Annotated in this window: 56 protein-coding genes, 16 tRNA genes, 1 rRNA gene and 1 pseudogene (1 of these 74 running past the window's edge); 55 read left to right on the plus strand and 19 right to left on the minus strand. The window is 37.2% G+C overall.

What is annotated here, in order from left to right; all coding sequences use genetic code 11:
- Positions 1-78: 78 nt before the first annotated feature.
- From rrf to AC6CHJ_RS11170, 17 genes are all read left to right on the plus strand, one after another.
- A 5S ribosomal RNA gene (gene rrf, locus AC6CHJ_RS11090) occupies positions 79-194 on the plus strand.
- Between the two features lie 15 nt (positions 195-209).
- Positions 210-286 (plus strand) — tRNA-Asn (locus AC6CHJ_RS11095).
- Between the two features lie 7 nt (positions 287-293).
- A tRNA-Ser gene (locus tag AC6CHJ_RS11100) sits at positions 294-385 on the plus strand.
- 18 nt (positions 386-403) lie between these two features.
- Positions 404-478, plus strand: a tRNA-Glu gene (locus tag AC6CHJ_RS11105).
- 5 nt (positions 479-483) lie between these two features.
- Positions 484-559 (plus strand) — tRNA-Val (locus AC6CHJ_RS11110).
- A 40-nt stretch (positions 560-599) separates the two neighbouring features.
- Positions 600-676, plus strand: a tRNA-Met gene (locus AC6CHJ_RS11115).
- A 4-nt stretch (positions 677-680) separates the two neighbouring features.
- Positions 681-757: transfer RNA gene (locus AC6CHJ_RS11120), tRNA-Asp, on the plus strand.
- Between the two features lie 29 nt (positions 758-786).
- Positions 787-862: transfer RNA gene (locus tag AC6CHJ_RS11125), tRNA-Phe, on the plus strand.
- 11 nt (positions 863-873) lie between these two features.
- Positions 874-949 (plus strand) — tRNA-Thr (locus AC6CHJ_RS11130).
- 4 nt (positions 950-953) lie between these two features.
- A tRNA-Tyr gene (locus tag AC6CHJ_RS11135) sits at positions 954-1037 on the plus strand.
- Between the two features lie 8 nt (positions 1038-1045).
- Positions 1046-1119: transfer RNA gene (locus AC6CHJ_RS11140), tRNA-Trp, on the plus strand.
- Positions 1120-1146: 27 nt separating this feature from the next.
- Positions 1147-1222: transfer RNA gene (locus AC6CHJ_RS11145), tRNA-His, on the plus strand.
- A 40-nt stretch (positions 1223-1262) separates the two neighbouring features.
- Positions 1263-1338 (plus strand) — tRNA-His (locus AC6CHJ_RS11150).
- 3 nt (positions 1339-1341) lie between these two features.
- Positions 1342-1413, plus strand: a tRNA-Gln gene (locus AC6CHJ_RS11155).
- An 8-nt stretch (positions 1414-1421) separates the two neighbouring features.
- A tRNA-Gly gene (locus AC6CHJ_RS11160) sits at positions 1422-1496 on the plus strand.
- 18 nt (positions 1497-1514) lie between these two features.
- Positions 1515-1589, plus strand: a tRNA-Cys gene (locus AC6CHJ_RS11165).
- A 31-nt stretch (positions 1590-1620) separates the two neighbouring features.
- A tRNA-Leu gene (locus AC6CHJ_RS11170) sits at positions 1621-1701 on the plus strand.
- Positions 1702-1861: 160 nt separating this feature from the next.
- Here AC6CHJ_RS11170 and AC6CHJ_RS11175 read toward each other — a convergent pair.
- From AC6CHJ_RS11175 to AC6CHJ_RS11185, 3 genes are all read right to left on the minus strand, one after another.
- Complete coding sequence (locus AC6CHJ_RS11175; protein ID WP_498288551.1) at positions 1862-2980, minus strand: tyrosine-type recombinase/integrase; 1119 nt, start codon at positions 2978-2980, stop codon at positions 1862-1864.
- 116 nt (positions 2981-3096) lie between these two features.
- A complete protein-coding gene (locus tag AC6CHJ_RS11180; RefSeq protein ID WP_498288553.1) occupies positions 3097-3453 on the minus strand; it encodes a DUF771 domain-containing protein in 357 nt (118 codons plus the stop codon).
- Complete coding sequence (locus tag AC6CHJ_RS11185; RefSeq protein WP_498288555.1) at positions 3450-3587, minus strand: hypothetical protein; 138 nt, start codon at positions 3585-3587, stop codon at positions 3450-3452. Before AC6CHJ_RS11185 ends, AC6CHJ_RS11180 begins: the two co-directional genes overlap by 4 nt.
- A gap of 432 nt (positions 3588-4019) precedes the next feature.
- Between AC6CHJ_RS11185 and AC6CHJ_RS11190 the strand changes: the two genes are divergently transcribed.
- The 3 genes from AC6CHJ_RS11190 to AC6CHJ_RS11200 all read left to right on the plus strand — a co-directional run bounded on the left by AC6CHJ_RS11190 (position 4020) and on the right by AC6CHJ_RS11200 (position 7330).
- On the plus strand, positions 4020-4487 hold the full coding sequence (locus AC6CHJ_RS11190) for a hypothetical protein (protein WP_498288557.1): 468 nt from the start codon (positions 4020-4022) through the stop codon (positions 4485-4487).
- 271 nt (positions 4488-4758) lie between these two features.
- The gene (locus AC6CHJ_RS11195) at positions 4759-5541 is read left to right on the plus strand and encodes an HNH endonuclease (RefSeq protein WP_498288559.1); all 783 of its coding nucleotides are present in this window, start codon (positions 4759-4761) and stop codon (positions 5539-5541) included.
- Positions 5542-6328: 787 nt separating this feature from the next.
- Positions 6329-7330, plus strand: coding sequence for a hypothetical protein (locus AC6CHJ_RS11200; RefSeq protein ID WP_498288561.1), 1002 nt, complete (start codon positions 6329-6331; stop codon positions 7328-7330).
- 100 nt (positions 7331-7430) lie between these two features.
- Here AC6CHJ_RS11200 and AC6CHJ_RS11205 read toward each other — a convergent pair whose 3' ends face one another.
- Complete coding sequence (locus AC6CHJ_RS11205) at positions 7431-7937, minus strand: hypothetical protein (RefSeq protein ID WP_498288563.1); 507 nt, start codon at positions 7935-7937, stop codon at positions 7431-7433.
- Positions 7938-8414: 477 nt separating this feature from the next.
- On the opposite strand from AC6CHJ_RS11205, the gene AC6CHJ_RS11210 reads away from it, so the two are divergent.
- From AC6CHJ_RS11210 to AC6CHJ_RS11245, 8 genes are all read left to right on the plus strand, one after another.
- Positions 8415-9098 (plus strand): AbiTii domain-containing protein, encoded by a 684-nt coding sequence (locus AC6CHJ_RS11210; RefSeq protein WP_498288565.1) that lies wholly within the window; start codon positions 8415-8417, stop codon positions 9096-9098.
- Complete coding sequence (locus AC6CHJ_RS11215) at positions 9095-9301, plus strand: hypothetical protein (RefSeq protein WP_498288567.1); 207 nt, start codon at positions 9095-9097, stop codon at positions 9299-9301. The genes AC6CHJ_RS11210 and AC6CHJ_RS11215 overlap by 4 nt, the downstream gene beginning before the upstream one ends.
- Positions 9302-9583: 282 nt before the next feature.
- On the plus strand, positions 9584-10159 hold the full coding sequence (locus AC6CHJ_RS11220; protein WP_498288568.1) for a restriction endonuclease subunit S: 576 nt from the start codon (positions 9584-9586) through the stop codon (positions 10157-10159).
- Between the two features lie 4 nt (positions 10160-10163).
- Positions 10164-11690 (plus strand): type I restriction-modification system subunit M, encoded by a 1527-nt coding sequence (locus tag AC6CHJ_RS11225; protein ID WP_498288570.1) that lies wholly within the window; start codon positions 10164-10166, stop codon positions 11688-11690.
- 9 nt (positions 11691-11699) lie between these two features.
- Positions 11700-12854: a restriction endonuclease subunit S gene (locus tag AC6CHJ_RS11230; RefSeq protein WP_498288572.1), complete on the plus strand. Its 1155-nt coding sequence runs from the start codon at positions 11700-11702 to the stop codon at positions 12852-12854.
- A gap of 43 nt (positions 12855-12897) precedes the next feature.
- Complete coding sequence (locus AC6CHJ_RS11235; RefSeq protein WP_498288573.1) at positions 12898-16005, plus strand: type I restriction endonuclease subunit R; 3108 nt, start codon at positions 12898-12900, stop codon at positions 16003-16005.
- Between the two features lie 13 nt (positions 16006-16018).
- Positions 16019-16744, plus strand: coding sequence for a M48 family metallopeptidase (locus tag AC6CHJ_RS11240; protein WP_498288575.1), 726 nt, complete (start codon positions 16019-16021; stop codon positions 16742-16744).
- A 391-nt stretch (positions 16745-17135) separates the two neighbouring features.
- Positions 17136-17546: a hypothetical protein gene (locus tag AC6CHJ_RS11245; protein ID WP_498288577.1), complete on the plus strand. Its 411-nt coding sequence runs from the start codon at positions 17136-17138 to the stop codon at positions 17544-17546.
- Positions 17547-17701: 155 nt separating this feature from the next.
- On the opposite strand, the gene AC6CHJ_RS11250 is transcribed toward AC6CHJ_RS11245, so the two are convergent.
- Positions 17702-18418 (minus strand): hypothetical protein, encoded by a 717-nt coding sequence (locus AC6CHJ_RS11250; RefSeq protein ID WP_498288579.1) that lies wholly within the window; start codon positions 18416-18418, stop codon positions 17702-17704.
- Positions 18419-18873: 455 nt separating this feature from the next.
- On the opposite strand from AC6CHJ_RS11250, the gene AC6CHJ_RS11255 reads away from it, so the two are divergent.
- Positions 18874-19380, plus strand: a complete 507-nt coding sequence (locus tag AC6CHJ_RS11255) for a GrpB family protein (protein WP_498288581.1) — start codon at positions 18874-18876, stop codon at positions 19378-19380.
- A gap of 146 nt (positions 19381-19526) precedes the next feature.
- Positions 19527-20444: a DUF3885 domain-containing protein gene (locus AC6CHJ_RS11260; RefSeq protein ID WP_498288583.1), complete on the plus strand. Its 918-nt coding sequence runs from the start codon at positions 19527-19529 to the stop codon at positions 20442-20444.
- Positions 20445-20590: 146 nt separating this feature from the next.
- On the opposite strand, the gene AC6CHJ_RS11265 is transcribed toward AC6CHJ_RS11260, so the two are convergent.
- Positions 20591-21793, minus strand: a complete 1203-nt coding sequence (locus AC6CHJ_RS11265) for an MFS transporter (protein WP_498288584.1) — start codon at positions 21791-21793, stop codon at positions 20591-20593.
- Between the two features lie 247 nt (positions 21794-22040).
- On the opposite strand from AC6CHJ_RS11265, the gene AC6CHJ_RS11270 reads away from it, so the two are divergent.
- The gene (locus tag AC6CHJ_RS11270) at positions 22041-22619 is read left to right on the plus strand and encodes a TetR/AcrR family transcriptional regulator (protein WP_498288767.1); all 579 of its coding nucleotides are present in this window, start codon (positions 22041-22043) and stop codon (positions 22617-22619) included.
- A 273-nt stretch (positions 22620-22892) separates the two neighbouring features.
- Here the strand turns inward: AC6CHJ_RS11270 and AC6CHJ_RS11275 are convergent, their stop codons facing one another.
- A complete protein-coding gene (locus AC6CHJ_RS11275) occupies positions 22893-23306 on the minus strand; it encodes a MerR family transcriptional regulator (protein ID WP_150284977.1) in 414 nt (137 codons plus the stop codon).
- Positions 23307-23526: 220 nt separating this feature from the next.
- Here AC6CHJ_RS11275 and AC6CHJ_RS11280 point away from each other — a divergent pair, with 220 nt between their 5' ends.
- The 7 genes and pseudogenes from AC6CHJ_RS11280 to AC6CHJ_RS11310 all read left to right on the plus strand — a co-directional run bounded on the left by AC6CHJ_RS11280 (position 23527) and on the right by AC6CHJ_RS11310 (position 28819).
- The gene (locus AC6CHJ_RS11280; RefSeq protein ID WP_498288586.1) at positions 23527-24141 is read left to right on the plus strand and encodes a flavin reductase family protein; all 615 of its coding nucleotides are present in this window, start codon (positions 23527-23529) and stop codon (positions 24139-24141) included.
- A 303-nt stretch (positions 24142-24444) separates the two neighbouring features.
- On the plus strand, positions 24445-24861 hold the full coding sequence (locus tag AC6CHJ_RS11285; protein WP_498288588.1) for a GNAT family N-acetyltransferase: 417 nt from the start codon (positions 24445-24447) through the stop codon (positions 24859-24861).
- A gap of 75 nt (positions 24862-24936) precedes the next feature.
- Positions 24937-25620, plus strand: coding sequence for an HAD family hydrolase (locus tag AC6CHJ_RS11290; protein ID WP_498288590.1), 684 nt, complete (start codon positions 24937-24939; stop codon positions 25618-25620).
- A 124-nt stretch (positions 25621-25744) separates the two neighbouring features.
- Positions 25745-26201, plus strand: a pseudogene (locus tag AC6CHJ_RS11295) (GNAT family N-acetyltransferase).
- 57 nt (positions 26202-26258) lie between these two features.
- Positions 26259-26915, plus strand: a complete 657-nt coding sequence (locus AC6CHJ_RS11300) for an HAD family hydrolase (protein ID WP_498288768.1) — start codon at positions 26259-26261, stop codon at positions 26913-26915.
- Positions 26916-27021: 106 nt separating this feature from the next.
- Positions 27022-27633 (plus strand): NAD(P)H:quinone oxidoreductase, encoded by a 612-nt coding sequence (wrbA, locus tag AC6CHJ_RS11305; protein ID WP_147196164.1) that lies wholly within the window; start codon positions 27022-27024, stop codon positions 27631-27633.
- 208 nt (positions 27634-27841) lie between these two features.
- Positions 27842-28819, plus strand: a complete 978-nt coding sequence (locus AC6CHJ_RS11310) for a HEAT repeat domain-containing protein (RefSeq protein ID WP_498288592.1) — start codon at positions 27842-27844, stop codon at positions 28817-28819.
- 24 nt (positions 28820-28843) lie between these two features.
- Here AC6CHJ_RS11310 and AC6CHJ_RS11315 read toward each other — a convergent pair whose 3' ends face one another.
- Together AC6CHJ_RS11315 and AC6CHJ_RS11320 are read right to left on the minus strand one after the other, a co-directional pair.
- Positions 28844-29833, minus strand: a complete 990-nt coding sequence (locus AC6CHJ_RS11315; RefSeq protein WP_498288593.1) for an EAL domain-containing protein — start codon at positions 29831-29833, stop codon at positions 28844-28846.
- A 131-nt stretch (positions 29834-29964) separates the two neighbouring features.
- Positions 29965-30174 carry a hypothetical protein gene (locus AC6CHJ_RS11320; RefSeq protein WP_498288595.1) on the minus strand — a complete coding sequence of 70 codons (210 nt, stop codon included), beginning with the start codon at positions 30172-30174 and terminating at the stop codon, positions 29965-29967.
- A gap of 103 nt (positions 30175-30277) precedes the next feature.
- Between AC6CHJ_RS11320 and AC6CHJ_RS11325 the strand changes: the two genes are divergently transcribed.
- From AC6CHJ_RS11325 to AC6CHJ_RS11340, 4 genes are all read left to right on the plus strand, one after another.
- The gene (locus tag AC6CHJ_RS11325; RefSeq protein ID WP_498288596.1) at positions 30278-30529 is read left to right on the plus strand and encodes a hypothetical protein; all 252 of its coding nucleotides are present in this window, start codon (positions 30278-30280) and stop codon (positions 30527-30529) included.
- A 109-nt stretch (positions 30530-30638) separates the two neighbouring features.
- Entirely contained in the window at positions 30639-31559 is a 921-nt protein-coding gene (locus AC6CHJ_RS11330) for a S66 peptidase family protein (RefSeq protein ID WP_498288598.1), read from the plus strand.
- Between the two features lie 108 nt (positions 31560-31667).
- Positions 31668-32588, plus strand: coding sequence for a S66 peptidase family protein (locus AC6CHJ_RS11335; RefSeq protein WP_498288600.1), 921 nt, complete (start codon positions 31668-31670; stop codon positions 32586-32588).
- A gap of 12 nt (positions 32589-32600) precedes the next feature.
- The gene (locus tag AC6CHJ_RS11340; RefSeq protein ID WP_498288602.1) at positions 32601-33686 is read left to right on the plus strand and encodes a mandelate racemase/muconate lactonizing enzyme family protein; all 1086 of its coding nucleotides are present in this window, start codon (positions 32601-32603) and stop codon (positions 33684-33686) included.
- A 64-nt stretch (positions 33687-33750) separates the two neighbouring features.
- Here the strand turns inward: AC6CHJ_RS11340 and AC6CHJ_RS11345 are convergent, their stop codons facing one another.
- Complete coding sequence (locus AC6CHJ_RS11345; protein ID WP_498288604.1) at positions 33751-34443, minus strand: B3/B4 domain-containing protein; 693 nt, start codon at positions 34441-34443, stop codon at positions 33751-33753.
- Between the two features lie 63 nt (positions 34444-34506).
- Here AC6CHJ_RS11345 and queG point away from each other — a divergent pair, with 63 nt between their 5' ends.
- Both queG and trmL read left to right on the plus strand, forming a co-directional pair.
- Entirely contained in the window at positions 34507-35646 is a 1140-nt protein-coding gene (gene queG, locus AC6CHJ_RS11350; protein WP_150284986.1) for a tRNA epoxyqueuosine(34) reductase QueG, read from the plus strand.
- Between the two features lie 78 nt (positions 35647-35724).
- Positions 35725-36198, plus strand: a complete 474-nt coding sequence (gene trmL, locus AC6CHJ_RS11355) for a tRNA (uridine(34)/cytosine(34)/5-carboxymethylaminomethyluridine(34)-2'-O)-methyltransferase TrmL (protein WP_251647652.1) — start codon at positions 35725-35727, stop codon at positions 36196-36198.
- Positions 36199-36453: 255 nt separating this feature from the next.
- On the opposite strand, the gene AC6CHJ_RS11360 is transcribed toward trmL, so the two are convergent.
- Positions 36454-36990: a DJ-1/PfpI family protein gene (locus AC6CHJ_RS11360; protein WP_498288606.1), complete on the minus strand. Its 537-nt coding sequence runs from the start codon at positions 36988-36990 to the stop codon at positions 36454-36456.
- A 121-nt stretch (positions 36991-37111) separates the two neighbouring features.
- Here AC6CHJ_RS11360 and AC6CHJ_RS11365 point away from each other — a divergent pair, with 121 nt between their 5' ends.
- Positions 37112-37429, plus strand: a complete 318-nt coding sequence (locus AC6CHJ_RS11365; protein ID WP_150284989.1) for a hypothetical protein — start codon at positions 37112-37114, stop codon at positions 37427-37429.
- A gap of 93 nt (positions 37430-37522) precedes the next feature.
- Here AC6CHJ_RS11365 and AC6CHJ_RS11370 read toward each other — a convergent pair whose 3' ends face one another.
- Entirely contained in the window at positions 37523-37882 is a 360-nt protein-coding gene (locus tag AC6CHJ_RS11370) for a DUF952 domain-containing protein (RefSeq protein WP_498288608.1), read from the minus strand.
- Entirely contained in the window at positions 37879-38955 is a 1077-nt protein-coding gene (locus AC6CHJ_RS11375) for a hypothetical protein (protein ID WP_498288610.1), read from the minus strand. Before AC6CHJ_RS11375 ends, AC6CHJ_RS11370 begins: the two co-directional genes overlap by 4 nt.
- Positions 38956-39106: 151 nt before the next feature.
- Between AC6CHJ_RS11375 and AC6CHJ_RS11380 the strand changes: the two genes are divergently transcribed.
- Positions 39107-39262: a hypothetical protein gene (locus AC6CHJ_RS11380; RefSeq protein ID WP_149032018.1), complete on the plus strand. Its 156-nt coding sequence runs from the start codon at positions 39107-39109 to the stop codon at positions 39260-39262.
- 44 nt (positions 39263-39306) lie between these two features.
- Here the strand turns inward: AC6CHJ_RS11380 and AC6CHJ_RS11385 are convergent, their stop codons facing one another.
- On the minus strand, positions 39307-40608 hold the full coding sequence (locus tag AC6CHJ_RS11385; protein ID WP_498288612.1) for an NCS2 family permease: 1302 nt from the start codon (positions 40606-40608) through the stop codon (positions 39307-39309).
- A gap of 243 nt (positions 40609-40851) precedes the next feature.
- Between AC6CHJ_RS11385 and AC6CHJ_RS11390 the strand changes: the two genes are divergently transcribed.
- The gene (locus AC6CHJ_RS11390) at positions 40852-41679 is read left to right on the plus strand and encodes an aldo/keto reductase (RefSeq protein ID WP_498288614.1); all 828 of its coding nucleotides are present in this window, start codon (positions 40852-40854) and stop codon (positions 41677-41679) included.
- Between the two features lie 47 nt (positions 41680-41726).
- On the opposite strand, the gene AC6CHJ_RS11395 is transcribed toward AC6CHJ_RS11390, so the two are convergent.
- Both AC6CHJ_RS11395 and AC6CHJ_RS11400 read right to left on the minus strand, forming a co-directional pair.
- The gene (locus AC6CHJ_RS11395; RefSeq protein ID WP_498288616.1) at positions 41727-42251 is read right to left on the minus strand and encodes a thioredoxin family protein; all 525 of its coding nucleotides are present in this window, start codon (positions 42249-42251) and stop codon (positions 41727-41729) included.
- A gap of 1 nt (position 42252) precedes the next feature.
- Positions 42253-42678 carry a disulfide oxidoreductase gene (locus tag AC6CHJ_RS11400; protein ID WP_066789636.1) on the minus strand — a complete coding sequence of 142 codons (426 nt, stop codon included), beginning with the start codon at positions 42676-42678 and terminating at the stop codon, positions 42253-42255.
- A gap of 190 nt (positions 42679-42868) precedes the next feature.
- On the opposite strand from AC6CHJ_RS11400, the gene AC6CHJ_RS11405 reads away from it, so the two are divergent.
- Positions 42869-43984 (plus strand): GAF domain-containing sensor histidine kinase, encoded by a 1116-nt coding sequence (locus AC6CHJ_RS11405; RefSeq protein ID WP_498288618.1) that lies wholly within the window; start codon positions 42869-42871, stop codon positions 43982-43984.
- A gap of 13 nt (positions 43985-43997) precedes the next feature.
- Entirely contained in the window at positions 43998-44639 is a 642-nt protein-coding gene (locus tag AC6CHJ_RS11410; RefSeq protein WP_249774731.1) for a response regulator, read from the plus strand.
- A gap of 102 nt (positions 44640-44741) precedes the next feature.
- On the opposite strand, the gene AC6CHJ_RS11415 is transcribed toward AC6CHJ_RS11410, so the two are convergent.
- Both AC6CHJ_RS11415 and AC6CHJ_RS11420 read right to left on the minus strand, forming a co-directional pair.
- A complete protein-coding gene (locus AC6CHJ_RS11415; protein ID WP_066789630.1) occupies positions 44742-45653 on the minus strand; it encodes a cation diffusion facilitator family transporter in 912 nt (303 codons plus the stop codon).
- 92 nt (positions 45654-45745) lie between these two features.
- A complete protein-coding gene (locus AC6CHJ_RS11420) occupies positions 45746-47092 on the minus strand; it encodes a hemolysin family protein (RefSeq protein ID WP_498288620.1) in 1347 nt (448 codons plus the stop codon).
- A 657-nt stretch (positions 47093-47749) separates the two neighbouring features.
- On the opposite strand from AC6CHJ_RS11420, the gene AC6CHJ_RS11425 reads away from it, so the two are divergent.
- The 4 genes from AC6CHJ_RS11425 (at position 47750) to AC6CHJ_RS11440 (ending at position 56013) form a co-directional block, all read left to right on the plus strand.
- Entirely contained in the window at positions 47750-49489 is a 1740-nt protein-coding gene (locus tag AC6CHJ_RS11425) for an ABC transporter ATP-binding protein (protein ID WP_498288622.1), read from the plus strand.
- Positions 49489-51231 (plus strand): ABC transporter ATP-binding protein, encoded by a 1743-nt coding sequence (locus tag AC6CHJ_RS11430; protein ID WP_498288624.1) that lies wholly within the window; start codon positions 49489-49491, stop codon positions 51229-51231. Before AC6CHJ_RS11425 ends, AC6CHJ_RS11430 begins: the two co-directional genes overlap by 1 nt.
- A 194-nt stretch (positions 51232-51425) precedes the next feature.
- Complete coding sequence (locus AC6CHJ_RS11435) at positions 51426-55235, plus strand: DEAD/DEAH box helicase (protein ID WP_498288626.1); 3810 nt, start codon at positions 51426-51428, stop codon at positions 55233-55235.
- 7 nt (positions 55236-55242) lie between these two features.
- Complete coding sequence (locus AC6CHJ_RS11440) at positions 55243-56013, plus strand: hypothetical protein (protein ID WP_498288628.1); 771 nt, start codon at positions 55243-55245, stop codon at positions 56011-56013.
- A 37-nt stretch (positions 56014-56050) separates the two neighbouring features.
- Here the strand turns inward: AC6CHJ_RS11440 and AC6CHJ_RS11445 are convergent, their stop codons facing one another.
- Positions 56051-56254, minus strand: a complete 204-nt coding sequence (locus AC6CHJ_RS11445) for a YheE family protein (protein WP_066789620.1) — start codon at positions 56252-56254, stop codon at positions 56051-56053.
- Positions 56255-56383: 129 nt separating this feature from the next.
- Here AC6CHJ_RS11445 and AC6CHJ_RS11450 point away from each other — a divergent pair, with 129 nt between their 5' ends.
- Both AC6CHJ_RS11450 and AC6CHJ_RS11455 read left to right on the plus strand, forming a co-directional pair.
- Positions 56384-57523 (plus strand): DUF445 domain-containing protein, encoded by a 1140-nt coding sequence (locus AC6CHJ_RS11450; RefSeq protein ID WP_498288629.1) that lies wholly within the window; start codon positions 56384-56386, stop codon positions 57521-57523.
- A 68-nt stretch (positions 57524-57591) separates the two neighbouring features.
- Positions 57592-57671, plus strand: partial view of a YlbF family regulator gene (locus AC6CHJ_RS11455; RefSeq protein WP_066789619.1) — the beginning only. 268 nt of this gene lie beyond the right edge of the window; 80 of the gene's 348 nt are visible here — the first part of the coding sequence; it begins with the start codon at positions 57592-57594; its stop codon lies off the right edge, out of view.

A 57671-nucleotide genomic window follows, 5' to 3' on the forward strand; every position in this document is an offset into this window, starting at 1 on the left:
GAAAAGTTTTTCTAAAAAAGCAGTTGACTTAATTAGAAAAAAGTGATATAATAATTCTTGTCTTTGAGAAATAACATGTCTAGTGATGATGGCAAAGAGGTCACACCTGTTCTCATGCCGAACACAGAAGTTAAGCTCTTTAGCGCCGATGGTAGTTGGGGGCTTCCCCCTGCGAGAGTAGGACGTCGCTAGGCTGTTGATTTTATTATTCCGAAGTAGCTCAGTTGGTAGTAGCATCTGACTGTTAATCAGAGGGTCGCAGGTTCGAGTCCTGCCTTCGGAGCCATTTTTTTGGAGAGTTGTCCGAGTGGCCGAAGGAGCACGATTGGAAATCGTGTAGGCGGGTAACCCTGTCTCAAGGGTTCAAATCCCTTACTCTCCGCCATGACTTTTCAATACATATGGCCCCTTGGTCAAGCGGTTAAGACACCGCCCTTTCACGGCGGTAACACGGGTTCGAATCCCGTAGGGGTCACCATTTTCGGAGGATTAGCTCAGCTGGGAGAGCATCTGCCTTACAAGCAGAGGGTCGGCGGTTCGATCCCGTCATCCTCCACCATTTTAAGAACTTTATCAATCAAATAAGCATATATTATTATCGCGGGGTGGAGCAGTTCGGTAGCTCGTCGGGCTCATAACCCGAAGGTCGCAGGTTCAAATCCTGCCCCCGCAACCAAAATGGTCCGGTAGTTCAGCTGGTTAGAATGCCTGCCTGTCACGCAGGAGGTCGCGGGTTCGAGTCCCGTCCGGACCGCCATTTTAAATTATAATATTTAAAGTTATTATGGGTCGGTAGCTCAGTTGGTAGAGCATTAGATTGAAGCTCTAAGTGTCGGCAGTTCGATTCTGTCCCGACCCACCATAATAATTTTTGCCGGTGTAGCTCAGTTGGTAGAGCAACTGACTTGTAATCAGTAGGTCGAGGGTTCGACTCCTTTCGCCGGCACCATTCTGGAGGGGTAGCGAAGAGGCTAAACGCGGCGGACTGTAAATCCGCTCCTTCGGGTTCGGCAGTTCGAATCTGCCCCCCTCCACCATTCTTTACAGGGGCATAGTTTAACGGTAGAATAGAGGTCTCCAAAACCTTTGATGTGGGTTCGATTCCTACTGCCCCTGCCAATATAAAACCTTTAAATTTACATAACGGCGGCTGTGGTGAAGTGGTGAACACACCGGATTGTGGTTCCGGCATTCGAGGGTTCGATCCCCTTCAGCCGCCCCATATATAAAATGTAAAGATTAGGTTTTCCTTTAATACAATGGCGATTGTGGTGAAGTGGTTAACACACCGGATTGTGGTTCCGGCATTCGAGGGTTCGATCCCCTTCAGTCGCCCCATTTTGGGGTATAGCCAAGCGGTAAGGCAACGGATTTTGATTCCGTCATGCCCTGGTTCGAATCCAGGTACCCCAGTTATATATGCGGAAGTAGTTCAGTGGTAGAACATCACCTTGCCAAGGTGGGGGTCGCGGGTTCGAACCCCGTCTTCCGCTCCATATATTTTATAATGCCAAGGCGGCATAGCCAAGTGGTAAGGCAAAGGTCTGCAAAACCTTTATTCACCGGTTCAAATCCGGTTGCCGCCTCCATATAGTTAATTAAACTATATAAACACATCATGCCGGTGTGGCGGAATTGGCAGACGCGCACGACTCAAAATCGTGTTCCTTTGGAGTGTCGGTTCGACCCCGACCACCGGTATCTGATAAAGAATATTGATTACGTTTAGTTAATCTTTATTAAAGCTCTAACCCTTGATACATAAGGGTTGGAGCTTTTATCGTTCCATTTCTGTTCTATTGACTATAAGATAAGAAACGATATGTTCTGATATTTTTTTACGCATATTTTTACGCATTTTTTAAACAACCATATGCTCAAATGTTTGTACCGTAATTTGCTCGTCTTCTAAGCGTAGTTCTTTTAGGACATGCGTGTACTTTTTTAATGTTGTTTCAATATCACTGTGACCCAGTCTTTCACTTACATAAGAAATTGAGGCCTTTTGATAAAGAAGTACACTTGCATGAGTGTGACGTAATCCGTGCAAAGTTATTGGTTCAATTTCTAATTCAACCAAAAGTTTTTTTAGCAAATTATTGGCGTTGGTGTTGCTAATGACTTTATATTTAGATTCGGGGCTGAAAAAAACCAATCCATGAATGTTAGTTGGAATGGTTTTAAACAATCTTTTAAAATGATTCATGGTAACATTGTCCATTTTAATTGTCCGTTTTGATTGTTCATTTTTTGTTTTACCAAATCCTTCAGGGGAACTTTTTTTATATCCCCAGGTTTTATTTATGGTGATGGTGTCATTTTTAAAGTTAAAGTCTTTTCTAGTTAGCCCAACAGCCTCCTGATAACGAATTCCTGATGTTGCAATTAGGTATATCAAAGAATAGCCTAATCCATCATCAATTTTACTCCAAACACTTTTTAAAAGTCTTTGACTTTCTTCATAGTCCAAATAATTACGTTCTCTTTTAGGTACTTTCCAATGAACTTTTGCATTCCTAGTGAAATCAGTGTAGATGACTTGTTCGTCTATAGCATCTTTTACACATGCCCTTATATGTCGATGTACTTTTTCAACTGTTTCTTTTGCTTTGCTTGATCCAAACCAATTAATGAATTTTTGATATTCACGTTTATTGATATCCTGGATAGGAGTCTTTGAAAAGTGCTCTCTTACAGCATGTAAGGAGTATTCGTAATGTTTTAGTGTGGTTGAACTCACTGAATGCTTTTTGTAAACCTCAATCCACTCCACAAAATATTCATCGAAAGGAACTTTCTTTAAAACTGGATTTAGGCCTTTGGCTAATTGTGCTTCCAATTCAGCTGCCGCAGCATTTGCTTCTCTTTCGGTGCGAAATCCACCTTTTTTAATAGGTTTTGATTTGCCATTTACCATATGGCTAACTGTAAATTCATAACTTGTTGTTTTCTTTCCTACACGTTTTCTTATTGATGCCATAATTGCTGTCTCCTTATCTAGTTGTAATTAGATAAGGGTAGCCTGGTGGTCATCATGGCGTACCCTTATCATAATGTCTGTTTTGAATTTTGTATAGGCCTAATGATTGGGCAGTTTTACCTTTTTTGTGAGAAGATTTGTTGGAAGTTCTTATCCAAAAACTCTGCCATTTTTAAGGCATGGAATGACCAAGTTTGTCCTTTGGATTGTGGGTAAAATACGAAACCGCCTTTTTCAACATCGAGGATCTTTTTGAATTTTGGGGGATAGAGGATATTGTCTTTAATCCATTCATGTTTACGATTAATTCGTACTTCCAAGTCTTTCATTGTCCAATATACGCCTTTTAACTGTTGTTGTTTTAGTTCCTGCAATTCTACTTTGGAAATGATTACTGAGTCGGAAGGGATAGGGATTGTGAGGTTAATGGAGAGTTGTTGTTGTAATTCTGTATCTTGCAGTAATGTTGTCATGCTACTTCATCTCCCTTCTCAATAGAAGAGCTGAAGTGAGCATCTGCTACCTCAATTTTGTGATTCAAAGTGAATTGTAATTTGCAATTGGGGGAATTTGTGGATTTGTTTTTGAAGTTTCTTTCTATTGTCATTATGTTTCCTCCTGTTGTAGTTTGAAAGAATGATAGGGGGTAAATATTAGGTCTAAATTGTGTAGGTTTCGGTGGGAGAATTTAACTCTAAATTCACTTCCTTTCAATTAATCATTTAGGTTATATATCTATCATAATTAGTATGATTATATAAATCAAAATTCTTAGGTTCGAGGGTCTAAAATTTTTTAGTATGGAATAGTGTCTTGTTGATTACACAATGGTGTTAAGGTATACTCTTTATAAGATAACTATCAACCTTAATCAAGGGAAGATTGAATAATATGATGAAAATTTACGAATTTTCGCAAACTAACGATAAATCAATATTGCAATTAAAACTCGTACTCTAACAAGGGGGACGAGTTTTTTTTATGCTCCCATTGATTACAGGAAATGGTAATTACAAAGTGTTAGAAAGGATGGTGAGGTATGCAGTTTTATTCTGTTAAGGAGGTTGCAATAAAATTACGATTGAGCATTAAAATAATTGAGAATATGTGTGAAAAAGGACGCTTTAAAGATGCCTATCAAACTGATAATGATGTTTGGTTAATACCAGTAGGGAATTTCATTACTACAAGAGAACAGGATCACAGAGCTGAAGCCGTATTAAAGCAGATTGATGCAAAAAATCGAAAAGCTGATAAAGATATAGTTTATATTGATGCACAGATAGTTGCTGATTATTACGGGGTTACACTGAAGGAGGTAAATTGCTGGATTAAGCAAAGAAAAATCTCTGGTAAAAAGGATAAAGAAAATCCAGAACGCTATTTGGTTCCGGAGGAAGAGTTCGAGTATTTGAAAGAAAAGAGAGAAACAGATGATATAAATGGGACCATTAAAAAGTTACTCGGTAATGATTTTACAGAGTGGGATTTAGACATTGATGATTAAATATCTTCATAGATTGCTCGACAATATGAATTTGTTTTATAAGTATTTTGATGGAGCTTTTATTCATCGAAAAATCAATTTCTATTTTTCATATACCATTCCAATTTACGGCTAGAGATGATGTTATTTAGATTAAAGAAGATGAGGGATAAAACAAGGGGGATTTTAATATGTCGTTGATGATTATTTCTGCTTTAGCCATTCTAATTACTTTTTTTATGAGTGCAACTGCTGTAATGATTATTTGGAAATTAAAGGGTGGAAAGTAAAATTGAAAAAATTATCAACGTATTTTGGAGGAAAGACTATGGAAAGATTGAAGAAATGTAGTATCTGTGGTGATACATTACCTATAACGCATTTTTCAAACAAGGACAAACAAAGATGGAGATCCTATTGTAAGAATTGCAGGATGCTTAGAAATGAAATGTTAAAAGCGAGGGAAATTGAAACCCCGGAGCTTAAAAAGGGGACTCAAATAATAGAGGTAAGGGGGAAGATGTCAAAAGGTCATAGGTATAGCTCCTACGTTTCTTATGATAAGGCAGCCCAAATGGTAGAAGAGAAGGTGGCTTATATTGTGAATCCTAAGTTAATCCGTAAGTATTTTGATAGGGAAACGTTTAGAAAACTTGTATTTAGAAGATACGGGAAAAGTTGTTTTTACTGCGGAGATGAAGCTACTACAATTGATCATGTGATTCCCAAAAGCCAGGGAGGTATCTCATCCTTCGCAAATTGTGTACCTGCCTGTTCCCAATGTAATGAGGCAAAGGGAAATATGAACGTAGAAGAATTTTTATTTTATTATGATATGTCAACTACGATTCCAGGTATGTCAAGAGTTGCATCTGTAAGATACGGTTTGTTGGAAACAATAGAGAAACTTAATAATATCCATATTTACCTTAATATGTGTTTGCAAAAGATTGAGATGGAAGAAATCGTATTGAATGATCTTATTGAAGTGGAAGAGCTGGAGGAAATCGTGAATGAAGTAGCCGAGACAATTAAGAGATTTAAGAAAGTGCAAAATCAAAAAAGTCTAGTATAGTGCGTGTTTTCTTGATTTAGAATTGCTTTAGGAAAATGAAACAATAGGATTCCGATTAGGAGTTTATATGAAACGGAAGGTTGGGATAAAAATGAATAAGATGACAGACGTAATAAAAAAATAATCACCAGATATATGGAAATGGGCTGGAACACAAATTTCTGCACTCTCTTGTAGCGAAACGCTTATTGACGAAATGATAGAAAATAAGAAAAAGCAACTTGAAGAAAGTGGAAGGGAGTTGTTGGATGTATATGTTTTTAAGTCGGAGGAAAGGGTTTTTAAATGTGTTGGGATTGAATTTTTAACTAGACCTAAACGGTAACTTGTCAAATAAAGAGAGAAAAAAGAAAAGGAGCTGGAGTAGTAGACATTGAGATCTATCCCTATCCGTTTACAAGAAATAGATATTCAGGTTAAAAAGATTGAAGAAAACAATGTATTTATCAATACAATTAGATAGCCAAAAACGAAACCGTAGAGCAATTAGTCTTTACGGTCTTTTTCTTGTAATCCTATCCTTGTAATCTACTAGGGGAAAAGGAAAATACCAAACCTTTACTATTATGAACATGCTGTAATGTTGTTGAACGATTTTATGGGGGCATTGATGAATATTTTCTTCACAACTTCAGTAGGATGCTGTACTTAACAATCACATTGGTTCATTTCAATGTGTTGAGAAGTCATATAAATTAGTTTGGGTCGGGAAAACAATGCTAAGATAACCCTTGATAATAAAGGATTTCTTTACTCCCGTGAACTAAAATAAAAGGAGATGGTTTCATTGATTCACACGTTCGAATTGTTCATTCACGTAAGCTACGAAGATTTTCATCACCTCTTTTCCATGTACGGTGTTAGATTAAACAAATACCATTACATCCGTGCAGCAGTTAAAGAACTTAATCAAGAAGTAAAGAAGAGGTTTCCAGCATATGCTATAACCCGCACTTGGGAACAAGCAGATGGTGATTGGAATTTACAATTGAAGGTTGATGCTGTAAAAATGTTAAATAGAGGGACAATTACAGAAGATGATTATGAATTGGTAGAGTTAAATATTCGTAAATTCCTCGTCCGACATTTTGGACATTCTGATTACTTTGACTCCCATATACTTACAAGAATAGATCTAAGACTGGATGTAGAGCTACCGATTCAAAAAGACCGGGAGTTGTTATTTCATCTACTTGAAAAATATACTGCTAAGTATGCCTACAAAGAAAAAGTCAAATGGGGCAAGGATGAAGAGGGCAACCCTATTAAATATGAAACGTCGCAATACCATAAATGTAAAAGTATTGAGTTAATCATCTATGACAAAGAAGAAGAACGGATTGCAAAAGGTGAAGAAATTCAACCATACGATAGTGGGAGAGTGAGGTATGAGTTGAGAATCAAAAACGCCCACTTGAATAGCATGAAAAGAAATGACAAAGGAAAAGGTAGACCCAAGGTATTAAAAAGCTACTTTTCGTACCAGTTATGGAAAGAGTACATGGAAAAGCATGTTTTACCAATTGTTCACCGAGGGGATTACTATAAACTCAGTGAAGCCGAAAAAATCATTGAAAGCAGTCATTTCTCAAAAAAGAAAAAAGATGACCTTCGAGCATTCCTCGTTCAAATCTCCAAAGGTAGTATAGATACCCCTAAGAAACACATGTCTAAACCCACTTATCGAAAATACCTTCGTGATCTTGAAAGTATTGGAATTAACCCAATTCTCATTCCAAAAAACCGCACCGATTTCCCCAATTGTTTGAAAAATCCATTCAAAATCTAAAAATAAGTGAAAATAACATTGAAGGTGTCTAAAATGTGTTGTTACAAACGCAATAGACACCTTCTTTATGAAAAAAATACCACAAAAAGACGAGAGCATTTTACAACTCTCGTCCGTTTTCTAGTTTGTACCTAGTCATAGCATCAAGGAGTGTTTGTGCGATGATGTCTTGAGTTTTAAGGTGAGGGTAATATTCTTCACAAAATTTACTGAAGTCCTCGTAAATAGAAGTGTTCATCCTGATACTTTTATTTGCGAACTCTGCATTCTTGCTGTATATGCGTTTATCAAGCAGTAAATTACCCGATTCTTCAAATTGTTGAATTACCCTTTTAAGAGTGTCAATATGGCTCTTGATGAATGTTATATCATCATTCTGATTGGTATGGGTACTTGTAACTCGTTCCTCTTCAGAACGAACAAACGGATAGTATTGCTTGTCCGCTTGATGGTACAAGTAATCTCCCTCCCTCATGAGCTTACTGAACGATCCAGATGGGATTCCGAGACGTTCGCAAATTTCCGAGAGATTATGCTCTTTTAACATCTTATTGACTTCCTGAACTCTTTTTGCTGGTGGCATTGTAATGATTGTGTCTTTATCCATATACACAACCCCTTTCTTAAAATGAAGTTATTGTATTATAGACTCAAATCTTTTAGGTATTACTGTATTTCATTTGTTTTTATTCTATATAGTTGGGTTCATCACCAGTATGGATTGACTTTCGTTGTAAAAAAGTTATATACTATATTTAACGAATAGTAGTCAAATGTTTGATTTAACATTTGACTAGGAGGTGTAACACGCAACTTAGTGAGATTATTCGGGGTGTGATAGGTACGGTAACTTTGGAAGCATTGCTGAAACGGGCATTCGGATGTTTGATATAAAAAATATCCACAATTAATATTTCAAATATAAAATTTTAGCAGTGAAGGCGTTCATTGTGGGACTTCCTCTATGATCATTTTACAATTTTTCCTTCTATTTGAAAAAGTTTTAGATGGTCCTGCTTTTTTGAAAAAAATTACATTTGATGTTGTATAAAGGAACTAAAATATAAGGAAAAGGGTTGATTTAATGGCTAGAAGTCAATTACTAAAGGACTTAGTTAGGGGTAATGAATCCATTGAAAATATTTTACTAAGATTGAAAGTAATACTTTCTGACTTAGAAAATGAATTAATTATGAATTGGATAGACGGAGAGTTACAAGGCTATGTAAAAGAGGACGTTCCTAGTTATAGAATCCTAAAAGGGGAACTTATGGGAACATATCTCTTAAACTATCAATTTAAGTACACCAATGCTCCAGTTCCAGTTGAACATGTATTGGACGAAGAGCGAGTTAATCAACTTAAAACAATAAATATAACTGACAGTATTACTGCACTTCAAAATGTACTGAATGACAAAAATAAAGATAATTACGGTAAAATCATACCAACTACCCTATGTCACTATATGTCGACTGAGGAATTTCAAATTGCTGGTATGAGGACAATTGTTGCTTCAAACCAGCTTGATGGAATAGTTTCCAAAGTAAAGTCTAAATTAGTTGATATCGTAATGGAACTGGAGAAACAATTTGATAACTTGGACGAAATGGATATAAAATCACAAGTTGAAGAAAACCAGTATAAGAAAGAAAAAGTTGTTTTGAATATAGAGCAAATAATTTACGATGGTTCGATTAAGTTGGGTGACAAAAATAAATTTAATAAATCAAAACTTGGTCATTGGTTTGGGGGTAAGAAAGATTGAACATAAAAATTGGAGATAAAAATAAAATTAAAAATTCCTTAATTGGTCACCATTTTGGTTCAATTGACCAAGAACCAGTCAAAAAGAATTTCGTTGATAGACACCCTATCCTTATTTCATTCATAGTGTCTCTTGTTGTTGGTTTTATTTTGCTTTTTTCATTTTGGGATAGTGTTATTAATTGGATAGAAGGATTATTATAGGGAACAATGTTGTTCCTTTTTATATGATTATAAATGTCAACACGAGTATGTACAAAATCACTCATTTTCTCTCGTTAAATTGTGCCACAGGGCAGTTCCTTCGGTATTGTTATTGAGAAATTATAACAGCATTCCATCAATACCGTCCTGTGGTTTTCTTTTCTCTCTATAATGTTAGGTTCGTCACCAGTAAGGATTGACTTTGAGTACAATAAGGTTATATACTGCATTTAACAAATTAGGGTTATATATTAGATTTAACAACCTAAAAGGAGGTGTAACATGCAACTTGGTGAGATTTCTCAAATAAAGACGGGATTGGTATTAAGTAGGAAGAAGGCGGAATTTGAATATGATGCAAAAGCTAAATATAAACTTTTGTCGCTCAAAAATATAAGTGAAGATGGGGCAATTGTAAACCAATCATTTGATGAGTTTATCAGTAATGATGACTTGGATGATCATTACTTTACTGAAGAAGGCGATGTGCTAATGCGGTTAAGCCAACCATATACTGCAGTCTTTATAAATAAAGACCATAAAGGTTTATTGGTTCCTTCATACTTTGCTATTATAAAGGTGAATGAAGCAAAGGTTTTACCACAATATGCAGCATGGTATCTTAATACATTGAATGTCAAAAAGGAATTGGAGCGTTCTCAAGCAGGTAGTAGGATTCCAAGCACTAATCAACATGCAATAAGAAATATTCCTATTATGTTAGCATCTATTTCAAAACAACAAGCATTGATTGAGCTTTTCCAACTACACCAAAGAGAAAAAATGCTTTATAAGAAATTGATTGAAGAAAAAGAGTTGCACTTTCAAGGAGTTACGCAGCAAATATTAGGAGGATAAAAGAATGATTGAACAAACATCACAAGAAAAAATTAATAGTGTGTTATGGAAAGCAGCCGACACTTTCAGAGGGAAAATTGACTCATCTACATACAAGGATTACATCCTTACTATGCTGTTCATTAAGTATTTGAGTGATTCGTATAAAGAGAAGTTAGAGGAATACCACGCTCGATATAATGGAGATGAACAACGAATTCAACGTGCATTATCAAGAGAACGATTTGTATTGGATGACACATCAACATTTGACTATCTGTATAGCAAGAGAAATGACCCAGAAATCGGTGAGATCATAAACAAAGCATTAGAACGAATTGAAAATGAGAATACAGGAAAACTTCGTGGTGTATTCCGTAATATAGACTTCAATAGTGAGGCAATTCTTGGTAGGGCGAAAGAACGTAATGCAATGCTACGTTCTTTATTGGAGGATTTTAATCAACTATCATTAAGACCGTCCCAATTAGGTAATGAAGATATTGTTGGTAATGCTTATCAATACATGATTGGATTATTTGCTTCTGATGCAGGGAAAAAAGGTGGAGAATTCTACACCCCAGCAGAAGTATCTGAACTTTTGGCACGATTAGTTAAACCACAAGAAAATGATCGTATTTATGATCCGACTTCTGGTTCTGGTTCATTATTGTTGAAAGTTGCAAAACAGGTACCGAGTAAAAAAGTTGCCATATATGGACAAGAGCGTAATGGTGCCACGCACTCATTGGCATTGATGAATATGTACTTGCACGGAATTGATGATGCAAAAATTGAATGGGGCGATACATTGGCCAACCCGTTGCATTTAGATGATGGTAAGTTAATGAAGTTCCAGGTAATTGTTGCAAATCCTCCTTTCTCGTTGGATAAGTGGGCGATGGGGTTTGCTGGTGAAGGAAATGATAAAAAGTTTAAAATGGAACCAGGGCTTGATCCATACAGAAGATTTGAATGGGGAGTTCCACCCAGCTCAAAAGGGGACTATGCGTTTGTTCAACACATGCTTTATTCGTTGGCGGAGAATGGAAGAATGGCTACAATTCTTCCTCATGGGGTTTTATTCCGTGGCTCAAGTGAAGGAAAAATTCGTCAGCAAATTATTAATATGAACCTATTAGATGCAGTCATCGGATTGCCAGAGGGATTATTCTTTGGTACTGGTATTCCAGCTTGTATCATGGTATTCCGAAAAGACCGTACACGTAAAGATGTGCTGTTCATTGACTCATCAGGGGAAGGTAATTATGAAAAAGGAAAAAACCAAAACAAATTAAGAGAGTTGGACATTGAAAAAATTATTGAAACGTATGAGAAGAGAGAAACAATTGATAAATATTCATATGTCGCTAATTTAGATGAAATTAAAGAGAACGATTATAACTTGAACATACCACGTTATGTCGATACATTTGAAGAGGAAGAACCTGTCGATATGGATGCAGTTAAGGAAAATATTAAGAACATCAAACAAGAGCTTCAAGAAGTGGAAGAGCAAATGGAAAAGCATTTGAAAGAGCTTGGATTGTAGGTGAACAAGGTGTATAAATTAACAGTCCCAAAAGATTGGAAAGTTAAACATATAGAAGAAATAGCGGATATATCTACTGGAAATAAGGATACAGTAAACAAAGAAGAAAATGGAAAATATCCTTTTTTTGTGAGGTCTCAAACGGTAGAACGTATAAATTCTTATTCTTATGACGGCGAAGCTATTCTAACAGCAGGTGACGGAGTAGGTGTAGGTAAAGTATTTCATTATTACAATGGTAAGTTTGATTTTCATCAAAGAGTCTATAGGATAAGCGAATTTAAAGATGTCGATGGCTTTTTCCTTTTTAATTATTTTAAAATGAATTTCATGAAACAAGTGAAGAAGTATAATGCTAAGACCTCAGTGGACTCGGTTAGAAGAGAAATGATTACAAAAATGGAGATTCCAGTTCCACCAATAAATGAACAAAAAAAAATATCTTCAATACTTTTAGCTTGGGACAATGCAATTGAACTAAAAGAAAAGCTGATTGAACAGAAAAAAGAGCAGAAAAAAGGGTTAATGAAGAAGTTGGTGACAGGTCAAGTTAGGTTGTTGGGATTTGATGGAAAATGGGACACAAAAAAACTTAAAGATTTATGCACTAAAATAATGGATGGTACTCACGCAACACCGAAGTATACTGATTCTGGCATCCCTTTTTATAGTGTTGAGAATGTTACAAATAGGGAGTTTTCGAATCATAAATATATATCACATGAAGAACATCTTTCAATTAGTTCAAGATGTAAAGTAGAAAAAGGCGATATTTTAATGACTAGAATTGGTAGTATTGGGGATGCTGTGATAGTTGATTGGGATTATGAATCCAGTATCTATGTGAGCTTGGCCCTTTTAAAAACCAATGAAAAAATTCTGTCAGAATACCTAGTTCAGTATATGTCTACGGATGAATTTAAAAAGGACATTCTAAGTAAATCACTATTAAGTGCAATCCCACAAAAGATAAATTTAATTGATATAGGTCGAGTTAACGTTTATTTTCCACAGGATATACAAGAACAAAAAGCTATTACTAAAATCTTAAATGATGCGGATAAAGAATTATCATTACTTGTGTATGAACTAAATTCTTTAAAACAACAAAAGAAAGGCCTCATGCAATTACTTTTAACAGGAAAAGTCCGAGTGCGGGTGTAATGCCGTCACTCGCTTTCCTATAATTGAATATGGAGGTGTGAAAATGGCAAGGGAGAAGAGTTATGATGAACGGTACATTAGCCAAGTACCTGCAATTGAAGTATTACAAAAATTGGATTATCTATATATTGCACAGGAAGAAGCAGCACGGATGCGTGGGAGTCTTCATGATGTATTGTTAAAAACAGTTTTAGAGGAAAAACTCAAAGAGTTTAATTCCTTTGAATATAGAGGAGAAATTCGTGAGTTTAGTGAGACAAATATCCATCAGGCTATTAGAGACTTAGATGAGCCTCTTACGAATGGATTGGTAAGAACAAATGAAACAATTTATGAAACCATCATGAATGGACGTAGTTATACAGAGTTTTTACCAGACGGTTCAAAGAAATCATTTACTATCCAATATGTTGATTGGAAGAACATTGAAAATAACGTATTTCATGTGGTAGAAGAATTTGAAGTGGAACGAATGGATGGGCGTGGAACGGTAAGACCTGATATTGTTCTTTTTGTAAATGGAATTCCTTTTGTAATAATAGAGTGTAAAAAGGCATCCATTTCTATGAAACAAGGAATTAGTCAGATGATTCGCAATCAAGGTAAAGATTATGCCCCACAGTTGTTCAAGTTTGTACAATTGGTTATGGCAACTAATAAAAATGAGACACAGTATGCGACTTGCAATACACCGAAAAAGTTTTGGTCTGTTTGGAAAGAAGAAAAAGAGGGTTGGCTAAATTCTTGGTTAGATCAAACGGTTGAGGACAGATTACCAACAACTCAGGATAAAAACATCATATCCTTGTTCCATCCCGAGAGGCTACTTGAAATAACCAAATACTTTACACTTTTTGATAAAGATGTGAAGAAAGTGGCACGTTATCAACAATACTTTGCTATTAAGGAAATCATAAAAACAATAGAAGAACGGGATGATAATGGTAATCGTCAAAGTGGTGTTATTTGGCATACACAGGGATCTGGTAAATCACTCACAATGGTGATGCTTTCAAGGTACATATTGGCAGAGCTGCATGACTTTAACCCAAAAGTAGTAGTGGTAACAGATCGGGTTGAGTTAGATAAACAAATCCATAAAACATTCAGGCACACAAGGTTAAAGGCAAGTCGAGCTACTTCAGGCGGTCATTTAGTCGATTTAATCAATGATAATAATTCAGATATAGTTACAACATTAGTTCATAAATTCGATACAGCTTCAATCAAGCAAAAACCAATTGAATCTAAAGATGTATTTGTACTGGTTGATGAGTCTCATCGAACTCAATATGGCGAACTTCATATTAAAATGAAGAAAGTCTTTCCGAATGCTTGTTATTTAGGCTTTACAGGGACCCCTTTAATGAAGAAAGAAAAAAGTACAATGATAAAGTTTGGAAAGCTCATTCATAAGTATACGATTGCTGATGGGGTACGTGATAATGCGATTGTTCCTTTACTGTATGAGGGAAAAATGGTGGAACAATCGGTTAATCAAAAAGCTATTGATAAACGTTTGGAAATGATTACTCGAAATCTAAATGATAAGCAAAAAGAAGAAGTAAAGCAAAGATGGAGCAAATATGAAAAACTTGCTTCATCTGAACAGCGGATTTATTTAATTGCTGAAGATATAAACAAGCATTTTGTTGAGAACTACAAGACACAAGGGAGTCAATTTAAGGCGATGTTGGCTACTAACAGTAAAATTGAATCTATTCGCTATTTAGAGGCTTTTGAAGAGTTTGAGGATTTGAACTGTGCAGTCGTAATCTCTCCACCTGACCAACGAGAAGGCCACGAAGCAGTTGACGAGGAATCAAAAGATAAAATTCAGCGTTTTTGGAAACGGATGATGAACCGTTATGTAACTCCTGAAAAATATGAGGATGCCATCAAAGATGATTTTGTCAATGGTGATGACATTGATTTATTGATTGTCGTTGACAAGTTGTTAACGGGCTTTGATGCCCCTAGAGCAACGGTACTTTATGTTGACAAGCCGATGAAGGAACACACGCTACTACAAGCTATTGCACGTGTAAATCGCTTATATGAAGGAAAAGATTATGGTTTAATCATTGATTATCGTGGTCTGTTAGATAAACTTGATCAAGCGATGCAAATGTATTCTGGTGCTGGTCTGGAGAATTTTGATCCAGAAGATTTAAAAGGTGCCATTTACGATGTCATTAGTATCATTGGTTCATTACGGCAGTATTACTCCGATTTATGGCAAATCTTTGCTCCTGTAAAGAATAAAAATGATCGGGAAGAGTATGAGGTATTGTTGGAAGATCAAGAAGGCAGAGAAGGGTTTTATAACGTTTTAAGCAACTTTGGACGAAACCTTGGAATCGCCTTAGAGTCGGAAAAAATCTATAATGCCTTGCCTCCAGAAGAGTTACAAAAGTACAAAAAGGACTTCAAGTTTTTTCAAGACTTGCGGAAAAGTGTAAAGCTACGGTATTCGGATACGATTGACCATAAAGAGTATGAAGCAAAAATGCAGAAGTTGATGGATAACTATATTTCTGCAGAGGAAATTATTCGTATTACCAATCCAGTGGACATTTTAAATGCAAAGGCTTTTGAAGAGGAAATAGAACGTCTTGGCTCAAAACGAGCGAAAGCGGATGCTATTCGGACTCGTTTAACAAAAAGTGTTCATGCAAAGTGGGACGAAAACCCATCCTTCTATAAAAAGTTTTCTGAACGGATACAAGAAGCCATTCAAGAATACCGAGATAAACGGATTTCTGAAGCTGAGTATTTGAACCGCATGAAAGACATTATGAAGGATTACCAGAGTGGTCAAGCATCAGAACAATATCCTACTGTCATTAAAGAGAATCGCAATGCTCAAGCCTTCTACGGTGTTACTAAGGACATTATGAGTGAAACGAAAGAAACTACAACAAGCTATGATATTAATACGCTAGGTGAATTGGCATTTAAGATGGATCAAATCATAAAGGAACATCAAAAAGTCGATTGGCATGATAATTTAGAGATTCACAATCGAATTGCTCAAGAATTGGATGATCTTCTTTTTGATTTTAAAGAAAAGTACAGTTTGGAAATTGATTTTGATACAATTGATAAAATCATTGAGCAAATCAAAACGGTTGCTCTAAGACGTTACTAAGGCAGGGAGCAGCATGGAAAAACATCAAATTGAGTACGCCAATAATGTCATAGATTTCATTATTAAGCGGAAACAAGTTAAAAATGTAAACCTCAATGTCAAACCAGATATGACGATTGAGGTTACAGCAAATGACAGAGTTCCGTTAGACTTTATTTCTGATTTTGTTAAATCAAAAGGCTCATGGATTCTTAAAAATGTGGGGCGTTTTAATGATGTACAGCCTTTGAAGCAAAGTGAAAGAGAATATGTAAGTGGCGAGACGTTTAAGTATTTGGGAAAGCAATACCGCTTACGAGTACAGAAGTCAATGGAAGAAGAAGTAGTGAAATACTTCCGAGGCTTCATTTATTTATACGTGAAGAATACAGATAGTGTTAGCCGAAAAGCGAAATTGATGGACGAATGGTATCGTGAAAAGGCCCAAATGACATTCAATGAATCATTAGAGAAAATGTATCCACTGGTGCAAAAATACGGAGTAGAGAAACCAGAAATTGATGTAAGGTTGATGAAAGCACGATGGGGTTCAGCTTTAACCGAAAAAAACACGATACTTCTAAATGCCGAGCTTATAAAGGCACCAAAATACTGTATTGACTACGTGGTTCTTCATGAATTAATTCATTTTAAGTATAACGATCACAGTGAAAACTTCTATCAAATGCTTTATTCAGTGATGCCAGATTGGGAAAAGCGGAAAGCGATATTGGATGAAGAAGTTGTGAAGGATTTATGAGATGAACTATATAGTGATGAACACAACAGAATAGAAAAACAAGAGGCAGTTCTTATAACTAAGGTTAGGGACTGCTTTTTTATTTGTATTGGACATACAGAATCTCATTAAAATAATTTTATTAGGTAGAACATAAGAACTTTGATTTGGATAATTATAAGTTGTAAGATTACTATACAGAAAGAAACAAACCACTTCTTTTCATCCTTCTAATCCTTAAATCTTCTTCAAGATGCAGCCATTTCTGATTATGATTATGAATACTTTGCCTCTAAAACAAAGTCAAACCACAAAATTCTTTTTCATCAGAGGAGATTGCATAAAATGGAGTTAATTAGGAAGGAAAAGGACGAGTTGCTTTCTAAATTCAACATATAAAGGAGAAATGACAATGAAAAAACAGTATGCAAGACAACTAGATGAAACAATTGATTTGGCAATGAAATTATATCAACTACCTTCAATCGTAAAAGAGGGTAATGACGAGTTTGAGCATGTGAGTGAATGTGATTACTTTAAAAAAGCAGACGGAACTTATTTAAGGGGTTATCCAGTCCTTTCTAAAACGCATCTCATTGAAAAGAAAGCAGAAAGAGAGTTAACTTTCAGTAAAGAAATTTACTTAACTGAAAATGGGACTTTACAAAAGTATTACTCCTATGCTGAAGGACATTATTGCGAAGACTGTAAGAAAGCCCATTCCTACGTTCATCGAGAAGTTGCAAAAGATCAGACCTTAACTGAAAATGAACTCGAAAAAGTCGAGGAATTTATCACTACTTCATTTTCCCTCATCAAATAATCCACATTAAACTCCTTCAGTTTGAATTACCACAAAGACAACAAAAATTTCCAAGAGTTATTGTTTTGCAATTACCAGAAGAACCTTAGTGTATGCTAAGGTTCTTTTTTTAGTAGAATAAAAGACAGGAGAAAGAATCTCATCTGTCTGATTAATCACTCTTTATGAATGTACTCAAGACTTCTTCTATTTGCCAAATAATTATTTAATGCTCGATTATTTTCCATTTTTGCTTGTTCTATCTCTTTGTTCAGAGATTCTATCATTATTTCAAAAGCATTTTCTTTTGTGGAATTTTCCTTATTTCGATTAGCTAGATTAGATAACAGAGAAGAACAGTCTAATAGTCTGTTTAAATGTTCCGATGCTTTATCAAGTTCTAATTTAGCTTGAAACTCTGGTCCAAGTTCCCAGGTTGGTAAGTTGGCGAATCTACTATCATTTGCTCTCATCAAGAGGATGCGATAACTTTTTGTAGACTTCCCCATAAAATTTATTTTGCTTTGGCTTTTTAGATGTGCAATTACATGAATTCCCCGTTCGGTCTCTTCTGGAATAACTTCTAAAAAGTCATTAATGAATATTGGCTCCTTCTCTACAACGTGGTAGTTAACCTTATCACTAAGGGTATAGTTGAAATCAGATAAATGTTCATGCCTTACTAAATCAATGTTAACTTGTCCATAAACATCCGAATCTTTACTTACATCTAATTTTGTGCTAAATAAAAAAACGTATTCATCAACAAGCAATTTGCCCATTTTTGAATTAGTAAGATTTCGGTTAAGTCCTCCCAAATGAAGAACATCATATTTTTTAGATTTGTTTGTATCTAAAGCCAATGTACCAATTTTTCCACTTTTATATTTCATTTTTATGTGATTTCCTTCCTATTCCAATGCCTGTTATTTTATCTAAATCAACACTTTAGATCTATCAACAAAAATACAAACATATGTTCTATTTACCGCAAATTTACCGCATGAAATTACAAAACCTTATTATATCAATGTTTTGACCGCCATTTTGACCCCGACCACCGGTATCATCACATCGTTTGCCAAGCGATGACTAAAAGTTCCTTACATTTGTAAGGAACTTTTTTTGTATACATATAATTGTTTTCGTACCCTGTTATCAAATATAGAGAAATAAAAAAGTAGCAATGTGTATAATTGAATTAATTATTGAAACACTGTCTATCATTGATTTACTGAATTAGCGTGAAATAAATGTTAGAGAATAAAAGCAAAAAATATTCCGAATATATTTGTGATATTACATTCTAAAGTGGAAAAAGCAATCAGGATAAATAAGGAGTGATAAAGTGTTAGGATTACCGAAAGGAGAAGTTTTTCTAACTCCATGGACACAAGAATGGGAAAGAGAATTTTTATTAGAAAAAGAGAAAATTCAAAAAGAAATTGGTGATAACATTGTGGAAATTCACCATATTGGTAGCACAGCTGTAAAAAAACTAAGTGCGAAACCAATTATTGATATTGCAGTGGAAATCAATGATTTTAGCGAAGGTGAGAATTGCGTTTCTTCCTTAGAAAAGATAGGTTATTCATATAAAGGGACAAACATTTTACCTGACAGACACTATTTCAGTAAAGGTGAACCAAGAACTCATCAAATCCATATGTATCAAAGTGGAAACAAATATTTAAAAGAACAATTGAAATTCAGAGATTATTTGAGAAACAATGACGAAGCAAGAATTGAATATGAACAACTTAAACTCAAATTATCGGAATTAAATAAAAGTAATAAACATAAATATGCAGAGGATAAAACTCATTTTGTTAAAACAATCTTAGAAAAAATTTAGTAGACGTTTCCCAAATGGCGACTAAACGTTTCTTACTTTTCTTCAATACAGTCCTTACATTTTTTTGATGATAAATTTTCACATCTTCGGGTTCTGGTATAATCAGGGTATTAAAGTAGTGAAGTAATAATTAAGGGAGTTTAAAGATGGAGCTATTTAACCATTTGAAGAATAACTCAAAATATTGGCTTCGTTTTGAACTAGGGCTTGTCGAACTAGAAGGCAAAGAATATTTTAAAGAAATTTATCATCGTATATTTTCTATTTTTGACTTTCTTTTTGATACGAATGATACGATTATGTTTATTACAGCTATTAATGAATCTGTTGAATATAAAGGAAAAGATTTGCCTAATATACAACGTTTCCTTAAAGACAAAAAATTAATATATGGATTAAGTTGCAAAACAGTACCTTATGAGTTTGATGAAGAGGATATTGAAATGAGGACAACTCTATACAGTTTAAAGGTTAAAAAGGAGTCTATCCGTAGAGATTATCTTTTTCAAGCAATTAGTAATCAGGATTTTGCGAGAAAGCCTAGCATAATGGGAAATGTTTATTTGCTGAATTTATCACAGAATACATTATTGCACATGTATGATGACCGTGGATGTGATGTTTATGGTTTAAATAAAGAAAATCTATTGCCTTCCTATCATAAATTTAGAAAATGGATCTTAGACTATAATCGTATACAAATTGACCATATTTTTGAGGAAGGGTTATTTAATTACTCTGAATCATCTACTGAAATGGAAGATAGACTTATAACCAATAGATTTAGAGAAAATGAAACAGAGATTAATTTATATGAAGGCAATACATGTATAATTACTCATCAACTTGAAATACCACAAGAAGATGCAGAGAGATGTGTATATGAGATGAAACAAACAGGATTTAAAATTGAAATTGACAAAAATCAACTTGATTGTATTGTTCTTAAAGCCATAAAGACTGAAGCACTTGCAATGATTGATTATCAAACAGAATTGATGTCTTTATATTCAAAGAAGTATAACGGAAAGTATGAAGGTTGGTCAGCGAAAAGAGAACATTAATAAAAGTAAATAATAAGAACACATAATGCCAGTGTTTACTGCGTTTATGTGCATTATATTGTATATAAATTAGTTTGACGTAATTAAGAATAAAGCGAATTTGGAAGTTAGTAATTCCAAATTCGCTTATTTTATTTAGATTAAAACTACTTAGCATTATTTTTTTCAGTAGCAAAATATAATAAGGAAAGTATAGAAGGAATTATTCCAATCCATAATGCAGTGCTCCATCCACCCATTGAGTAGGCCCAGCCGCCAATTGCCGATCCAATTGCACCACCAAAAAAGAACATTGCCATGAATAGACCATTCAGACGATTACGAACTTCTGGACTCAACGAGAAAAGCGCACGTTGACTGAGTACAAGATTTGCGGATACACCAGCGTCTAACAATAAAGATGAAATTACTAGTATAGCTATACCAATAGGTGAGTTAGTATGGATAATAATCGGTAATAAAAGAGAAATGACAACCGTAAGAAGTGCTATCCCAGTTGCAAGTTTCGTCACTCCACGATCTGCAATTCGTCCTGTAATAGGCGCGGCTACTGCACCAGCAACTCCGACAAGGGCAAATAATGCAACTTCTTTCTGAGAAAAATGAAATGATTGGCTAGTTAACAGTTGAGGAACTGTTGTCCAAAATAAACTAAAAGATGCAAACACACCTGCATGATATGCAGCCCGGCGACGTAATATTGGTGTTGTTCGTAACAAATACCACATAGATTTGAGGAGGGCTATATAGTGAGTGTCCGTTGAAGGCTTTCTTCTAGGTAATACCTTTGAAAGTACAATAGCCAAAACCATAATAGCTATGGCAGATAAAATAAATATAGCATGCCAACCAAAAAAATCAGCAACTAGGCTCGACAAGGGGCGTGATAGCATGATTCCGAGTAACAGACCGCTCATGACATTGCCGACAACACGACCGCGTGACGAATCGGATGATAGATATGATGCAAAGGGAACAAGTACTTGCGCAGCAACCGAACCTAAACCTATGACAAACAAAGCAAATAAGAATAGAAATATTTGTTTCGTCATTGCTGTAATTACAAGGGCTACTGCCGTGATAAGTAAAGAGGAGACTATCAGCTTTCGATTTTCAAGAATATCTCCTAAAGGCACGATAAACAATAAACCGACAACGTATCCAATTTGGGTTAACGTAACAATTAAGCCAGAAGTGTTTGCTGACAAACCGACTGATGAGCTAATTATCCCAACAAGAGGCTGTGCGTAATATAAATTAGCTACAATGATACCACATGCGGTAGCCATAAGAATGGTTAACCAAGTTGGAATCTTCTTTTCAATTGTTTGTTTCTTTAAATCAATCATTTAGTACAACTCCTTCTATGGAATATATATTGCTTAACAATAAACAATACCGTGGGTTAGATTCCCTCCATATTTGATTTTATTGTTTTCATTTTATAATACTAAACGTACAGTTTATAAAATGATTAACCATATAATATACTGAACGTTTAGTTTTATAAATAGGGAATTCAAACTTTCTGTTTTAATATTAAATTGTTATACTGAACATACAGTTTATTAATTCCAAAGAAAGTTGGTAATTATGATGAATGGAAAAAGAGGCAGACCACGTAACTTAGAAGCACAAAAGTCAATTCTGTCAGCTTCTTATGATTTATTGTTGGAAAATGGGTTTCAAGCTCTCACAGTTGATAAAATCGCCAAATATGCTCAGGTTAGCAAAGCAACTATTTATAAATGGTGGCCAAACAAGGCTGCAGTAGTGATGGATGGTTTCCTTTATGCTGCCTCTGAAAGATTGCCTGTGCCTGATACTGGTTCGGCATACAATGATATTTTAACTCACGCTACAAATTTAACTATATTTTTGACGAGTCGTGAGGGGACGATAATTACGCAATTATTAGGTGAAGGCCAGTTTGATTCCGGATTAGCAGATGCCTATCGTGCTCGATATTTCCACCCCCGCCGACTTGAAGCAAAGAGTCTTTTGGAAAAAGGAATTCAACGTGGTGAATTGAAAAAAAGTATCGATATTGATATATGTATTGATTTAATTTACGGACCGATTTTCTATCGATTACTTGTGACTGGCGAACCATTAGGTGAATCATATGTACGACAATTAATATTAAATGCTTTTGAAGGTATTCGTTCTTCCTAGAAGTATAGAGTTAATCCAATAAACGTATTTTTTAATCTATATGATATCAGACTAATCAAAAACTACTGATCAGAGCAAATGGTAATGTTTTACTTTGAGAAGGCCAAGAGCAATCCAAAACTATTTGTGCGGACATCGTACACTTATAATTCCGTAAGAATTGAGAATCACTGGAGTAAATTAAAAGCCACGAATGTTGATAATCAACGTTTCGTGGCTTTTCTTATGAAAATGCAGTATAGACATATTTTCAAGTAATACTCAAGATCCTACTTAAATCGGTACTTCGTTGCTCTCTTTAGAAAGCTCGAAATAACCGGATAATTTTTCTTTTGTAAGTGAAATCATGTGCTCTAATTCCTGCTGCTTAGCTTCTAGGTCCATCAGATATTTCGAAAGTATTTCTGTTCGTTTATTTAACGTCTGAGTATATTTTGTAGGGTCTTCCCCTAATTGTATTTTTTCCATCACACAACCCTCACGAGTGAATTCTGTAATCTCTTCAAGTGATAGGCCTATCTTCTTTAGATTAGTCAGACACTGTATATATGATACTTCGCTCTCGGAGTAAGCCCGGGCTCCTCCTTCTCTTCGACTCGGACCTTTCAGAACTCCGATTTTCTCGTAATAACGCAATGTATATGGGGTTAAACCTGTTCTTTCTGACACTTGGCTAATGGTGAGCATGTGATGCATCCTCCTATGTAATACTGAATTGAAGTTATCATACACCTTAGAGCTAACTCTAAGTCAAGTATTTATAGTTTTTATAATACCTTCTTGACTTCGAGTCGACTCTAATTTGTATACTGTAGCCATAATAATGTAGGAGGAATTGTATGACTTCTGAATGTATCATTAATCAATCTTTTTTAGATAAGAGATAATCAAGAGAGGATGAATCAACGTGGAAATTATTCCAGAAAACCTTACGTGGAAAGACAGTTACAAATTATATACAGGCTCTATCTTGCCTAGACCGATTGCTTTGGTCTCTACTATTTCAAAGAGAGGTATTCCTAATCTTGCGCCGTTCAGTAATTTTTGCGGGGTATGTCCTTCGCCATTTATGGTGGCCTTTGCCCCCTTGATTCGACCGGAAGATGGTACGAAGAAAGATACGACACTTAACATTGAAGAGACGGGACAATTTGTGATTAATATGGTTACGGAGGATATTGTAACGAAAGTACATGATACATCCATAGAATTTGCGCCTGACATAGATGAGTTTCAAGAGACCGGTCTAACACCTATACCCAGCTCGAAAGTGTTGCCGTATCGAGTTAAGGAAAGTCCTATACAAATGGAATGTGTGTTAGAGAATATGCTGAAATTTGGAGAAGGTCCTGGATCATCAAACCTCGTTATTGGTCGTGTCGTTAAAATACACATCGAAGATACACTATACAAGGATGGAAAAGTAGATTTGTCTAAACTTAAGCCGGTAGGGCGCCTAGCGGGACCGTATTATGCGAAAATGTCAGAGTTATTTACTTTGAAAAACTCCAAACAAAGCTAAGGGAATCTTTTAGAAATAAGACGATTTTCTCTGTTCAGACCGCTCGATCCTAACTTAATTTGCAAACGATGAATAAGCGTTTCTTACATTTTGTAAGAAGCGTTTTTTTATTTATCTTCACTAACAAAAATATCATACACATAGTATGTCTACCTGATTTTAGTGAAGGAGAATTTAAAACGGTAAGGCAAACGAATTTACCATTACTAATCTGTTTAATAGTTAAAGGAAATCTGATCTTTATGTTGAGTTTTACCTGTATAAAAGGAACTGAATAGAAATTGACTTGTGGAGGAGAAAATTTTGCATATAAGTAAACCTAACCTCATTAAGTTAGATGAGATTGTAAACATCGATATAGAGGTAATCGGAAACGATAGTAGACGTCAGTCCATTAAAAAAGCTATCGATGAAGGGAGATGTATAGTAGTTAAAGATAATAATTCTATTGTTGGTTTTTTAATTTATGATACTCATTTCTTTGAATGTAGCTTTATTTCTTTAGTCATCGTTAAACTAACTGAAAGGCGAAAAAGGTATGCTACATCGCTTATTGAGTACTTTATAAGCATTGCTCCAACTAAGAAAATATTCTCTTCTACTAATCAATCAAATAAAAAAATGCAAAAAGTTTTTAAAGCTAATGGTTTTAAACAAAGCGGATTCATTGAAAATTTAGACGAAGGCGACCCAGAAATAATCTATTTTAGAACAGTATAATAATTGATCTATTAATAGATAGACACCATTTTAGATCTGAATGTGAAAGGAAGTTAAATGGAGGTATAGGGGGTAATGATGAAGGTTGTAATGTTTGATTTAGATGGTACGTTATTAGACCGTGTCGCATCAGTAGAGAACTTTATAGATAGCCAATATGAACGCTTTACTAATTTTGTAGGTCATATACCAAAAGAGAATTACACTCAACGTTTTATTGAGCTAGACAACCATGGCTATGTTTGGAAGGATCAAGTGTATCAACAATTAATAAGAGAATTTGATATTCGGGGGATTACTGGGCAGGACTTACTTCTTGATTACAAAAATCAATTTAGGAATAGTTGTGTTCCTTTTCCTAATCTCATTAGTATGTTAAGAGAATTGAAAAGCAATAATATTATTTTAGGTATGATTACAAATGGATATGGACAGTTTCAGATGGATAATATAAAGGCTTTAGGTATCGAACCATATTTTCAAACTATCTTAATATCTGAATGGGAAAGAATAAAAAAACCTGATCCCCAAATATTCTTAAGAGCTTTAGAACAACTTAATGTTTCCCCAAAACAAAGCATTTATGTTGGCGACCATCCTGAAAATGATATAAAAGCAGCCGAACTCTTAGGAATGAAGGGAATTTGGAAAAAGAATGTTCAGTGGAACAGTTTCGAAGGGAATTTAATCATTGATGATTTAGCGGAATTACCTTCAATTATCTCAAATCTGAGTAAGCAAATTATCGAATCCTATTAAGCTATCGGTGCATTACTCTAACAACAGGGTAATGCTATTTTCTTTTGGAATAACTTAAGTAGAACAATAAAGGAGATTATCACCAATAAGTCGTATATATAACTATTAAATAGGAGGGGGTAGCATGTATCATTATTTTAATGGGGTAGTCATAAGAGAGGGAACAGATGGGATTCCTGCTGAAAGTGTTGAGACATTGTTTGAAGGTGCGGGATGGGCAAGGAATACTCCAACTTGGCAAAAAGAGCAATATTCACTTATTTTCAAAAACTCTACCTGCGCATTTACTGTTTGGGATCAAAATCAAATGATTGGTATGGTCAGAGCCCTTTCAGATCAAATTATGGCAGCTAACATAATGGACTTAGTCGTTTTATCAGAGTATCGCGGAAAAGGTATAGCTAAAAAACTTGTGGAGCTTTGTGTTCAAAAACTTCCCCATGGTGATTGGTTTGCCCATACTTCTGCAAACAATTTTAGCTTTTATGAAAAATGTGGTTTTGAGGTAAAAGATCTAACCCAAAAATGGTACATGCGCGTATTACGGCTATATAAAGGCAAGGAAAGATGGGCATAGGTAAATTTATAGTATGTATTGTATAGAAAGGCAGTGTGGTTAATTGAGCGGTTATAAGGCAATGCTCTTTGATTTAGATGATACGTTGCTGAATCGGAATAGAGCAGTAGATAAAATGTTCTGCTTAGTTTTAGAAAAGTGTTATAAGGATGTTGAACATTCAGTACAACAGCAGATGTTAAGGAAATTTAAGGTCTATGACAAAAGAGATTATGGTTATAGCGATAAAACAAAGGTTCTTGAATCATTCTTTGATGATTTCCCACCAAAATATAGATTGCCACACAGCGACATTCAAGAGTTTTGGAATAATCATTTTCCTCGTTGCTTTTCTATAGACCAACATACAATTGATATTGTAAATACTATTAAGAGACATATGAAAGTTGCCATTATCACAAACGGCTTGACTGAGAGACAAAAAGCTAAAATAATGAACACCAATTTGAATAGTTGCTTTGAGATAGTAGTTATTTCTGAAGAAGCAGGCTTTAGTAAACCAGACAAGCGGATATTCGAAATAGCATTAAATAAGCTGAGTGTGCAACCGGAAGAAGTGCTATTTGTCGGAGATCACATCGAAAAAGATATTGGTGGTTGTCAAAGCGCAAATATAAAAGGCATCTGGTTCAATCCTTATATGCTTGAAAATGATACCGAAATAATACCATACGCTGAAATAGATTCTTTGGATAGATTATTAAGTTACATAAAGTGAGAAACGGATTTGAATGTATTCTGTCTTTAATAACCTGTTGTTTTAAATATTGAAACTCCTTTTATTTGGGTATAAATATACTATCTACAAAAAAGGAGAGGAAGAAATGTCTAAAGTAAAGTTAGCAGTGATTTTCTACACAATGGGCGGTACGAATTATCAGCTTGCCAAATGGGCAAAAGAAGGGGCAGAAGAAGCAGGTGCAGAGGTAAGAATCTTGAAGGTTGAAGAGCTCGCACCTCAATCAGTAGTTGAGAATAATGAAAAATGGAAGAAAACAACCGAAATGATTAAGGATATTCCAGTTGCTAAGTCTGAGGATATTGAGTGGGCGGATGGTATTATCTTTAGTGTGCCGACACGTTTTGGAACAATGGCTTCTCAGCTGAAGCAATTTTTAGACACACAAGGCGGTTTATGGGCTTCAGGTAAAACTGTAAACAAGGTTGTCAGTGCCATGACCTCTGCACAAAACCCCCATGGTGGCCAAGAAGCGACACTGTTATCACTTTATACATCGATGATGCATTGGGGAGCTATCATTGCAGCACCTGGCTACAGTGATCCTGTGCTATTTAAAGCAGGCGGCAATCCATATGGAACAAGTGTGACGGTCGGACAAGATGACAAAATGGTAGAAGATGTTGAAGCATCAGTTAAATATCAGGCCAAACGTACTGTGAACGTTGCACAATGGGTTAAGAATGGACAACAATAAAAAAGAAGCTAGCCATTATAAATTGGCTAGCTTTTTACATGCAATAAATATAAAGATTCACACATCCTAAATAAATAAAACTAAAAGTTCAATCAGCAATAAAGAACGTGTAAACTTTTAGATATCTAGTAAGGCTTTATCTATACATATATGAGTATTAACTTGTGCTACTTATTGCTCCAGAATATCGGAAAGGGAGAGACCTATGATGACTGAAAAAGAATTACTAAATTTAATAAACGACATGGCCAGTGATGAACATATCTACAAAGAGGAAAGTTTTACTAACGAAGATTCTCCATCATGGCTTGCTTATCGACAAGCAGAGGAATTAGAAGATATTACGATGATTCCTTATCTTTCCAATTTATTAGAGAAAACGAAAGATCGAGAAACTAGGATGCATATCTATTTTATACTTGGTAAAATTGGAACTAATACTGAGGAAAGGCATGTTGCTGATATTCTACTGAAAGGACTTGAAACAGAAACGAATAAATATGTGCTAGAGCAAATTCTAAATGCGCTTGCAGAACAAAGGAATGTAGAAGAATACTCAACCATTATTATTAAATTTCTCAATGATGACCGTTCCTCTATCCGACATACTGCTATTGAGGCATTAAATGGATGTAAAAATAAGATAGCTGAGGATGCACTCATTAAAATTATTTCAGAATCCACAGATGAATATGATTTAATTTATGCAAGCAGCGTTCTTTCAGAAATAGGTTCAGATAGAGCTATTCCTCATCTTATAAATTTACTTAATCATCCTAAAGGTGATGTTAAATGTACAGTTATAGGGACTTTGATTGAATTAGGAAACTCCTCATTACTTCCGGTTTTTTTAAAAGCCTTACAGGATAGGTCTGTTTATGTTAAAGGCTATGCCATGTTAGCGATTAATAGACATGGAAATGAAACTGCAATTCCAGCAGTAATAGAACGATTAAAGAGTATGTTGAAAAGAAAAAGAAAAAGAAAAATAGTAAGTGATAATCTAATCTTAGGATTAGAGTTCCTTATACGTTACAAGGAAGACAATAAGGAGATCGGAGATTTATATGACTGGATAAAGAGCCGGAAAAGTGAAGTCCTCTTAGAGGAAGAAATGGACTGGATGAATACGCATAGCTATTCTGAAAATATTCACGATAAGGTGAGTAATCAAAACAAAAGCTAGCCTTATTAACAGGCTAGCTTTTTCTTATTGAGGCACAGGAGAAGGCTTTCCAAATAGATATCCTTGGAATAACTGGTAACCTTGTTGTTTTAGCCATTCAAAGTCTTCCCGTTCTTCTACACCTTCTGCAAGAGGAGTAGCGCCTACTTCAATTGCTTTATGTAAAAAGGCCAGGGCTGTTTTTTGTTTTAATGGATCAGCCGCTACGCCTTGTACATATTTCATATCCAACTTTATATAATGCGGTTTGAGAGCAGCTACTGAATCGATGGTATTAAAGCCTGCACCTACATCATCCAGTGCATATTCAAAGCCTCTTTCTTTATAATAAGTAAGTATTCTTTTTAGATGGTCTAGATCTTCTACTTGCTCAGATTCCACTACTTCAAATACAAATTGGTGTGGTTCTATGCCTAGTTTTTTTGCAAGGGCCACAGTTGTTGCTAAACAGTGTTCAGGCGAGTAAATAGAAGTTGGAATAAAATTGATGAATACTTTCTTATTTATGGCGGCAGAGTTTTTAACTGCGTTCATTCTGCATAAGCGGTCCAGTGCATAAAGCCTGCCTCTTTTTTTGGCTGCATTAAATAGTTCATTTGGAAAAATCATCTGATCATTTTCATCTAGAAATCTCGAAAGAATTTCATAGGCATATGTTTCTTCATTTCTATCAACAATTGGCTGGAAGTGGCATGATACTCTTTCGTCTTTTATCACATTATCGACCCAATCACTATTTAAATATTGATCGATAGCAGAAAGAGCTTGCCATGCTTGTTGATCTACTCGAAAGGTAACCTCTTCTGGTGTCATATGGTGATAGAAGAAGTCCATTAACTCTTTCACACCACTTTCACCTACTAGCAATGCATTTTCAGAAGCACTTAGTTTTATCTTTCTTCTTTTCAAATGATTGATGACTTCTTCACGCATCGCAGTATTACGGGTGCCTTCAAGCTTAAATTCATATTCTAACTCATTTATAATACAGCTTTTACACGGCAAATTGCCCACCATCCTCCTATATGTAGTAATTCCTCAGAACTATCATACTCAATTATTTCGCAGATGTATGATAAGTGCAATGTATTTTCTCTATGGAGATAGTAATAATCTAAAAAGAGCCCATCGCAGGCTCTTTTGTATTACCTTTTATTCGTTTGTTGTGTTTTGTTATGGTTGATACTATTGTTTTTATTTTTTGCCTTGGAATCAAACTCAGGACCGAACTCTTCATTAATATTGTCATTTGGATTATTGTTATTGCTGTTGCTGACATTGTGGTCTGTGCTTTGATAGACGTCAAAAGGATTATGAGTTCTCGTATTGATTGTTGCTTTGTTATTTTTGCTCATAACTAGTCACCTCCTCGTTTTAATGTGTACAAAACAGTGAGATTTATGTGTATAATTTTTCCTCTATTTGCCGAGCATAGGGAAAAAGCGATGGAGGGATTCTATGCAAGCGAGTACTAATTCTAAAATTCTTTTTTGCTATAATTGCGAAACAAAAACGATTTTTCATCATCAAGACCTGCATCGACACAGCTATGTTGAAAGTCATTGTGCCAATTGCGGTTGGCTAGAATGGCAAAATAGAGCGGTAGAGCGCGAGAAGGATAAATGGATTATATATAATAAAGAACAAGGTATTGGCATCGAGATAGTGGATATTCCTGAAACAGGAGAATGGGAGCGAAAGAGTGTGTAGGAGCAGGCAATGTCCTGCTTTTTTGTTTTGTGAAGCGAGTGGTTTTGTAGCCAATTTGCCTGTTTATTGCTAAAGTAAAGAAGAAATTACTTGTTTAGGAGCTGCAATGATGAAAATACGTCCAAAACGTTTACAAAAGGGTGATACAGTTGGTATTATCGCGCCATCTAGCCCACCGAATATTGAAAGGTTAACTAAAGCCCTCGATTTCCTCGAAGAACTCGGCTTGCGTTATTTGCTGGGCAATACGATCCAACGCCGGGAGCATTATTTGGCAGGCACAGACCGAGAACGTGCCGCTGATTTGCAAGAGATGATAGAGGATCCAACAATCAAGGCCATATTCTGTGCAAGTGGCGGTTATGGAGCAGCTAGAATAGCAGATCGAATCGATTACTTACTATTGGAAGAGAACCCTAAGATTTTTTGGGGCTTTTCAGATATTACATTTTTACATACAGCAATTGGTATGTATGCGGATCTGGTTACTTTCCATGGTCCGACACTGTCTAGCATTGGACGCGAACAAGTAGCAGAGCGTACAAAGCTCATGTTCAACCAATTGTTTGAGCCTGCGGAGATTTACTATGATGAAAGTATATCGAAACTTACGACCATTTCAGGTGGGCGTGCGCGAGGTGAATTGACAGGCGGCAATCTGACCTTGCTTGTAAATAGCTTGGCAACGAAATTTGAAATCAATACTGATGGCAAGATATTGTTGATTGAAGATATCGGGCTGGAGCCAGCACAAATTGACTCACTTTTAAATCAGCTGAAACAAGCGAGGAAGTTTGAAAGAGTTGCCGGCATTGTAGTTGGCGACTTTGTCGAAACAAATCAGCGGGAATATGAAGATTCACCGACTCTGCATGAGTTATTGGATAGTTATTTTGGCCATATGAATATCCCTGTTGTGAGCGGTTTTAAAATAGGTCATGATGAGCTAAATGTCGGCATACCTTTAGGAGTAGATGCAATATTGGATGCGGACAATAAAGAGTTGGCGATTTTGCCAGGGGTGGAATAAGGCGAAAAAAGATCGGACTTTCTATTGGAGGAAGCCCGATTTTTTTTATAGATGAGATTAATTTCACCCATCATCAGCATGCATTTTTAGGAAGGGGAAATAAAGCGAATGAAGAGACAGGTGAAGAGATTGCAGCGGGGCGATACAATTGGCATTATCGCACCAGCAAGCCCGCCAAATGAAAAGTTCTTGAATAAATCCTTAGAGTTCCTCCAAGAACTTGGTTTGGATTATAGATTTGGGGATTCACTCTTGAATGTAGACGGCTATTTGGCGGGGACAGATGACGAGCGCTTGAACGACTTGCACCAAATGTTTGCGGCACCTGATATTGCCGGTATTTTTTGTGCTTGTGGCGGTTACGGTACTGCACGGTATGCCGACCGAATTGATTTTGACTTGATAGCGCAAAATCCTAAAGTTTTTTGGGGCTATTCTGATATTACATACTTACATACCGCTATCGGAAAATATGCTGATATAATGACATTCCATGGCCCTATGCTTGCATCTGATGTAGGCAAAGGTACATTTCAAGCGAAATCTGCGGAAATGTTTCAGCAATTATTTGCTCCGAGTATACTTCACTATGATGACACATTCGGTCCTATCCAAACATTTATGCCTGGTCAATGCCAAGGCGAACTCACAGGCGGCAATCTGAGTTTGCTGGCCAGTAGTATAGGAACACCTTATGAGTTGGAAACGTTCGGCAAAATTTTATTGATTGAAGATATAGATGAGGAACCGTATCGAGTAGACGGTATGCTGAACCAGCTGCGCTTGGCGGGGAAACTGCAGGGAGTAGCGGGTATTATTATTGGTGATTTCTCGCATGCTGAGCCGAAAAGAAAAGAGTCACAGACATTAGATGAGGTATTTGGACATTACTTTGATGATTTGCATGTACCCATAGTGAAAGATGTGAAAATAGGGCATTGTCAACCGCATTTTGCAGTCCCGCTTGGAGCGCATGCCTTTTTGGATGCGGATGAGAGAACATTTTCAATTCAACCAGGCGTTCGATAGGAGGAAGCCACCTTGAAGATTCAGTCGGTCGATACGTATAAAGTTGCCATTCCATTAAAAAATCCATTCAAAACAGCCCTACGTACAGTCAATGTAGCAGAGGCAATCTATATAAAAATCACACTGGAAAATGGTTTGTATGGTGTAGGAGAAGCACCGCCAACGCATGTTATTACGGGCGAGTCTCTTTCAAGTATCCAATTTGCTGTAGAAGAAGTATTTGCACCCTTAATTATTGGCAGTGATTTGCACAGTTATGAAAGGCTTTTTCATAGGCTGCACCATTCAATGGTTGGCAATACGAGCGCAAAAGCAGCTGTTGATATGGCTATTTATGATTTGCTGGCACAAAGCGCTAACTTGCCGTTATATCAGTATTTAGGTGGCGCCAAGAATTCTATTACGACAGATTATACAGTGAGCGTTAATGCTCCTGAGATGATGGCGTTGGATGCCAAAAAATATGTTCAGGATGGCTTCCATACTTTAAAAGTTAAAGTCGGAATTGGAGAAATCAAAGAGGATATATTGAGGCTTGAAGCGATCCGGCAAGCTATTGGACCCAATCCTAAGATTCGAATTGATGCCAATCAAGGTTGGTCTGCGAAAGACGCGGTAAAAGCAATCCGTGAGATGGAACAGAGGGGACTTGGAATTGAGTTTGTCGAACAGCCTGTGCCAGCACATGATTTGGCATCACTGAAATACGTGACGGATCACACATTCACACCTATCATGGCGGATGAAAGTGTCTTTTCGATTTATGATGCAAAAGAGATTATCCAAATGCGTGCAGCAGATATGATGAATATTAAATTAATGAAAACAGGCGGTATCTATCAAGCCTTGAAGCTTGCTGCATTAGCACAAAGCCAAGATATGATTTGCATGGTGGGAAGCATGATTGAAACAAAGCTTGGGGTTGGAGCGGCCGCCCATTTTGCAGCAAGCCAGCCTAATGTTGAGTATTATGATTTTGATGCACCACTGATGTTAACCAAGGATTTATTACGTGGAGGGATTCAATACAACGGGGCTCACATTACATTTTCGAATACTCCTGGTTTAGGAATCGACGGGATAGAAGGTATATGCTGAATTTTCAAAGGGGAAGAAAAGCACGAATCATTGGATTGATTCGTGCTTTTATATGTGCTTTTCTTTATAGTTCAATTTCTGATTGAATTGTTGAAAGAAGATCTATTGTATAATCTCCTCCATGTATTTGAGAAAACATATTCCCAGCAGCGACAAGTAGCTTCATGCTTTCTTCCTCCGATAAAGAAGGGCGAAGATAGAATAACTGGATGGCATTAGTCGTTTGTTCCGTGACTGCTGTTCGTTTAGAATCAACGAATGGACTCCCAAATGGTCCTTTGTTATCTTTTGAATAGGCTATTCCTTTTAAAGAATTATAACGTCCGTTCAAACCCTCGTATCCTGTATTTTCATCGCCAAGGGCGATCTCAACGTCACCTTGAATAAGGTCTGCATCATAAATTCCTACTGGAATCTCATATTGAAGCGAAAAGAAATTGTTCAGATCTACTGCAGAGTGGAAGGGCTGCAAATAGTTTTGCTTTGCAATTCGTCGTAAAAGGCTTTCCGCTGAGAGTCTATAGCGATTGGGGTCAGCACCAAGCGCCTTCCAGGTTTTACGCCATTCTGATATGCCGGGTCTTTCCGTGACAGGTGATTCCTGTAATTCTAGATAAAGGTTTTCTTGATACAATTGTGTCCGTCCTTTAATCATTTGAGGAGATTCGGAGACGATTATTTTGGTATAATGGATCATGCCGATTTTAAAATCAGGCACTATCGTAGTAATGGATGAGTCTAATCTTATTTTCGCCATATACATCACCTAACTTATCATTTTCTTTAGTTTAACATAGAGAGTGAGTGACATAACAAATAAATGAAACCATTGCAATTACAGCAAGAATTAATCGCCTATGCGAAGAGCATCGGTGTGGATAAAATAGGCTTTACATCTGCAGCGCCATTCAGCGATTTAAAAAACAAGTTACGCATACAACAAGAACTGGGTTACCAATCGGGTTTTGAAGAATCGGATATTGAAAAGCGTACAGAGCCTACGCTTCTTTTAGAGGATGCCGCAAGCATTATTGCGATTGCTGTGGCGTATCCTTCTAAAATGAAAAACGCCCCGCAAGGAAAAAGGGGAGCAAGAAGAGGCATCTTCTGCCGGGCATCATGGGGAACGGATTATCATACAGTTCTGCGCGAAAAGCTAGCACTAATTGAAGCGTTCTTAAAAGAAAAGGTGCCAGGCTGTCGAATCCGTTCCATGGTCGATACAGGAGAGTTATCAGATCGGGCTGTAGCTGAACGAGCAGGCATAGGATGGAGCGGGAAGAACTGCGCCATTATTACGCCTGAATTCGGCTCTTACGTCTACTTGGGAGAATTAATTACAGACTTACCATTTATGCCGGATGAACCGATAGAGGACCAATGCGGAGATTGCACTCTATGTCTTGATGTGTGTCCGACTGGCGCTCTAGTTCAAGGAGGCCAACTCAACGCACAAAAATGCGTAGCTTTTTTAACGCAAACGAAAGGTTTCTTGCCTGATGAGTACCGCGGGAAAATTGGCAATCGTATTTATGGCTGTGACACATGCCAAACGGTTTGTCCGAAAAATAAAGGGAAAATCAACTGGCTGCACGATGCATTCCAACCGGATCCGGAAATTGCTAAACCACTGCTTGAGCCGTTATTAACAATTTCGAATCGAGAGTTCAAAGAGAAATTTGGACATATCTCTGGGTCTTGGCGTGGGAAAAAACCAATCCAGCGTAACGCGATTATTGCACTTGCTCATTTTAAAGAAGAAGCTGCTCTACCAACTTTGATTAAAGTGTTCCAGCAAGACGAACGCCCAGTGATCAGAGGAACAGCCGCTTGGGCAATCGGTAAAATTGGCGGAGACGGAGCAAAAGAAGTGTTAGAAAAAGGGGCACTCATTGAAAAAGATGAAGAGGTCCAATTTGAAATTCAAAAAGGCTTAGATTTATTACTAGCCCAAAAATAAACTACTGCGGACGAGGGGACTCACCGGCTCGACATAAGTAGTCTTTGGGAATAGCAAAACATAAAGGAAGTGTTCAGTGTGTCATTACACATTGTGTTATATCAACCAGAAATACCGGCAAATACCGGCAATATCGCACGGACATGCGCAGCGACTAATACGCATTTGCATCTCATCCGACCTCTAGGTTTTTCAACAGACGATAAAATGCTGAAAAGAGCAGGCCTAGATTATTGGCATAGCGTAAACATCACATACTATGATTCGATTGATGAATTCTATGAGGCCATACAAGATGGGACTGTTTACTATATAGAGACATTCGGCACGAAGACGTATTCAGATTTTGATTACAGTAACTCAGACGAAGAAATCTACTTTATGTTTGGGAAAGAAACGACAGGTATTCCAAGAGAGGTTATCCATAACCCAGAAGAGCAGTGCTTGCGTATTCCACAAAGCGATCATGTTCGTTCGATGAATTTATCGAATACGGCTGCTATTGTGATATTTGAAGCACTCCGCCAGCAAGGATTTAAAGGATTACAGTAAAAGTAAAAAAGGACAGCCATAACAGGCTGTCCCTTTTTATTTACATATTATTTTACAGGTTTGTCCTCATAACCAGCAGTAAAGATAGCCACTAAGAATGACAAAATCACACCAAGAATTAAGATTAATCTCATGGTTGTACCCTCCTAATTGAATGAAAAAATGAAAAGTTCTCTTACAAGTATAGCCTAATTTTTGTGAAAATGAAACGCTATTTGTTTAAGAATTGTGGCGATTAAACGATGGTTCGAATAGTTACTTGTTATACCAACTCTTATCAAACTCCAAATGTAATAACTCACCAAACTGTATTGCAAAATCTATAAAAGAGGATCCTTTAGCAGTTAACAGATTGCGATCAACTACAACAGAAGAATTCGCATATATGCCTTCATTGAAAGTTCCTAAAAAGGAACGCTGGTCTTTCGTTAATCCAGTAGTGTATTTTCGCCCGTTTAACAATCCACTCATCGATAAAAGATAGGGTGCGCTTGATATGGCTCCTATGAGGATATCTCTTTGCTTAAAACGATGCAAAAAAGATTTTAATTCGGCATGGTTAACTAAGTGTTCGAAATCATCGACTCCTGGAAGAACGATGCTATCCAATTGATTTATGTCAATTTCCATTATTGTGGTATCAGGCATACAAGGAAGGCCAGCTTCTCCTTTAACTACTTTATGATCTAGACCTATATATAAGATTTGTTTCTGTCCTTGCATGAGTACGGATAAGAGTACCGATAATTCATATTCGCTAAATCTGGGATATAAAAGGATTCCTGTGTACATATGTTTATTCTCCTATGATTTTGAGTGAGTAGATTTCAACCAAGATATTCCTCACTTTAATAATTCTATATTTGTAGTAAAATTGTATTGCAAATCAATTATGCTATAGTGAGGTGTACATTTGGATAAAAAAGACCATTTTAAAAACTTATTGAAATCAAACTGTATGGATGAAAATATACCTTTAAGAAAAGTTAAATATAATTGTACTGATAAGAATGTTTATATCCGTATTAAAAATGATATAAAAAGAGATGTAGAGTTAGATGTCATAGAAATTTTAAGCAAAATACTTACAGTTTTAGTAACCTTAAAAGTAGATTTTAATCACTATTACAGTTTATATCCACATAAAAAAGGGCTAGACGAATTTGTAATAGTATTTAAAAAAGAAGATTATTTAAATTTGAATTTAAAGCTAGAAACAGGAGACTTTTAAGTTGAAAGCCCCACTTTATTTCCACCTTTTTTTTTTGTTAAAGAGGGGCTATTATTGGCCTCTAATATTTATAGAAGCTTAGATACTAATCCTTTATTTCTCCACCTGATAACTCTTAAGTTCCTCACTTAAAAGAAAATCCCCATGTTCGTCTCTTAAGAAGGGAAGGACATCGACAATGGCGTTAAGGTTTAATTCACCATAGATATGTGGATATTCTCTTCCATAATTGCCGTCGTCCTCCCATTTGATTTCTGCTTCGACTTTATCGGTGTCTATGCACAATAGCAATAATGGTTCTTTTATTTCCTTAAAGTATGGGGCTACACGCCAAAAGTCTTCGATAGAGGCGCAATGGATAAAATTACTTGAATCAAGCAATTCCTGTCCATAATATTTGTCTTTCTTAACAGTTTCCCATTCTTGTTGTGTTAAGCAATGTAAAATGATCATTCTCTTTCTCCGTCCTTTGATAGTAGTTCTTGGCATGCCTCTAAAAAGAGATGAGGTTCATCTGGACTAAGATGAATTTTAGTCACCTTTTTCGTAAAGCCATACATCAATTTTACTTCCTGTGGTGCGTAGCAATCAATTTCAATAGCAGGCTTTTCTTTTATGAAATCGGGAAGCACGGCATCAAGCGTTATATCTACTTCCTCTTTAGATAGTTTTTCTGGTCCTTGATATATGTGTACACTTTTTATTTGTGTTAAGGGAATGGATATTTGTTTCATCACACCAATTTGCATATGCAGCATTTTTTCTGTCATTATAATGGGGCATAATCGAACTGCCTGAATCTCAGCCACAAATATTATGAGCCCATAGAGATTTAACATTAAAAGAATGATGGATACAGTAGGACTCCAATTATGAAGCAGCCAGTGAAAACCAATTGATTCAAAAATGAGAGCATGAATAAGCATGATATATACTGCGATAAAGCTTGTTTTTTTATGGAATGTAAAGGTTCTATATTTAGTCGATGCAATAGGAGGCTCTGCTTTCCAAGAAAACAAGCTGTAATACCAGATAGATAATTCAGTACTGAACATATCCAGGGTTCTAGAGGGCTTTAAATGATTAGCAAGTCCTGAGCTTAACCGGAGTTGAAATATGGGTATGCTTTGCTGTGACAGCTTGGATTGCTTCAACATTGTTGGAAGCTTAGTTAGCAGCTTGTATACCACATGAAGTTCTAAAGAGATAAAGACCCCTTCAGCTATAAATAAAATGATAGGAACGAATGAATAGCTTGAATAAAGGCCACCTGGGACAATAAGGTTTGCTGTGTAAAAACTAATAATTATGACTGGAAGCACATACTTCAAGGAATATTTTTTACGAATGATAAAGAGATAGGTCAGCAAAGGAATAACCAGTATGAAGTCAAACAAAGTTCCTAATACCATATTCTTTGGAATAGGTTGCAAGGCATCAAGACGATAGGCAAGGACATTCGAGCCGACTACAGCTGTGTGAAGAAAAAGAAACCAAAACTTTTTTGTTTTTGAAATGGTTAGCATAGTACTCCTCCTTTCTAATTTCATTTTATGAAATTTACTATGGGAATGGTAGTATGTATTGTGAAAAAATTCCTACAATTCAAGGGCGCATATTTTCAAAACAAAAGGGTATAGATAAAGAAGTAATGCCAATAAGAAAGGTGGTTTGTATATGGATAAGGATAAAATTGAGCAAGAGAATGGTTCAATGGCCACTTCATTTGAAGAAGTGCAGCAGCTTGGCAAGCAAATGGAGAAGCGCCGAGATGAAGAGGATTTAGAGGAAGCAGGCCGCCAGTCAGATCCTGAACAATTTGATGATGAATAAGCAAAAAGGCTATCCCGTCATATGAACGGGACAGCCTTTTTTCGTTATTGCAAGAATATCAGTTGGATAGCAAACAGGATGGCAAATAAGTAAAGAAGCGGATGCACCTTTTTCGCGTCGCCTTTCACTATTTTTAGAATTGGGTAAGAAATAAATCCGAACGCAATACCTGTTGAAATACTAGAGGTTAGGGGCATAATCAAAATAATTAAGAATGCCGGGAATGCTTCATCAAAGCTATGCCAGTCAATTTCTTTTATAGAAGAAATCATCAATGTACCGACAATGACAAGTGCTGGTGATGTAATAGCTGAAACGTCTGATACAGCTGTCACTAAAGGACCGAAGAAAGAAGCGATGATAAAGAACACAGCAACTGTCAATGATGTTAAACCAGTACGACCACCTGCTGCAACACCGGCTGAAGATTCTACAAAGGCAGTAGTCGGGCTTGTTCCGAACATAGAACCAACAATCGTACCTAGTGAATCGGCTAATAGTGCTTTACGTGCACGAGGCAATTCATTACCTTTCATTAGACCTGCTTGTTTCATAACGCCTACGAGTGTACCTGTGGTATCAAACAATGTCACAAGAATGAAAGAAAAGACTACGCCATATAGGCCATAATGAATTACGTTGGAGAATGCTTCGATTGGATTCCAAACGAGTATGCCCTTTGGTAAGTGAGGCAGTGCCACGACATGATGGATTTTAAGCTGTCCTGTTAGGATGGCAATAATACCTGTAATGACCATGCCAATAAACAAAGAACCTTGAATATTGCGGACCATCAAAATAACCGTAATGGCAAGGCCAACTAATGTTAGTAATGCATTGGCCGATGATAAATCGCCTAGTGCTACGAGTGTACTGTCGTCGCTTTTTACGATGACATCACCTGATCGAAGACCGAGAAAGGCGATAAATAAACCAATACCGGCTGTGATGGAGCGTTTTATGTTTTCAGGAATAGCGGTGATTAGCTTTGCACGAAGCGGTGTAAGGGATAGGATAATGAAAACAATCCCCGCAACAAATACGGATGAAAAAGCGGTCAGATAATCCATTTTTCCGTTAGAGCCAAGAACAACCGAATAGGTGAAGAAAGCATTTAAGCCCATACCTGGAGCGATAGCGATTGGATAATTAGCGCAAAGAGCCATCCATAAGGTACCAACCACAGCGGAGATAATGGTTGCCATAAATACTTGATCCACAGGTACGCCTGCATCATGCAAGATTTTTGGGTTAACCACGATGATATATACCATAGCTAGAAATGTCGTCATTCCAGCCGTTAATTCTGTTTTTGCATTAGTATTATATTCTTTTAGACGAAACAATTGAAAACCTTCTTTCTAAATACGAACGTTAAAAACAACATATTATATAATATTCGTTCCTAAGTGAAATTTCAACCCTAAATCAGAAATGCGATATTCTCTAAATACTCAGGCAATAGTGTATAATAGATTGAAACTTTAACTTCAATGGAGTTATTTCTTATTGAAGAAAGTGCCAACACCCACTTTTTAGAGCAGTTACCCCGTTCAGGTGGGATAAAAAAACAATAAGGAGGAGTTAATATGTATTCAATCACTTCTACAAAAAAACTACATAATGGAATTGAAATGCCACGTTTTGGTCTGGGTGTCTACAAAATGACAGAACCGAAAGAAGCGTTTAACGCGATCAAAAAGGCGATAGACACTGGATATATTGCGGTAGATACAGCTGCACTTTATGGCAATGAAAAACAAGTAGGGGAAGCTGTACGTGCATCAGGCAAAAGAAGAGAAGAAATTTTCATCACTTCGAAAGTCTGGAATACAGACCAGGGGTATGATGAAACATTGCGCGCTTTTGAAAAAACGTTAAAAGAATTGGATACGGATTATTTAGATTTGTATCTTACACATTGGCCGGTGCCAGATAAATTCATGGACACGTATCGAGCAATCGAACGTTTATATGAAGAAAAGCTCATCCAAGTGCCTGGTGTATCAAATCATGAAATTCATCATTTAGAAAAAATATTTGCACAAGCAAATATCCAGCCTATGGTGAATCAAGTAGAGCTGCATCCTTATCTTACCCAAGAAGAGCTTCGCCAATTCTGTCAAAAGCATGATATTGCGATTACTGCATGGTCACCGCTTGGTCGTGGGGAAGTATTGCAGGATGAAACCATTCGAGCGATTGGCGAAAAATATGGCAAATCAATTGCTCAAACAGTGATCAGATGGCATCTGCAAAGTGATCATATTGTCATTCCAAAATCAGTTACACCAAGCCGCATTGAAGAGAATGCGGAAGTGTTTGATTTTGAATTAAGTGAAGAAGATATGAAAGCGATTGATGGGCTGAACCGAGACCAACGCTTTGGGTCCCACCCTGATCATTTTAATTATTAAAAAAAAATAGTCCATCCTTTTTAGGATGGACTATTTTTATATCTTACTTATTTGTTGTCTTTTAAAATTGATGCTTCGAAGAATTTTTTAAACGTTTCTTTAGACTGTTCTCCTACCACACGAAGCTGTTCCTTGCCATCTTTATAGTATACAAGGGTTGGTGTGCCTTCATCGATGTGATATTGATCCCAACCTTGTTCGAATTCCAGAAGGTTGTATTGGTCGATGTGAATACCCATATCTTTTGCAAGAGGCATTAGAATTGGAGATACTCTTTTACAATGAATACAATCTGATTTAAAGAAATACACCATTACATCTTTGCCACTTGAGATTTTCTTTTCTAATTCATCAGGCAAGATGATATTTTGATAATTTTTATCATCCAGCAAATCAATAGTTGATTGTTTAAGCGAGTCTTTTTTATACGGATTGTCTGCTAGTTTATCTTTGTTTGATTGGTTATTCAAGAAGTAGAGTGCTACAAATGCAATAACTACAATTAAACCGATAACTAATAGGACTGTTAGTTTATTGTCATTCTTTTTTGTATTCGATGTGTTTTTAGCCAAATTATTTTTCCCCCTTAAGAACGTTCAGCATAAATATGCTTGTAGCAGCAATTAAGATAAAAGCTATGAGTGATAGAAAAGGTATCGTGATAAAACCGAGCCAATTGATGTAATCGCCTATGCACGATACACGGCCGCATGATACAGCGGAATCTTGTAAGAAAGGAACCTTTTGGATTCCATAGTGATAGAGTGCTATACATGCACCTATACAAGAGAAGATAGCTGTAGTGACTGCGATGCGCGCATTTTTTTGGATATAGGCTACGCCAATAATAATGACGAGCGGGTACATAAAGATGCGCTGAATCCAGCATAACTTGCACGGCTCATAATGCTGCACTTCAGAAAAGAACAGTGAGCCCATCGTTGCGATTAGTGATACCACCCACATAAATAGTAAACTATTTTCCAACTTTTTTGTCATGAGAAACTCCTAATCTTTCAAAATTGAGATATTGATTGTTGCTATTTTAGCATACCTGCATAATGGTGAAAAGTGCAAGCAGACTTACTTGCTAACTTGCTAGCTTTTGGTCATGCCAACATAAATGCCAATATTAGCTAACAATGATATGATGAATAGTATCAGTAAAAGGAAGAGGGAGCGGTAACCGATGCAGCCGACAGATCATTCAAATATACGCTTATTAAAAGAGATTGCAGAACTGCTAAATGAAGGAACTGAATTAAAGCCCATGCTAGAAGGGGCTCTCCGAAAATTTTTAGGGGGGACCAACTTTGAGACAGGCTGGATTTTCTTCATCAACGGTAAAGGAAAGCATGAACTTTTAGCACATGATAATTTACCGGAAGCTTTGTCCTATAATAAGTGCCAATTTTTAGAAAAGGGTGGCTGCTGGTGTTTATCGAAATATCGCAATCAAGAATTAAAGAAGGCTTCCAATATTATTGAATGTCAGCGCCTAGAAAGCGCAGCTTCTGCTAATGTAGGCGATTGTGCACGTATCACACACCATGCAACAGTACCGCTTCAATCGGGAAAGGAACGTTTTGGTTTACTAAATGTTGCTTCTCCGAATACGATTCGCTTTACTAATGATGAACTGGCACTACTTGAATCTGTAGCTTTCCAAATGGGTTCAGCTATTAAACGAATTCTGTTAACAAAACAAGAGCAGGAATTAGCATTGGTGCAAGAACGTAATCGATTAGCGAGAGATCTACATGATTCTGTGAATCAACTCCTATTTTCTGTCACATTGACTTCTCGTGGTGGAGAAGAGATGACTGATCAGGTTGAAATCAAGGAAACATTTAAGGAGATACAAAATTTGACGCAAGAGGCGTTAACAGAAATGCGGGCGCTCATCTGGCAGCTACGTCCTAAGGGCTTGGAAAGCGGACTGATGGAAGCCGTGAAAGGGTACGCTGAAATGCTCGGTTTACAGTTGAAAGTGAAAATGACGGGGGTACTGCAATTACCATCTCGTATTGAAGAAACGCTTTTTCGACTGACGCAAGAGGCCTTAAATAATATACGTAAACATGCAGGAGTAAAGAAGGCTGAAATTTTTGTCACCATTACAAATCGAGATGTACTGCTCGTTATTAAAGATGAAGGTCGTGGATTCCAAGTGGATTCGCTCGTAAATCTACCATCGTTTGGGCTAAGGAGCATGAAAGACCGAACTACTTCTTTAGGCGGTACTATTGATTGGGTTAGTGAAATTGGAAAGGGGACGGAGATTTTAATCCGCCTGCCATACTAGGGGGGAAGAAAAAATGATAAAAGTGTTAATCGTGGATGATCATCATGTTGTAAGAAGAGGCCTTTTGTTTTTCTTGAAAACACAAAAGGATATCGAAGTTGTTGGGGAAGCGAGTAACGGTAAGGAAGCGATTGAACTGACGGCATCGCTTCAACCTGACATTATCCTTATGGATTTGGTGATGCCAGAAATGGATGGAATCCAGGCAACCAAGCACATTAAAGCGAAATATCCAAATATCCAGATTATCATGCTGACAAGCTTCTCTGATCGCGATCATGTAGTTCCTGCCATAGAAGCGGGAGCAGCAGGGTATCAATTGAAAGACATTGAACCAGATGAGCTTGTGTTGGCCATCCGTAGAGTGATGGACGGAGAGAATATTATGCATCCTCAAGTAACCACTCAGCTTATCCAAAATCAAGAAATGACCAGCGAACTGCCGCATATGCTGCATCCGTTGACTAATAGGGAACAAGATGTCTTGGGAGAATTGACGAAGGGTAAAAGCAATAAAGAAATTGCGTCCTCTCTTTTTGTAACAGAAAAAACAGTCAAAACCCACATCTCTAACATTTTTGCAAAGCTTGAAGTACAGGACCGTACGCAGGCTGCATTGTACGCAGTTAAACATGGACTAACATCAACTGAATGACTTATTTGGATACAAGTAATATAGTTACACAAAATAAAACCGAGCAGATATGAAAATAAATTCATATCCGCTCGGTTACTTTTTATATGAGCATTTTTTATGCTATTTTTTATGTGGATTAAATATATTTTGATCCAGAACTCGTTCTAATCCTTCCGGTTCAATGTGGACAAGTGAAACAGCAAAGGGCTTCGCTAGTTTAATTGTGTTTTCAATTTCCTCTGTAATCTGATGGCTTTGCCAAACATCTAATTGGGGATCGACGGTTACTGTCAAATCTACAAATATTAGGTTGCCATGATTGCGACCCTTTAAATCGACTAGTTCTATCACACCATCTACATTTTTAATGAGAACGGACAAAGCCTCTAGCTCTGCTTCATCAAAACCATCTGTCAACGCATGGACAGCTTCAAAGAAAATATCATAGGCCGTCTTAATAATTAAAGCACCTACTAAAAATGCTGTGATGGAATCAATAATTGGAAACCCAAAGATAGCGCCTAAAATACCAATGGCAGTTCCGAAGCTGACCCAAGCATCCGAACGATTATCATAAGCTGCTGCTTTAATAGCAGAGCTATTAATTCTTTTTGCTAGGCGAATATTGAACATATATACCAGAAACATGACAATGCCACTGCCAAGGGCTACAACAGCTGTTAAGAGGGAAGGAGCCGTATGATGTTCCTCAAAAAAGCTTTTCCCAGCATTTAATAGTACCTGCAAACCGACAATTGCCATGATAAATGACGCGATAAGGGAGGAAATGGTCTCTGCCCGTAAATGGCCATATTGGTGATCTTTATCAGGTGGCTTCTGTGAAATCCTAAGGCCTACTAGAACGGCCGCGGAGGCAATGATATCTGTAGTATTGTTTAGTCCATCTGCTTTTAAAGCTGTCGAATGGCCGATAAAGCCGATGATTAACTTTACACTGCTTAAGACTAGGTACGTCAGAATACTAAGCCAGGCTCCTTTTTCCCCTTGTCTTAAGTTTGTATATAAGTCCACAATGTTTCCTCCTCGCAAAAGTTTCAAACAAGCGAAAACGACGCACACTACAGAATAGTGTGCGTCGTTCCATGTTTTGTTAAACAAGATAATTAGTTAGGCTGTATTGGATCTGCTACAGTAGCAGCAGTCTCTGAACTCTTTGGAAGTTTTATTACTTCTAAGTATAGTATATGGTGGCCATCTAATTCTTTAATAATAAATTCATAACCTTGCTCAGTGATTTTCTCACCTTTAATCGCTTCAAAATCTTTTGTCATAAACCATCCGCCAATTGTATCGATATCATCCTCTTCAATACGAATGCCTAAGAAGTCATTTACATTTTCAATCAGCATCTTAGCATCGAAAATAAAATGATCCTTGTCAACTTTGCGAATCTCAGGCACTTCATCTTGGTCGAATTCATCGCGGATGTCACCAACGATTTCCTCAATAATATCTTCAATTGTAACAAGGCCGGATGTGCCGCCGTATTCATCCATTAAAATAGCCATATGAATACGTTCACGTTGGAATTTTAAAAGTAAATCACTAATTGGCATTGTTTCAAATACCCGTATAATCGGCTGCATATATTGTGTTACGGATGTATCGCCTTTTGCGGGATTTTTGATATACGCTGTAAGCAAGTGCTTCATATTAACAAGGCCGATGATATGGTCCTTGTCACCTTCAATAATAGGGTAGCGCGTATATTGTTCAACACCCATTACTTCAAATACTTCTTTTAGTGTCAGTTCTTTTTCAATGCCAATGATTTCTGTACGAGGGACCATGATTTCCTTGGCTGTGCGATCATCGAATTCAAAAATGCTATTCACATATTTGTATTCGGATTGGTTGATCTCGCCGCCTTTTAAACTATCGGATAAGATAATCCTTAATTCTTCTTCCGTCATGGCAACCTCAGATTCATTTGTAGGTTTAAGGCCAAACAGTCTTGCTAAACCATTTGCGGACGAATTTAAAATCTTAATGAATATAAACATCACATTGTGGAAACCAATTAAAAATCCGGAAACGCCGAGTGCGACATTTTCTGCTTTTTGAATGGCCAATGTTTTTGGTGCCAATTCTCCGACGACAACATGTACAAATGTCACAATCGAGAAGGATATGATAAATGAAAGAACCGTTGTAACACTATTATTAAGTTGCAGCAAGTTAAAGAGCGGCTCTAACAATTTGGCTACTGTTCCTTCACCTAACCAACCGAGACCGAGTGAGGTAATCGTAATACCCAGCTGGCACGCGGATAAATATTCATCTAAATTAGAAATTACTTTTTTCGCTTTAATGGCTTTTTTGTTGCCTTCAGCGATTAATTGATCAATACGAGTTGTTCTAACCTTTACGATAGCAAACTCTGTTGCTACGAAAACTGCTGAACATGCGATCAAGACAGCAAACGCTGTCAATCGTATGGCTATGTCCAAAGACTTCCTTTGTTCCAAGACCCAAATGAGGGGGAGAACAAAGTGTACACCTCCTGTGAAATGAAAAATATTTTAGTAAGATAATCATAAAATATTTAGCGAAAAAAAACAAATCATCACCTTCTATTTGTTATGATTTACTAATAAAATTGGTCTTTTGCCACCAAATAGGGGAAATAGTATATTCATTGGTAGTGTATTAACTCTATTAAAGTACCTATCAAAAGACATGAAAAATCAGAAAAAAAGGTTGATTAAATATAAAATAACTAATTTTATAAATTTTTAGAAAAATCATTGACACTAACAAAAACGCAATGCTAATATTAAGGAACACTAAATAATAAATGGGAAATGGAGGTAATTAACATGAAAATGATATGCAACAATCTTATAACTCAATATCATAATGTTTCTCCTGCTCCTATTAACTTCAATTGAATTAGTAGATGTTACGGGAGGGTTCCGTACTCTTTTATGCTGGCGCATGCTCTTATAAGGGTATGCGCTTTTTTGTGTTCCTAATTCAATCATTAGTGTAAAACAAACAAAGGAGAGAGCAGTATGTACTACCAAAAAATGAAAAAGCATTTAAACAAGGATTCGATAGAAGATGGCTAGCTAAGAAAGCGAAAGAAGAGAGGAAGGAAAAGATAAATGTTCGATGTATTAGTGAAATTACAGTGGTTTTTTAAAGAAAATAGAAAAAGATATACAATCGCAGTGGCCTTGCTTATAGTGGCTAACGCTTTTGAAGTTATTCCACCATGGCTAATCGGCAAGTCGATAGACGCTATCCATAGAGAAACGCTGACGACTACCTTGCTATTTCAATTCCTTGGAGGATTGGCAATTGTCATGACATTAGCCTATATTGTCAACTTCGTATGGCAATTCCAACTATTTGGCGGCTCAAACGTGATTGAACGTAGGCTTCGTAAAAACTTAATGCAGCAATTTTTACGAATGTCTCCGCCATTTTACGAACGTAACCGTACAGGTGACTTGATGGCAAGAGCTACCAATGATTTACGAGCTGTTTCTGAGACAGCGGGTTTTGGTATTATGACACTCTTAGATTCGACCTTATATCTAGGCACGATATTGCTGATGATGGCTTTTTCTGTATCTTGGAAATTAACGCTAGCAGCTATTATTCCACTACCTATTTTAGCGATTACCATGCAAATGCTAGGGAAAAAAATTCATGAAAAATATACAATCGCCCAAGATGCGTTTGGCCATATGAATGATAGTGTACTAGAAGCAGTTGAAGGTGTGCGTGTTGTTCGTGCATATGTGCATGAGAGAGAAACAGAAAACAAGTTCGGTGAAATGACAGAAGATGTATACAAAAAAAATATGGACGTAGAACGGATTGATGCATGGTTTACGCCCATCACAAGAGTCTTAACAGGCCTCAGCTATATGATCGGTCTTGGATACGGAGCATATTTGGTTTCCATCGGTGATATAACACTAGGCAAGCTGATTTCGTTTAACGTGTATCTTGGTATGATCGTTTGGCCAATGTTTGCAATTGGTGAGCTGATCAATGTTATGCAGCGAGGGAATGCATCGCTTGACCGTGTGCAAGAAACGTTAAATGAAAAAGAAGATGTGAAAGACCCGTCCGCACCAGTCGTAGTGGAAAGTCCCAATTCAATCGACTTCCAAGACGTCACATTCCAATATCCGCAATCGCAGTCTATTAACTTAGCTCACTTAGATATTTCATTGAAGAAGGGGCAGACATTAGGGATTGTAGGGAAAACAGGGAGTGGCAAAACGACAATTGTCAAACAACTACTAAAAGAGTATCCGACAGGTGAAGGGGCATTACAAATTTCTGAAGAAGAAATCGGTGCCCAAAGTAAAGAACAAGTACGTAAGTGGATCGGCTATGTGCCTCAGGATCATGTGCTTTTCTCTCGTACGATTAGAGAAAATATTCTATTTGGAAAACAGGATGCCACAGAGGAAGAGCTTAAAGAAGCGATCCGTGTTTCATGTTTTGATAACGATTTACAGATGCTGCCTATGGGGTTAGATACCATGGTAGGAGAAAAAGGCGTTTCACTTTCTGGAGGGCAAAAGCAACGGATATCTATTGCACGTGCTTTAATCCGTGATCCTGAAATTCTTATTTTGGATGATTCCCTGTCAGCTGTGGATGCAAAAACAGAAAGCAGAATCGTGAAAAATATCCAAGAGGAAAGACAGGATAAAACAACGATTATTGTGACACACCGTTTGTCTGCTATCATGCATTCAGATTGGATTATCGTCCTTGAAAACGGAAAGATCATAGAAGAAGGAACGCATAGCGATCTCCTCAAGCAAAACGGTTGGTATAAAGAGCAACACAATCGCCAGCAGATCGAGGGGGCGAAATAATGAACACTACACAAAGACTTTGGCAATACGCGCTGCTTTATAAAAAAACATTGCTGATAGGGCTATTCCTCTTGGCTATCGCCGTAGCAGCAGATTTGGCAGGACCGTTTGTCGCCAAGAAAATCATTGATGACCATATCGCCAAATCAGTAACAAATGGTCTGGAATTCAAGCCTATTGCAGTTTTATTGGCGGTATTCTTCGGCCTAGCGGTGACAACAGCTATCTTCCGTTATGGTCAATATATCATGCTGCAAGTGGGCGCAAACCGCATTATTCAAAAAATGCGAAACGATGTCTATAAGCATATTCAAACATTGCCGATCAACTATTTTGACCGATTGCCAGCAGGTAAGGTGGTCTCTCGCGTAACGAACGATACAGAGGCCATTCATGATTTGTTCGTGACAGTTGTCTCGCAATTTGCGGCTAGCTTCATGACTATCTTCGGTGTCTACATTGCGCTTTTCATCTTAGATTGGAAAATGGCCTGCTACGCATTGCTTGTTATTCCGATGCTGATTGTATGGGCCGTTCTTTACCGTAAATATGCGGCGAAATACAACCATATCGTTCGTGGAAAACTGTCAGATATGAACGGTATGATCAATGAATCAATCAACGGGATGACGATTATCCAAGCGTTTGGTCAAGAAAAGCAAATTGAAGGCGAGTTCAATGAATTAAATGATGAATATTATAAATATCAAAACAAACTAGTTTTCTTGGATGCTGTGACTTCTCACAATTTAGTAAATGTCATCCGATCACTGACATTTATTATGTTCATCTGGTATTTTGGAAGCGCAGAGTTGGATGGTCAAACAGCCATTTCTGTCGGGATGCTATATGCATTTGTAGACTACATCACTAGGCTTTTCAACCCTGTTACTAATATCGTCAATCAGCTTGCACGCCTTGAAAGAGCAAATGTTGCCTCTGAACGTGTATTTGAATTGCTAGATGAAGAAGGGGAAGCAGTCGATGATACCCGTATTCCACGATATAAAGGTGATGTAGCATTCAACCATGTATGGTTTGCATACAAAGATGAGGAATATGTATTAAAAGATATTAATTTCGAAGCAAAGCAAGGGCAGACAGTCGCGCTAGTGGGTCATACGGGATCTGGCAAAAGCTCCATTATGAATTTGCTGTTTCGTTTTTACGATGTAACGAAAGGGTCGATTACCGTTGACGGCAAAGATATACGAGACTGCTCCCGCCAAACTCTTCGCGAACATATGGGGATTGTTTTACAGGATCCGTATTTATTCACAGGGACCATTGCATCGAATGTCAGCTTAGATGATCCGCATATCTCAAGAGAGACTGTGGAAGAAGCGCTAAAAGCAGTTGGCGGAGACCGCGTGTTAGAGAACTTGCCAGGCGGACTGGATGAGCCAGTGATTGAAAAAGGAAGCACTCTGTCATCTGGCCAGCGCCAGCTCATTTCTTTCGCTCGTGCGCTTGCATTCAATCCAGCGATTTTGATATTAGATGAAGCAACGTCCAATATCGATACAGAAACGGAAGAAATCATCCAACATGCAATGGATGTATTGAAAAAAGGACGTACGACATTCATCATCGCCCACAGGCTTTCTACTATTAAAAATGCAGACCACATTTTAGTACTAGATAGAGGCGAGATTGTGGAACAAGGAACGCATGATGAACTTCTACTTCATGGCGGAAGGTATAACCAAATGTATAAACTGCAGTCCGGTGAAATAAAGTAAAGCTCACTTAGTCGGCTTAAGGAAAATAAGTTTACGCCGCCCTGTATGCAAAAAATCCAACGATGAAGAATCTTTCTTCGTTGGATTTTTTCTTTTTGGCAAATTTCCACACCACGCATAAGGCAAAAAACTGGTATGATAGAAATTAGTTTTTTAAAAAAGATATTGAGTTTAAAAGAAAGGAAGTTATGTTCATGGGACAAGTTATTGCTAAGCCAAGCACATTGCGTACAAACATCATATTAACGAACAAATCACGTGCAGGCATATTAGCATTCATGAAAGATGAACAAGCTTTTTTTCATCTTCAAAAGTCGTTTGTAGTCCATATTGAACATGTTCAAAATACTGCAAAAGATGAAATGGCAGCTACTCTTTATTTCGGACCAGACGAAAACCAATCTCTCTCCAAGGTGCTGGATGGTTGTGTTGCCGTGATGAATTGTGTCGTGAAATATGACGGGCTGCTAGCAACAAACTTTCGCGTACTTAGCAGTGGTGTTCCTGTTCACACGAATAGGCGGCTAAAGACTACCATTGACTTTGCTATTAATGCGAGCAACACAGTTGGTTTGCCGATTGAGCTGCATAATGCGATCCGTCAATTGCCTATTGCAGAGGAACGATCTAAATATGTTCAAAAGCGGATCGCCAGCTGGGAAGGCTACTTAAGTATACAAGAACGCGATGCAACGATGGATGACTTCCGTGCTACATTTACAGATTATAAATGCAACGAAAATTTCACTTATATGACTATTGCCATCAATGGGATAAAGGAAAAAGAGTGGCAAAAAGTGAAGGGTTTAAGCGTTAAAATTCAAGGAGCGAAAGAAGACCTTGGAACGGTCATTAAATCAAATCAAAAAAAGAAAACAGTCGAAATCGAACTGCGGCCGTTTATTCAAAGTCAGCTTCGAAAGGACAAATGGCATCCGAAATCGAAAGAATTAGTGTTTAGCAACTTTGCGACACTTAGCCAAATCAGACGTCTTCGCAAGGGGTTCAGCGATTTGGAGAAGGGGCTTGCTGCCAATGCGAATCTAGAAAAAATCTTATTCGAAGAGAGACCGAGAATTAATCAGCCTAAAAAGAAAGTTTCATTGGATTTCGATAATCGCTTAAATGAATTTCAGCGCGAAGCTGTTGCCGGAGCGCTTTCAGCAGAAGATTTATACGTCATTCAAGGTCCGCCTGGTACAGGGAAGACGACGGTTATATCAGAAATCTGCCAGCAAAATGCCAAGGCTGGGCTTAGAACATTAGTGGCGTCACAATCCAACTTGGCTGTCGATAATGCGCTAAGCAGGCTCCTCTCAAATAAAGATATCCGAATTCTTCGCTATGGACGTACGGAAAGCATCGAAGAAGAAGGCAAAAGGTTTATTGAAGAGAATGTAGCGCAATATTGGCGAGAGCAAACGCTGCATGATCTAGAAGAAGAACTGTCGAGACAAACCGACAATACAGCATTATTAGATGAAAAAATAGCCAAAAAAGAAACCGAACTTCAAGGGCTGAGATCTGAAATTGAAAGCCTTCAAAAGAGATTGGAAGAACAAAAGCGGGCCGAAGTAGAGGTTGAAGCAACACAACAAGAAATCAAAGAATTAAAAAAGAAATTGGGCGCTTTAAGAAAAGAATCACGTGAAGCTGAGGAACGCTTAGAAGCCATCATCAAGCAAAAGACACAAGAAGAGCAACAAATCAGGGAGTTCGAGGAGTTGCTTGGGCAATATGGTTCTCTTAGCCAGTTAGAAGAGCTAGAAGCCCAAAAACAATCCGAAAAAGCAAGTCTACAAAAAGATATTTCATATTTAAACAACAAAAGTGAGCTAGAAAAAGCAGAGCACGCTTTGGAAAACGCACGGCTTGCCTATGGAGAGTGGCATGAAAAACATCAAGCATTGCAAAAAGCTCAGCAGGATGTTGAAGGTTGCGGCAAAATTCAGGAACTGCAGGGAATCATGGAGAAAAACAACATTCAGCCGAATGCAAAGATAGAGTGGCAACAGCAATCATTTGAACGCATTCAAGCGCAAATGTTCGGATACACCGAGTGGAAAGAAGTAAGAGAACGCTTATTTTCTGCAATCGGCTACTTAGAAGGTAAAATCGGTCCCTCAAAAAGCGAGGAAATTCAAAAACAAGTAGAAGCGCAAGCCGCAAATGGCTATTCTTCCTACGCTATCAGAGAAATTGATTCAGCGATTGATCATTTCAAAAGGTTTTTAGTAGATACAAAAGAAGTCTATGTTAACCAGCTGTATGTATATCTTGAACGCCTATATAATCGTCGCATCTTTGTCGACGAACAATTTGGCATGCTTGAAAACCAACGGCAGGAGATCATGCGCCTGTTCCATATGATGAAGGAAGAAGTAGCGAGTCTCGTCTCTTATCTTCTGAATGCTTCATTACAGCATAAAAGCAGCTTGATGAATGCAGGGAACAGATGGAAAAGCGAAGTAGAACAGTTGCAGCAACGATTGCCAGATTCATCAGAAGAAGCTAAAGAATTGCTGCCGCTTGAAGAATTAAAGGAAATTCTCGCAGGGCAAGAGAGAGACCTACAAGAACTACTAGCACACAAACAAAAAATCCAAATTACCACGCCAAAAATTGAAGAGATAAAAGGACAGCTGGAACACTCTTTAATAGAAGAAAGAGAAATATCTGCACAGCTGACTGAAATAAAAAAAGATAGCCAAAAAACGAATGAAGAAGGCTTGGCACAAGAGAAAAAATTAAAAGCATTGGAAGAGCTGCTCAGAGAAGATGTAACGCGCAAGCTCGATTATGTCAAAGAAGCGATCCAACATGTAGAAGCAGCAATAGTAGAATTGCAGCATGAGAAACAGCAATTGCCAATAAAGCAAGAACTCCAAAAGCAATGGCACAAGCTTCTGCTTGAAGCTAGCGAACATGATTTAGACGAAATTAAAAAGCTATACGTAAACCATGCTAATGTGATTGGGACCACCTGTGTCGCATCGGCTCGTAAAGAATTTATGGACAACTACCCTACATTTGATGTTGTGATCATTGATGAAGTGTCGAAAGCAACACCACCTGAATTGTTGCTACCGATGCTTAAAGGCAAAAAGATTATTTTGGTAGGAGACCATCACCAGCTTCCTCCGCTTATTGGCGATGATACATTGGAAGAAACGTTAAAGGCCATGATGGAGGAAAACAAAGAGCTAGATGAAACAAACGAATTAAAAAAACTGCTGAAAGAGTCATTATTTGAACGTCTGTTTAAAAACCTGCCGAAGACAAATAAACAGATGCTGGCAATTCAGTACCGTATGCATGAAAAAATTATGGATACGATTTCTCCATTTTATGAAAATGAGGATGATCGACTTCAATGTGGGCTTGAGGATTCAGATACAGCACGAGACCATTTCTTAGAAAGTCACTTTGTAAAGCGCCATAATCATTTATTGTGGGTTGATACACCGAATGAAAAGCCATATTTAGAAGAGCAGATGAAGAACGGCAAAAGCCGATATAACCCAGGCGAGCTTGATATCATTCGAGATATGCTGCGGGATTTAGATTCTGCGACAGAAATGGCAATCAGCCAGGGTAGTCTAGAAGCTGGTGTGAAGAAGAGTGTTGGCGTGATTAGCTTTTACGGAGAACAAGTGAAGAAGATCGACCATTTAATTCAACAGGAACTACAATTGCCGAACCTTCATTTGCGTACAGGGACAGTTGACCGTTTCCAAGGGATGGAGATGGATGTCATCATTGTCAGTATGGTCCGCAACGCTACACATAAAGGCGGAGACATTGGCTTTGCAAATGACTATCGCCGTTTGAATGTAGCACTGTCTCGAGCAAGGGAGTTACTCGTATTAGTCGGCAGTACTGAAATGTTTACAAAGCGTGCCAAACGAAAAGAATCCCGCAACATGTACAGCCATCTGCTACAAGTGGTGAAAGAGCAGAAGGGATGGCTTAATCATGAAGGAAATCCCGTTGTAAGGAAGTAGAAGAAACATGTTAAATGAATTAGAGAAAAAGCTCACAGAGCAAGTAAACAAAGACCCGCAAGTTAAAATTCTATCCGTATCCCGCTGGTGTTTTCCTGTTCAAACGGTTGAGTGTATCTTCCATCCAGTGAAGCGGGAAACCATGGATATTTTGATGAAAATGATTTTATTAAGCGTCCAGAAAGCAGAAATAAAGGATCCGAAAGAACTTAGTGATTTATTGCTAGTGGAAGAGCTGTTTGTGTTGGATTTATTGCAAAAGCTTATGCGTAAAGGTTTGGTTGAAAAAGAAGTCTATTACCAGTTGACCGTTAAAGGGGAGCGTCAACTGGAGAATGGCATCTATGAAGAGGAAATGGAAGAAGAAACACAGCAGCTTCTCTATAGTGCTACCCATCATCTATTGCTTGGAGGAGATATGGATAAGGTAGACCGTATCGATGAACTACCGGAACCATTCAAGTACGCAAGCGAAGAGACGATTGATCTAGACGAAATGGAGATCATCGAAGCGCTTCAAAAGACACGCGAAATGCAGGAAGAGGAAGATCAAGACGAGGAGAAAGTTCAAACATTCATTACGTCAATTGATTCCAAAAAAACGATTCAAATTCACGATGTACCATGTATTCAATACGTCCTCTATAATCGTGACAGTGATTTACTATATGTACGCGTTTGGAATACATTAACGGATCAATGGGATGAAAACCTCGAAAATATGCTGGCAGCAAAAGATTTACTCGATTTTAGGAGAGAGTATTTGGAGAAAGAATAATTCGCTCGTGCTTGTACACGCTACGAGCGAATATGTTTTAGTCATACACATGAAAAAGCATTAATTCATGTACCATTTTTTTTACTTTTTCTTCATCTGGCGGAATGGCACCAGTCCATTTAATACTGCCATCTTGTTCATATATGCCTTCATAGCGATTTTGCTTATAAAAAAACTGTATAGTCCAACCAGGCAATTGCTGATTGTCAAAGAATGGCTTATAACTAAAATGCTGAATCACAAATCCATCTCCCTTCTCCTACTTTAGTATAAGTTGCGACTGGATTATTTGAAAGAAATTGCTAATATTTTTATTATCATGAACGTCTCTGTTATAATATAGCTACTTCAGAGAAACGGGTGAAAAAGGTTGAATACTATACTGACAATCGTATTTATGACGGTAATTGGTGCAGTGATTGGCGGATTTACAAACCATATCGCTATCAAAATGCTTTTTAGGCCGCATAATCCTATATATATCGGTTCTTGGCGCGTCCCATTTACGCCAGGTTTGATTCCGAAACGAAGAGAAGATTTAGCAAGGCAACTAGGGAAAACAGTAGTGAATTATTTGCTGACGCCTGAGATGTTCCGCAAAAAACTATTTACCGTAAAAAATAGGGAACTAGTAGAAGGCTGGTTGAATGACAAAATCCGAAAGCTCTTATTCACGGATGAAAAAACACTCAACGATTGGCTGACGCAAATAGGCGCTGCTCATATGCCTGATATAATAGAACAAAAAGTAGATCAGGCTGTAGCGGAGCAGTTGGACAAGATAAAGAACGTACTATCCAACGAATCGATTGAGTCTTTGCTGCCAGAATCATGGGAAGCAAAAGCGAATAAAAAAATCCCAGAAATGTCTCGTTACATTTTAGAAAAAGCAGGCGGCTATTTTGAATCGCCTGAAGGAACACAAACTATCAAACGTTTGATCGATGACTTCTTAGAATCAAAGGGAACAGTTGGCGGCATGATTCAAATGTTTTTAGGTGATTCCAAATCGCTTGTAGGCCGTGTCCAAAAAGAAATCAACAAATTCATTCATGCGCCTGGAACGATGGTTCTATTAACTAACCTCTTGTCCAATGAATGGCAAAAAGTTAAAGTCCAATCTGTTACGAATTTATTTGGAGATTTAGATTTCACATCAACGACAAACAGGATCCAATCCTATGCGAAAAAGGAACTTGCGTTGCAAAGCCGCTTGGACAAGCCCCTTGTGCATTACTGGCAAGACGGACCAGAATGGTTTGCTGGCAATATAGTACCGCAAATGACCGAAAAGGGTTTTGCTCTTGCTGAAAGTCAGCTTGAAGATGCCATCAAACGCTTAAATCTAGAACAAATCGTTAAAGAACAGGTAGACTCCTTCCCAGTATCTGTACTGGAGGATCTGGTGCTAGGCATCTCGAAAAAAGAATTCAAGATGATTACTGTATTAGGTTTTGTACTTGGAGGACTTATTGGGATTATTCAAGGAATTGTCGTGATCATCTTCTAATTGAAGAGCCTTTTGAATATATCTACTAGAGAGTAAATGACGAAAACAAAAAGAAAGCAGGGGATCATATGGTTAACATTTACAACGAAATCAATGCATTAGAAGGAACTTTCCGTAAAACTAATGAATATTCAGCCTTGAAAAAAGC

This window comes from Rummeliibacillus sp. GQ308 (assembly GCF_059759115.1).

Bases quoted from the DNA above. Each gene is read 5' to 3' on its own strand.
- AC6CHJ_RS11175 (WP_498288551.1), bottom strand. From the start codon at position 2,980: ATGGCATCAATAAGAAAACGTGTAGGAAAGAAAACAACAAGTTATGAA.
- AC6CHJ_RS11180 (WP_498288553.1), bottom strand. From the start codon at position 3,453: ATGACAACATTACTGCAAGATACAGAATTACAACAACAACTCTCCATT.
- AC6CHJ_RS11185 (WP_498288555.1), bottom strand. From the start codon at position 3,587: ATGACAATAGAAAGAAACTTCAAAAACAAATCCACAAATTCCCCCAAT.
- AC6CHJ_RS11190 (WP_498288557.1), top strand. From the start codon at position 4,020: ATGCAGTTTTATTCTGTTAAGGAGGTTGCAATAAAATTACGATTGAGC.
- AC6CHJ_RS11205 (WP_498288563.1), bottom strand. From the start codon at position 7,937: ATGGATAAAGACACAATCATTACAATGCCACCAGCAAAAAGAGTTCAG.
- AC6CHJ_RS11210 (WP_498288565.1), top strand. From the start codon at position 8,415: ATGGCTAGAAGTCAATTACTAAAGGACTTAGTTAGGGGTAATGAATCC.
- AC6CHJ_RS11220 (WP_498288568.1), top strand. From the start codon at position 9,584: ATGCAACTTGGTGAGATTTCTCAAATAAAGACGGGATTGGTATTAAGT.
- AC6CHJ_RS11225 (WP_498288570.1), top strand. From the start codon at position 10,164: ATGATTGAACAAACATCACAAGAAAAAATTAATAGTGTGTTATGGAAA.
- AC6CHJ_RS11235 (WP_498288573.1), top strand. From the start codon at position 12,898: ATGGCAAGGGAGAAGAGTTATGATGAACGGTACATTAGCCAAGTACCT.
- AC6CHJ_RS11240 (WP_498288575.1), top strand. From the start codon at position 16,019: ATGGAAAAACATCAAATTGAGTACGCCAATAATGTCATAGATTTCATT.
- AC6CHJ_RS11245 (WP_498288577.1), top strand. From the start codon at position 17,136: ATGAAAAAACAGTATGCAAGACAACTAGATGAAACAATTGATTTGGCA.
- AC6CHJ_RS11250 (WP_498288579.1), bottom strand. From the start codon at position 18,418: ATGAAATATAAAAGTGGAAAAATTGGTACATTGGCTTTAGATACAAAC.
- AC6CHJ_RS11260 (WP_498288583.1), top strand. From the start codon at position 19,527: ATGGAGCTATTTAACCATTTGAAGAATAACTCAAAATATTGGCTTCGT.
- AC6CHJ_RS11265 (WP_498288584.1), bottom strand. From the start codon at position 21,793: ATGATTGATTTAAAGAAACAAACAATTGAAAAGAAGATTCCAACTTGG.
- AC6CHJ_RS11270 (WP_498288767.1), top strand. From the start codon at position 22,041: ATGAATGGAAAAAGAGGCAGACCACGTAACTTAGAAGCACAAAAGTCA.
- AC6CHJ_RS11275 (WP_150284977.1), bottom strand. From the start codon at position 23,306: ATGCTCACCATTAGCCAAGTGTCAGAAAGAACAGGTTTAACCCCATAT.
- AC6CHJ_RS11290 (WP_498288590.1), top strand. From the start codon at position 24,937: ATGATGAAGGTTGTAATGTTTGATTTAGATGGTACGTTATTAGACCGT.
- AC6CHJ_RS11300 (WP_498288768.1), top strand. From the start codon at position 26,259: ATGCTCTTTGATTTAGATGATACGTTGCTGAATCGGAATAGAGCAGTA.
- wrbA (WP_147196164.1), top strand. From the start codon at position 27,022: ATGTCTAAAGTAAAGTTAGCAGTGATTTTCTACACAATGGGCGGTACG.
- AC6CHJ_RS11310 (WP_498288592.1), top strand. From the start codon at position 27,842: ATGACTGAAAAAGAATTACTAAATTTAATAAACGACATGGCCAGTGAT.
- AC6CHJ_RS11320 (WP_498288595.1), bottom strand. From the start codon at position 30,174: ATGAGCAAAAATAACAAAGCAACAATCAATACGAGAACTCATAATCCT.
- AC6CHJ_RS11325 (WP_498288596.1), top strand. From the start codon at position 30,278: ATGCAAGCGAGTACTAATTCTAAAATTCTTTTTTGCTATAATTGCGAA.
- AC6CHJ_RS11330 (WP_498288598.1), top strand. From the start codon at position 30,639: ATGAAAATACGTCCAAAACGTTTACAAAAGGGTGATACAGTTGGTATT.
- AC6CHJ_RS11335 (WP_498288600.1), top strand. From the start codon at position 31,668: ATGAAGAGACAGGTGAAGAGATTGCAGCGGGGCGATACAATTGGCATT.
- AC6CHJ_RS11345 (WP_498288604.1), bottom strand. From the start codon at position 34,443: ATGGCGAAAATAAGATTAGACTCATCCATTACTACGATAGTGCCTGAT.
- queG (WP_150284986.1), top strand. From the start codon at position 34,507: ATGAAACCATTGCAATTACAGCAAGAATTAATCGCCTATGCGAAGAGC.
- AC6CHJ_RS11360 (WP_498288606.1), bottom strand. From the start codon at position 36,990: ATGTACACAGGAATCCTTTTATATCCCAGATTTAGCGAATATGAATTA.
- AC6CHJ_RS11370 (WP_498288608.1), bottom strand. From the start codon at position 37,882: ATGATCATTTTACATTGCTTAACACAACAAGAATGGGAAACTGTTAAG.
- AC6CHJ_RS11375 (WP_498288610.1), bottom strand. From the start codon at position 38,955: ATGCTAACCATTTCAAAAACAAAAAAGTTTTGGTTTCTTTTTCTTCAC.
- AC6CHJ_RS11380 (WP_149032018.1), top strand. From the start codon at position 39,107: ATGGATAAGGATAAAATTGAGCAAGAGAATGGTTCAATGGCCACTTCA.
- AC6CHJ_RS11390 (WP_498288614.1), top strand. From the start codon at position 40,852: ATGTATTCAATCACTTCTACAAAAAAACTACATAATGGAATTGAAATG.
- AC6CHJ_RS11400 (WP_066789636.1), bottom strand. From the start codon at position 42,678: ATGACAAAAAAGTTGGAAAATAGTTTACTATTTATGTGGGTGGTATCA.
- AC6CHJ_RS11405 (WP_498288618.1), top strand. From the start codon at position 42,869: ATGCAGCCGACAGATCATTCAAATATACGCTTATTAAAAGAGATTGCA.
- AC6CHJ_RS11410 (WP_249774731.1), top strand. From the start codon at position 43,998: ATGATAAAAGTGTTAATCGTGGATGATCATCATGTTGTAAGAAGAGGC.
- AC6CHJ_RS11425 (WP_498288622.1), top strand. From the start codon at position 47,750: ATGTTCGATGTATTAGTGAAATTACAGTGGTTTTTTAAAGAAAATAGA.
- AC6CHJ_RS11430 (WP_498288624.1), top strand. From the start codon at position 49,489: ATGAACACTACACAAAGACTTTGGCAATACGCGCTGCTTTATAAAAAA.
- AC6CHJ_RS11435 (WP_498288626.1), top strand. From the start codon at position 51,426: ATGGGACAAGTTATTGCTAAGCCAAGCACATTGCGTACAAACATCATA.
- AC6CHJ_RS11440 (WP_498288628.1), top strand. From the start codon at position 55,243: ATGTTAAATGAATTAGAGAAAAAGCTCACAGAGCAAGTAAACAAAGAC.